Origin of the sequence: Advenella sp. RU8, assembly GCF_048381675.1 — a bacterium.
GTDB lineage: Bacteria > Pseudomonadota > Gammaproteobacteria > Burkholderiales > Burkholderiaceae_B > Advenella.
The window spans coordinates 57672-115342 of record NZ_JBLWIS010000008.1 but is presented as its reverse complement, the minus strand read 5'-3'; the positions used below and the strand labels follow the sequence as shown (position 1 = coordinate 115342).

Annotated in this window: 52 protein-coding genes and 1 tRNA gene (2 of these 53 cut by a window edge); 19 read left to right on the top strand and 34 right to left on the bottom strand. The window is 49.3% G+C overall.

What is annotated here, in order from left to right; genetic code table 11:
- Window positions 1-479, bottom strand: partial view of a LysR family transcriptional regulator gene (locus ACM5Q9_RS10920; protein WP_418144770.1) — the 5' portion only. It extends 406 nt beyond the left edge of the window; 479 of the gene's 885 nt are visible here — the first part of the coding sequence; the start codon lies at window positions 477-479; its stop codon lies off the left edge, out of view.
- 165 nt (window positions 480-644) lie between these two features.
- On the opposite strand from ACM5Q9_RS10920, the gene ACM5Q9_RS10915 reads away from it, so the two are divergent.
- From ACM5Q9_RS10915 to pcaD, 3 genes are all read left to right on the top strand, one after another.
- Window positions 645-1637, top strand: coding sequence for a Bug family tripartite tricarboxylate transporter substrate binding protein (locus ACM5Q9_RS10915; RefSeq protein WP_418144769.1), 993 nt, complete (start codon window positions 645-647; stop codon window positions 1635-1637).
- Between the two features lie 43 nt (window positions 1638-1680).
- Window positions 1681-1956, top strand: a complete 276-nt coding sequence (gene catC, locus ACM5Q9_RS10910; RefSeq protein WP_418144768.1) for a muconolactone Delta-isomerase — start codon at window positions 1681-1683, stop codon at window positions 1954-1956.
- A gap of 81 nt (window positions 1957-2037) precedes the next feature.
- A complete protein-coding gene (gene pcaD, locus ACM5Q9_RS10905) occupies window positions 2038-2817 on the top strand; it encodes a 3-oxoadipate enol-lactonase (RefSeq protein WP_418144767.1) in 780 nt (259 codons plus the stop codon).
- A gap of 280 nt (window positions 2818-3097) precedes the next feature.
- On the opposite strand, the gene catA is transcribed toward pcaD, so the two are convergent.
- The 3 genes from catA to ACM5Q9_RS10890 all read right to left on the bottom strand — a co-directional run bounded on the left by catA (window position 3098) and on the right by ACM5Q9_RS10890 (window position 8975).
- Complete coding sequence (gene catA / locus ACM5Q9_RS10900) at window positions 3098-4003, bottom strand: catechol 1,2-dioxygenase (protein WP_418144766.1); 906 nt, start codon at window positions 4001-4003, stop codon at window positions 3098-3100.
- Between the two features lie 63 nt (window positions 4004-4066).
- Window positions 4067-5215 carry a muconate/chloromuconate family cycloisomerase gene (locus tag ACM5Q9_RS10895; protein WP_418144765.1) on the bottom strand — a complete coding sequence of 383 codons (1149 nt, stop codon included), beginning with the start codon at window positions 5213-5215 and terminating at the stop codon, window positions 4067-4069.
- Between the two features lie 169 nt (window positions 5216-5384).
- Window positions 5385-8975 carry an ESPR-type extended signal peptide-containing protein gene (locus ACM5Q9_RS10890; protein ID WP_418144764.1) on the bottom strand — a complete coding sequence of 1197 codons (3591 nt, stop codon included), beginning with the start codon at window positions 8973-8975 and terminating at the stop codon, window positions 5385-5387.
- 856 nt (window positions 8976-9831) lie between these two features.
- Here ACM5Q9_RS10890 and ACM5Q9_RS10885 point away from each other — a divergent pair.
- Window positions 9832-10935 (top strand): branched-chain amino acid aminotransferase, encoded by a 1104-nt coding sequence (locus tag ACM5Q9_RS10885; RefSeq protein ID WP_418144763.1) that lies wholly within the window; start codon window positions 9832-9834, stop codon window positions 10933-10935.
- Window positions 10936-10994: 59 nt separating this feature from the next.
- The gene (locus ACM5Q9_RS10880) at window positions 10995-11537 is read left to right on the top strand and encodes an isochorismatase family protein (RefSeq protein ID WP_418144761.1); all 543 of its coding nucleotides are present in this window, start codon (window positions 10995-10997) and stop codon (window positions 11535-11537) included.
- A gap of 74 nt (window positions 11538-11611) precedes the next feature.
- On the opposite strand, the gene ACM5Q9_RS10875 is transcribed toward ACM5Q9_RS10880, so the two are convergent.
- The 3 genes from ACM5Q9_RS10875 to ACM5Q9_RS10865 all read right to left on the bottom strand — a co-directional run bounded on the left by ACM5Q9_RS10875 (window position 11612) and on the right by ACM5Q9_RS10865 (window position 13774).
- A complete protein-coding gene (locus ACM5Q9_RS10875) occupies window positions 11612-12025 on the bottom strand; it encodes an FKBP-type peptidyl-prolyl cis-trans isomerase (RefSeq protein WP_418144760.1) in 414 nt (137 codons plus the stop codon).
- Between the two features lie 138 nt (window positions 12026-12163).
- Complete coding sequence (locus ACM5Q9_RS10870) at window positions 12164-13282, bottom strand: alkene reductase (protein ID WP_418144759.1); 1119 nt, start codon at window positions 13280-13282, stop codon at window positions 12164-12166.
- 231 nt (window positions 13283-13513) lie between these two features.
- Window positions 13514-13774, bottom strand: a complete 261-nt coding sequence (locus ACM5Q9_RS10865) for a hypothetical protein (protein WP_418144758.1) — start codon at window positions 13772-13774, stop codon at window positions 13514-13516.
- A 270-nt stretch (window positions 13775-14044) separates the two neighbouring features.
- Here ACM5Q9_RS10865 and ACM5Q9_RS10860 point away from each other — a divergent pair, with 270 nt between their 5' ends.
- Window positions 14045-14485: a two pore domain potassium channel family protein gene (locus ACM5Q9_RS10860; RefSeq protein ID WP_418144757.1), complete on the top strand. Its 441-nt coding sequence runs from the start codon at window positions 14045-14047 to the stop codon at window positions 14483-14485.
- A gap of 85 nt (window positions 14486-14570) precedes the next feature.
- Here ACM5Q9_RS10860 and ACM5Q9_RS10855 read toward each other — a convergent pair whose 3' ends face one another.
- Both ACM5Q9_RS10855 and ACM5Q9_RS10850 read right to left on the bottom strand, forming a co-directional pair.
- Window positions 14571-15377, bottom strand: coding sequence for a prolipoprotein diacylglyceryl transferase family protein (locus tag ACM5Q9_RS10855; protein ID WP_418144756.1), 807 nt, complete (start codon window positions 15375-15377; stop codon window positions 14571-14573).
- A 90-nt stretch (window positions 15378-15467) separates the two neighbouring features.
- Window positions 15468-15923, bottom strand: a complete 456-nt coding sequence (locus tag ACM5Q9_RS10850; RefSeq protein ID WP_418144755.1) for an N-acetyltransferase family protein — start codon at window positions 15921-15923, stop codon at window positions 15468-15470.
- 108 nt (window positions 15924-16031) lie between these two features.
- Between ACM5Q9_RS10850 and ACM5Q9_RS10845 the strand changes: the two genes are divergently transcribed.
- A complete protein-coding gene (locus tag ACM5Q9_RS10845) occupies window positions 16032-17528 on the top strand; it encodes a PLP-dependent aminotransferase family protein (protein ID WP_418144754.1) in 1497 nt (498 codons plus the stop codon).
- A 138-nt stretch (window positions 17529-17666) separates the two neighbouring features.
- Here ACM5Q9_RS10845 and ACM5Q9_RS10840 read toward each other — a convergent pair whose 3' ends face one another.
- From ACM5Q9_RS10840 to prpC, 4 genes are read right to left on the bottom strand one after another with little or no spacing between them, the layout of a single operon-like run.
- Window positions 17667-18527, bottom strand: a complete 861-nt coding sequence (locus ACM5Q9_RS10840; RefSeq protein ID WP_418144753.1) for an isocitrate lyase/PEP mutase family protein — start codon at window positions 18525-18527, stop codon at window positions 17667-17669.
- 35 nt (window positions 18528-18562) lie between these two features.
- Window positions 18563-19771 carry a 2-methylaconitate cis-trans isomerase PrpF gene (prpF, locus tag ACM5Q9_RS10835; protein WP_418144751.1) on the bottom strand — a complete coding sequence of 403 codons (1209 nt, stop codon included), beginning with the start codon at window positions 19769-19771 and terminating at the stop codon, window positions 18563-18565.
- A 20-nt stretch (window positions 19772-19791) separates the two neighbouring features.
- Window positions 19792-22392: a Fe/S-dependent 2-methylisocitrate dehydratase AcnD gene (acnD, locus tag ACM5Q9_RS10830; protein WP_418144750.1), complete on the bottom strand. Its 2601-nt coding sequence runs from the start codon at window positions 22390-22392 to the stop codon at window positions 19792-19794.
- Between the two features lie 5 nt (window positions 22393-22397).
- A complete protein-coding gene (gene prpC, locus ACM5Q9_RS10825; RefSeq protein WP_418144749.1) occupies window positions 22398-23552 on the bottom strand; it encodes a bifunctional 2-methylcitrate synthase/citrate synthase in 1155 nt (384 codons plus the stop codon).
- 188 nt (window positions 23553-23740) lie between these two features.
- Here prpC and ACM5Q9_RS10820 point away from each other — a divergent pair, with 188 nt between their 5' ends.
- Entirely contained in the window at window positions 23741-25207 is a 1467-nt protein-coding gene (locus tag ACM5Q9_RS10820) for a short-chain fatty acyl-CoA regulator family protein (protein ID WP_418144804.1), read from the top strand.
- Window positions 25208-25698: 491 nt separating this feature from the next.
- On the opposite strand, the gene ACM5Q9_RS10815 is transcribed toward ACM5Q9_RS10820, so the two are convergent.
- Window positions 25699-27900 (bottom strand): OsmC domain/YcaO domain-containing protein, encoded by a 2202-nt coding sequence (locus ACM5Q9_RS10815; protein WP_418144748.1) that lies wholly within the window; start codon window positions 27898-27900, stop codon window positions 25699-25701.
- Between the two features lie 297 nt (window positions 27901-28197).
- Between ACM5Q9_RS10815 and ACM5Q9_RS10810 the strand changes: the two genes are divergently transcribed.
- From ACM5Q9_RS10810 to pyrF, 4 genes are all read left to right on the top strand, one after another.
- Window positions 28198-28485, top strand: coding sequence for a co-chaperone GroES (locus ACM5Q9_RS10810; RefSeq protein ID WP_169295440.1), 288 nt, complete (start codon window positions 28198-28200; stop codon window positions 28483-28485).
- A 64-nt stretch (window positions 28486-28549) separates the two neighbouring features.
- Window positions 28550-30196, top strand: a complete 1647-nt coding sequence (gene groL / locus ACM5Q9_RS10805) for a chaperonin GroEL (protein ID WP_418144747.1) — start codon at window positions 28550-28552, stop codon at window positions 30194-30196.
- A gap of 199 nt (window positions 30197-30395) precedes the next feature.
- Window positions 30396-30785 (top strand): diacylglycerol kinase, encoded by a 390-nt coding sequence (locus tag ACM5Q9_RS10800; protein ID WP_418144746.1) that lies wholly within the window; start codon window positions 30396-30398, stop codon window positions 30783-30785.
- Window positions 30786-30791: 6 nt separating this feature from the next.
- Window positions 30792-31625, top strand: coding sequence for an orotidine-5'-phosphate decarboxylase (pyrF, locus tag ACM5Q9_RS10795; RefSeq protein WP_418144744.1), 834 nt, complete (start codon window positions 30792-30794; stop codon window positions 31623-31625).
- Window positions 31626-31705: 80 nt separating this feature from the next.
- Here pyrF and ACM5Q9_RS10790 read toward each other — a convergent pair whose 3' ends face one another.
- The 6 genes from ACM5Q9_RS10790 to ribBA are packed head-to-tail and all read right to left on the bottom strand — an operon-like array spanning window position 31706 to window position 36048.
- Window positions 31706-32218 (bottom strand): CinA family protein, encoded by a 513-nt coding sequence (locus tag ACM5Q9_RS10790; RefSeq protein WP_418144743.1) that lies wholly within the window; start codon window positions 32216-32218, stop codon window positions 31706-31708.
- 51 nt (window positions 32219-32269) lie between these two features.
- Window positions 32270-32830: a phosphatidylglycerophosphatase A gene (locus ACM5Q9_RS10785; RefSeq protein ID WP_418144742.1), complete on the bottom strand. Its 561-nt coding sequence runs from the start codon at window positions 32828-32830 to the stop codon at window positions 32270-32272.
- Between the two features lie 45 nt (window positions 32831-32875).
- Entirely contained in the window at window positions 32876-33850 is a 975-nt protein-coding gene (gene thiL, locus ACM5Q9_RS10780) for a thiamine-phosphate kinase (protein WP_418144741.1), read from the bottom strand.
- 6 nt (window positions 33851-33856) lie between these two features.
- Complete coding sequence (nusB, locus tag ACM5Q9_RS10775) at window positions 33857-34303, bottom strand: transcription antitermination factor NusB (RefSeq protein ID WP_418144803.1); 447 nt, start codon at window positions 34301-34303, stop codon at window positions 33857-33859.
- A 26-nt stretch (window positions 34304-34329) separates the two neighbouring features.
- Window positions 34330-34863 (bottom strand): 6,7-dimethyl-8-ribityllumazine synthase, encoded by a 534-nt coding sequence (ribH, locus tag ACM5Q9_RS10770; protein ID WP_418144740.1) that lies wholly within the window; start codon window positions 34861-34863, stop codon window positions 34330-34332.
- 33 nt (window positions 34864-34896) lie between these two features.
- A complete protein-coding gene (gene ribBA, locus ACM5Q9_RS10765; protein WP_418144739.1) occupies window positions 34897-36048 on the bottom strand; it encodes a bifunctional 3,4-dihydroxy-2-butanone-4-phosphate synthase/GTP cyclohydrolase II in 1152 nt (383 codons plus the stop codon).
- A 430-nt stretch (window positions 36049-36478) separates the two neighbouring features.
- Here ribBA and ACM5Q9_RS10760 point away from each other — a divergent pair, with 430 nt between their 5' ends.
- The 3 genes from ACM5Q9_RS10760 (at window position 36479) to ACM5Q9_RS10750 (ending at window position 40359) form a co-directional block, all read left to right on the top strand.
- The gene (locus tag ACM5Q9_RS10760) at window positions 36479-36961 is read left to right on the top strand and encodes a MarR family winged helix-turn-helix transcriptional regulator (RefSeq protein WP_418144738.1); all 483 of its coding nucleotides are present in this window, start codon (window positions 36479-36481) and stop codon (window positions 36959-36961) included.
- 45 nt (window positions 36962-37006) lie between these two features.
- Window positions 37007-38545 carry a glycerol-3-phosphate dehydrogenase gene (glpD, locus tag ACM5Q9_RS10755; RefSeq protein ID WP_418144737.1) on the top strand — a complete coding sequence of 513 codons (1539 nt, stop codon included), beginning with the start codon at window positions 37007-37009 and terminating at the stop codon, window positions 38543-38545.
- Window positions 38546-38646: 101 nt separating this feature from the next.
- A complete protein-coding gene (locus tag ACM5Q9_RS10750; protein ID WP_418144735.1) occupies window positions 38647-40359 on the top strand; it encodes a CYTH and CHAD domain-containing protein in 1713 nt (570 codons plus the stop codon).
- A 119-nt stretch (window positions 40360-40478) separates the two neighbouring features.
- Here ACM5Q9_RS10750 and ftsY read toward each other — a convergent pair whose 3' ends face one another.
- Window positions 40479-41807 (bottom strand): signal recognition particle-docking protein FtsY, encoded by a 1329-nt coding sequence (gene ftsY, locus ACM5Q9_RS10745; protein ID WP_418144734.1) that lies wholly within the window; start codon window positions 41805-41807, stop codon window positions 40479-40481.
- 226 nt (window positions 41808-42033) lie between these two features.
- Between ftsY and rsmD the strand changes: the two genes are divergently transcribed.
- From rsmD to ACM5Q9_RS10730, 3 genes are all read left to right on the top strand, one after another.
- A complete protein-coding gene (gene rsmD, locus ACM5Q9_RS10740) occupies window positions 42034-42621 on the top strand; it encodes a 16S rRNA (guanine(966)-N(2))-methyltransferase RsmD (RefSeq protein WP_418144733.1) in 588 nt (195 codons plus the stop codon).
- A 42-nt stretch (window positions 42622-42663) separates the two neighbouring features.
- Entirely contained in the window at window positions 42664-43173 is a 510-nt protein-coding gene (gene coaD, locus ACM5Q9_RS10735; protein ID WP_418144732.1) for a pantetheine-phosphate adenylyltransferase, read from the top strand.
- A 311-nt stretch (window positions 43174-43484) separates the two neighbouring features.
- Window positions 43485-43730: a YfhL family 4Fe-4S dicluster ferredoxin gene (locus tag ACM5Q9_RS10730; RefSeq protein WP_418144731.1), complete on the top strand. Its 246-nt coding sequence runs from the start codon at window positions 43485-43487 to the stop codon at window positions 43728-43730.
- A 98-nt stretch (window positions 43731-43828) separates the two neighbouring features.
- Here ACM5Q9_RS10730 and ACM5Q9_RS10725 read toward each other — a convergent pair whose 3' ends face one another.
- The 12 genes from ACM5Q9_RS10725 to ACM5Q9_RS10670 form a co-directional block, all read right to left on the bottom strand.
- The gene (locus tag ACM5Q9_RS10725) at window positions 43829-44200 is read right to left on the bottom strand and encodes a hypothetical protein (RefSeq protein WP_418144730.1); all 372 of its coding nucleotides are present in this window, start codon (window positions 44198-44200) and stop codon (window positions 43829-43831) included.
- Window positions 44201-44306: 106 nt separating this feature from the next.
- Window positions 44307-46952 (bottom strand): AsmA family protein, encoded by a 2646-nt coding sequence (locus ACM5Q9_RS10720; RefSeq protein ID WP_418144729.1) that lies wholly within the window; start codon window positions 46950-46952, stop codon window positions 44307-44309.
- Between the two features lie 115 nt (window positions 46953-47067).
- Window positions 47068-48159: a redox-regulated ATPase YchF gene (gene ychF, locus ACM5Q9_RS10715; RefSeq protein WP_418144728.1), complete on the bottom strand. Its 1092-nt coding sequence runs from the start codon at window positions 48157-48159 to the stop codon at window positions 47068-47070.
- Window positions 48160-48258: 99 nt separating this feature from the next.
- Window positions 48259-48627, bottom strand: a complete 369-nt coding sequence (locus ACM5Q9_RS10710) for a glycine zipper family protein (protein WP_418144727.1) — start codon at window positions 48625-48627, stop codon at window positions 48259-48261.
- An 8-nt stretch (window positions 48628-48635) separates the two neighbouring features.
- A complete protein-coding gene (locus ACM5Q9_RS10705; RefSeq protein WP_418144726.1) occupies window positions 48636-49394 on the bottom strand; it encodes a type II CAAX prenyl endopeptidase Rce1 family protein in 759 nt (252 codons plus the stop codon).
- Window positions 49395-49396: 2 nt separating this feature from the next.
- Window positions 49397-49996, bottom strand: coding sequence for an aminoacyl-tRNA hydrolase (pth, locus tag ACM5Q9_RS10700; RefSeq protein WP_418144725.1), 600 nt, complete (start codon window positions 49994-49996; stop codon window positions 49397-49399).
- Between the two features lie 123 nt (window positions 49997-50119).
- Window positions 50120-50713 carry a 50S ribosomal protein L25/general stress protein Ctc gene (locus tag ACM5Q9_RS10695; protein ID WP_418144724.1) on the bottom strand — a complete coding sequence of 198 codons (594 nt, stop codon included), beginning with the start codon at window positions 50711-50713 and terminating at the stop codon, window positions 50120-50122.
- Between the two features lie 106 nt (window positions 50714-50819).
- On the bottom strand, window positions 50820-51770 hold the full coding sequence (locus tag ACM5Q9_RS10690) for a ribose-phosphate pyrophosphokinase (RefSeq protein ID WP_418144723.1): 951 nt from the start codon (window positions 51768-51770) through the stop codon (window positions 50820-50822).
- Window positions 51771-51874: 104 nt separating this feature from the next.
- Window positions 51875-51951 (bottom strand) — tRNA-Gln (locus ACM5Q9_RS10685).
- Window positions 51952-52256: 305 nt separating this feature from the next.
- Window positions 52257-53186 (bottom strand): 4-(cytidine 5'-diphospho)-2-C-methyl-D-erythritol kinase, encoded by a 930-nt coding sequence (gene ispE / locus ACM5Q9_RS10680; protein ID WP_418144722.1) that lies wholly within the window; start codon window positions 53184-53186, stop codon window positions 52257-52259.
- A 9-nt stretch (window positions 53187-53195) separates the two neighbouring features.
- Window positions 53196-53777: a lipoprotein insertase outer membrane protein LolB gene (gene lolB / locus ACM5Q9_RS10675; protein ID WP_418144721.1), complete on the bottom strand. Its 582-nt coding sequence runs from the start codon at window positions 53775-53777 to the stop codon at window positions 53196-53198.
- The gene (locus ACM5Q9_RS10670) at window positions 53774-55600 is read right to left on the bottom strand and encodes a tetratricopeptide repeat protein (protein ID WP_418144720.1); all 1827 of its coding nucleotides are present in this window, start codon (window positions 55598-55600) and stop codon (window positions 53774-53776) included. Before ACM5Q9_RS10670 ends, lolB begins: the two co-directional genes overlap by 4 nt.
- A gap of 129 nt (window positions 55601-55729) precedes the next feature.
- Here ACM5Q9_RS10670 and mutM point away from each other — a divergent pair, with 129 nt between their 5' ends.
- Entirely contained in the window at window positions 55730-56557 is an 828-nt protein-coding gene (gene mutM / locus ACM5Q9_RS10665; protein WP_418144719.1) for a bifunctional DNA-formamidopyrimidine glycosylase/DNA-(apurinic or apyrimidinic site) lyase, read from the top strand.
- On the opposite strand, the gene ACM5Q9_RS10660 is transcribed toward mutM, so the two are convergent.
- Window positions 56538-57671, bottom strand: partial view of an FAD-binding oxidoreductase gene (locus tag ACM5Q9_RS10660; protein WP_418144718.1) — the 3' portion only. Its footprint extends 288 nt past the window's final position; only the last 1134 of its 1422 coding nucleotides appear in the window; its start codon lies beyond the right edge, outside the window; the stop codon is at window positions 56538-56540. The two genes, mutM and ACM5Q9_RS10660, sit on opposite strands and share 20 nt — an antisense overlap.

Sequence of the window (57671 nt, the reverse complement as noted above, 5' to 3'; positions counted from 1 at the left end):
AGAACCAAACGTGCAATTTCAGGATCATTCAATTTAATACGCCCCATGCCCAGATCTATGCGCCCCATTTTCAAGGCCTCAAACTGTTGCAAGGTGGTCATTTCCACCAAGCCAATTTCCACCTTGGCACTCAGATTCCTTAACTCGCGGATAAAATCGGGCATATATCCATAAAGTGTGGAAGGCACAAACCCCACCCCGAACCAGATACGGTCCTTTTTACCAATCCTCTGCGTGGCCTTAATGGTTTCTTCCAGCTGCTGCGTCATTTTCTGGGTATGATCCATGAAATACTTGCCCGCATCAGTCAGACGAATACCCCGTCCCTGGCGTTCAAAAACCTTTACCCCCAACTCTTCCTCAAGCAGCTTGATCTGCCTGCTTAGCGGGGGCTGGGCAATATGCAACAGCTTGGCAGCACGGGTAAAACTGAGTTCCCGCGCCACACAATGAAAATAGCGAATTTGCCTTAACTCCATAACCCATACCTTTAAAGTATCGAAACCTATAAATATAGTCTTAGACAGCAGAAAAAACTACAAGGATAATTAATTCACTTATATTAAAACATATGGCTATATCCAGCACCTGCATTCAAATTGCATGGATATATTCCATACTTAAAAAACCAGGAGATTTCCTTGATGCGAAACCGTAACCGTTCATTTGTGGCCAAAAAAATATTAACGCTTGCCACAGCCAGTAGCTTGCTTGCCCTTTCCAACACCGCACTGGCTGCCTATCCCGAACGCCCGATTTCCTGGATAGTTCCCTTCCCGCCAGGCGGCGCCATGGACGTTATTGCACGTACACTGGGTGAAGCCATGAGCAAAGAGCTAGGCCAATCCATTGTTGTTGAAAACAAGCCTGGCGCAGGTGGCAATATTGGCGCTGCCCAGGTTGCCAGTGCCAAACCCGATGGTTACACCATCATGATTGTGGCCAATGGCATGGCCGTCAATCCCTCTTTATACAAACAACTCACGTATGACCCCATCAAGGACTTTGCGCCCATTTCACTGTTGGCGGCCGTCCCCAACATCCTGGTCACTCAAGCCACCCGCAATGACATCAACTCTGTCAAGGACGTGATAGCGCAAACCAAGGAAAATCCAGGCAAATACACTTATGCTTCAGCCGGCGTGGGCACTTCCATTCATCTGGCAGGCGCCCTGTTTAACTACTTGGGCGAACTGGACATGCTGCACGTGCCTTACCGTGGCAGTGGCCCGGCCGTGACTGATTTACTGGGCGGACAGGTAGATTACATGTTCGACAGCATTACCTCTGCCAAGCCGCATATCGATGCTGGCAAGCTCAAGGCCTTGGCAATTACAACAGCGAAACGTTCTTCTACCCTGCCCAACCTGCCCACTGTTTCAGAAAGCGGGCTTGACGGTTATGAACTAACCCCCTGGTTTGCCACCTTTGCACCAGCGGGCACGCCTGACGAGATTATCCAGACCCTGAATAAAGCCATGCTAAATGCCATGGATTCAGAAAAAGTCAAAACAACCTTTGCAACCATTGGTGCGGAAAAAATCGGCAGTACCCCCGATGAACTGAAATCCTATCTACAGGATGAAACCACTAAATGGCAAAAAATCATCAAGGAAACAGGAATTTCCGCAAACTGAGTAAAATGAATACTCACGGCTCATCTTTTTAAAAGGAACTCATATGCTTTACATGGTTGAAATGAACGTAAATATCCCTAATGATATGCCCGTAGAAGTGGCCAATGAAATCAAGGCAACAGAAAAAGCCTACTCTCAAGAATTACAACGCTCTGGCAAATGGGCTCATATCTGGCGCGTGGTAGGTGAATATAAAAATGTCAGTATTTTTGATGTCGAAAGCAATGAAGAACTGCATACGCTTTTATCTGGCCTACCTCTTTTCCCATATATGGATATCAAGGTAACAGCACTATGCAGGCACCCTTCCGCCATCTAACTTGCATACTTGCCGCCTAAACAATCTTGTAACAGCAAACCTGGTTTGCTGTTTTTCTTTTTCAGCAACAGGATATATCCCATGAGCACCATCCAGATCAACAATGAAACCTTCAATTACCGCTTAAGCGGCCCTGAAGACGGCCCGGTTCTGTTTTTTTCAAACTCACTGGGCACCACCCACAGCATGTGGGCCAGCCAGGTAGATTATTTCAGCAAAAATTATCGTGTATTCAGCTACGATACCCGCGGACATGGCGGATCGGCCAAAAACAAAGGCCCTTACACGCTTGATCAACTGGGTAATGATGTACTGCAAATTACCCGTGCCCTGGGCATCGAGAAATTCAACTTTTGCGGTATTTCCATGGGAGGCCTGATTGGCCAATGGCTGGGCATCAATGCTTCTGAAAACCTGGAAAAACTGGTTATCTGCAACACGGCCGCCAAAATCGGGCAGGAAGCCGGCTGGAATGACCGCGCAGCTCTGGTTCGCGCCCAAGGTATGAATCCCGTTGCTGATGGCTCTGCAGGCCGCTGGTTTACTGAAAGTTTTGTACAGGCTAACCCGGCGATTGTGAACAATTTGATTGATGGCTTGCGCCAGACCGATGCCGAAGGCTATGCCGCTTGCTGCGAGGCCTTGGCCAAGGCGGATTTACGCGATCAAATAGCACAGATCAAAACCCCTACCCTGATTGTGGCAGGTACCCATGACCCGGTAACCACCGTAGCCGATGCGGATGCCATGGCAGAAAAAATTGCCGGTGCCAGCCGGGTTGACCTGAATGCCTCACACTTGTCCAATATCGAGGCAAGCGAAGCGTTCAATCATGCCCTGGAGGCTTTTTTAAAGGGATAACACCGTTATTTCCTTCAGGCTGAACAACTGTGGCATCCACAGGCATTCCCTGCCCAAACAGGCAAACCGGCACTGCCACCAGCACAACACCTTGGAAATACCGCTTGCAAACGCGGGCCTGACCGGCCCCGCAAGCATAAAAAAAACCAAGTCGCTGAAAACACATCCAGCGACTTGGTTTTTATTTACTCATGTTTTTCAGGCAGGTAAAGTACTTGCCTGAAAAACATGAGCAGCCCTTTAGGCAATACCTCCCAGCCGTGCTGGAAGGTTGTAAGCATTAGGCTTGTGCGCGAGCGCGGGTTACTTCGGTACCAATCAGATCCTTGCGTTCAGCATGCAGATCAAAATTGAATTGAATATGCGAGAATGGGCCATTCATGTCATATTTTTTGATCACCTCAGGATCAGACTCTTTCTTGACCTCAGGAACCAATCCTTCACGTGTTGCGAAAGCAAAGTCATCCCACAAGTATGGGTCGCCATCAATATTGATCTGAGTTGTTAGCTTGCGTTGGCCTTCGGCAGTCACAAAGAAATGGATATGCGCAGGACGATGGCCATGGCGACCCAGTTTTTTCAGAATCACATCGGTTGCTCCACCCGGAGGTACGCTGTATCCAACCGGCAACACACTGCGGAAACAGTAACGGCCGTTTTCATCGGTACGAATGCTGCGACGCAGGTTGAACGGCTCCTGTGAAGGGTCAAAATGGGAATAATTGCCCAAATGGTTAGCGTGCCATACTTCAACCAAGGCATTTTTCAGCGGATTACCTGCTTCATCACGCACCACACCTTCCATCACCAGTGCCTCGCCAATTTCACCATCTTTGTCCAGACGGGCAAAGCCAACCGATTCGGGCGCGCCGGCAACATATAAAGGACCTTCAATGGTACGTGGTGTACCACCGGAAATACCGGCCGCAGCCTCTTCCTCGTCCAGACGGATATCCAGCAAACGCTCAAAGCCAAGACCAGCTGCGATCAGGCCAAATTCCTGTCCACTGTTACCCAGGAAATTCAAGGCAGTCCAGAACTCGCTAGGCGTGACATCAAAATCTTCAATCGTATTGAACAAATCGCTAATAATACGATTGATGATCGCCTTGATGCGTTCATCTTCAACCGGGCTTTCTGTTTTTTGCATTTGTGCCAGTAAGGCGGCAACAGACTCTTTACTCATAATGTCTCTTCCTTTTGTGAAGTGATTAAAAATCCAAATAAATTTACAACGCTTGCCAAATCATTATTTTCTTGTGTAAAAATTAACCTTGTCATCATCCAGGGTGATACCCAGTCCTGGGCCCGTTGGAATTTTCAGGGTGAAATTGCTGTAATCCAGTGGTGTCGCCAGAATTTCATCTTTCAGCAAAAGCGGGCCAAACAATTCAGTACCCCACTCAAGATTGTTTAAGGTAGAAAACAAATGTGCAGCAGCAATGGTTGCAATGGAGCCTTCAAGCATTGTGCCACCATAAAGGGCAATATCGGCAGCCTGGGCAATGCCAATCAAATCACGGGCATTTTGCAGGCCTCCTGCCTGTTCAATCTTGATGGCAAAAACGTTAGCACAGTGCCGTGAAGCAAGCGCAAATCCGTCTTCCGGACCTTTCAGGGATTCATCCGCCATAATTGGCACAATACCCAGTGCAGTCAAACGCTGCATGCCGGCCAGGTTTTTCTCATGAATGGGCTGTTCTACCAGCTCTACGCCAACCTCAGCCAAAGCCCTAAGATTTTGTACTGCCTGGGTTTCAGACCATCCCTGATTAATATCAATCCGAATACTGACATCATCACCCACCGCTTTTCTAATAGCTGCAATATGCTTGATGTCGTCTTTAGGCGAACGCATGCCTATTTTAAGTTTGAATATATTATGCCGGCGCGTCTCAAGCATCTGCTCGGCTTCTGCAATATCTTTCTGGGTATCGCCACTGGCCAGCGTCCAGGCCACACCAATTTCATTGGCCACCACTCCACCAAACAAGGCATTTAGCGGAACACCCAGACGCTTGGCATACGCATCATACAAAGCGGTTTCAATCGCACACTTGGCAAAACGGTTATCTTTAATCGTTTTATTAACCAGCTTGCGCAAGGCAGCCAGTTTAGTGGCTGATTGGCCAATAATCAGGGGAGCAAAATAACTGTCGATATTTGTCTTGATGCTTTCAGGACTTTCACCACCATAATTGAGGCCACCAATGGTTGTTGCCTCTCCGATACCTTCAATGCCATCAGAAGTCTTGATACTAACCAGAACAATGCTTTGGCAATGCATGGTTGCCACAGACATTTTATGTGGCCTGATAGTGGGGATATCCAAAATCCGGGTGTTAACTTCAACAATCGTTGCGTCCATCTTGTCCTCTGATGAAATAATTCTTTTCATTAATATTTCAAGAGTATATAAGCACAGGCAAGATGGGTCTAATACGGAATTTATTGCCATTCATACCAAAAAGGTATGGATTTCTATAAAAAAAACCGCTACCCCGATTAAGGGATAGCGGTTTTTAGCGTTTGACAACAAAGACTAAGGCCGAAGCCCTAGCCTAGCATTACCACTGGTAACCAGCACCAATCGTTGCACCCATTTGGCCGCGTGAGGAACCGGCTACGCTACCTTTAATAACCCATTTGCCGTTTTCGGTAACGGTAGATGCACCAAGGGCATAGCCAGACTCGGAAGCATAAACGCCACCTGACATGGAAACCATGCTCTTGCCTGGCATGTAAGCCTGTGGCAAGCCGGCCACTGCCATGGCTGTTGCCGCACCGGCATCAGCGCGTTTTTCAACGCGGCGGACATCACTACGCAAGGAAGAAATATCGTTGCGAACTTCAGTCAGATCAACCGGTGTTGCACCTTGAACCATACGGGTAACCTGATCAAGGTTAACCGCATCGGTACCCTCAACCGCTTCGGCCACACCGGTCAGGCGACGGGCATCACCACTTTCATTCCTGAAGTCAACCTCGCTTCCACCGGTAGATTTACCCACTGTAATGGCTGCGTTGGGTGAGGCTTGTTGTACCAGACCAATCTTGCCATCATTAACCTGATTGTACAGATTGGTTACGGAGTTACTGACGCTATTGAAAGCATCGCCAACATTGTTGTAGGAATTATTAACAATACCACCTTGAGTAACTTCATTAATATTGTAGGTAGGTGTAATTATTACAGAGCCATCCAGATTATTAACAATGGTAGTCCCTGCACCTAAAGCATCCGCGATAGCTTTTTGGGTTGCATGCAATTGCGTTCCGTTGATAGCTTCGGTACTGGTATTAGTTACGGCACCGGCTGCTACACCAGCAAGCTTACGGGCTTGACTGGCATTGTTCGCGAAGTTCACTTTAGTACCATCGGTTTCTTTACCAACGGTAATGTCTCTTGAAGTGGCATCTTGCTGAACCAGATTATTACCACCTACACCGTTATTTTCCAGGTCTGTGACACGGGCATCCAGGTAATACAAGGCACTGCCCACGTTATTAAATGACTGGCTGGCATCAGAGAAACCATTATAGGTTGGGCCTGTAACCGTACCATTGGCGGCAACGACAGCACCGCCACCCAGTGCATTAACAACTGGTGTCAATTGTCCAACCGTAGCGGCATCAGAAGCTTTCGTGCCATTTGCTACATTGGTAATACGACGCTCGTTGCCAGCAGAACCAACAGAAACCGTATTGACTTCATCGGCAATAGAACCTGTACCCAACGCAACTGCATTTGTTGCGGTCGCTTTAGCAAGCGATCCAACTGCCACCGCATTGTTCACTGTTGCCAAAGCACCTAAACCAAGAGCGGTAGCACCTTCTCCTGCGGCGGAAGACCCAGCACCCACAGCAGTACCACCTGCTTTGGCTGCAGAAGCTGCACCACCCAGAGCCACAGTCGCCTCGGCAGTAGCTGCTGCTCCTGTACCCAATGCTGTCGTCAAGGCACCGTTGGCATTAGCGCCATCACCAATCGCGATTGCGCCGGCACCGTTGGCTGTTGCTATGGCACCCGTACCCAAACCGTTTACTTCTCCACCACCAATCGCGATTTCACCGACAACGGGGGCTGGGATTGGAGTGCCGGGGGTAGGCGCAGCGGCTGGCTGTACCAATCCCAAAATATTGCCATCAGACTCTAGAAGTGCCAGATCCAGTGGTTGTTCACCACGCAATGCCAATGAGAGATCATCAACCAGATCCAGATTCAGGTTTTGTGGCAGCTCAATGCCCAAACCGCTTGTAACGCCATTAACTACGCCTACAACTGGATTAACGACTGGTGACAAAGTGCCTAACAATGAGTTAACCAAGCCTTCAACCGGTTTCAGGACAGGTGTCAAGACGGCATCAAGTGTATTGCCAAGCTGATTCTGGGGCAGGGTAATTCCAGTAGCCAGATCAAGCACATTACCTGAACCACCTTGAGCACCACCGGTTAACCCACCAAGCAAACCGCCCAGCAAACCACCAGAGCCAGCTGTACCAGTACCGGTATTACCCGTTAAGCCACCCAACAAACCACCCAGTCCAGTGCTGCCTGTACCGGTACTACCGGTCAAGCCACCCGTAAGGCCACCTAACAGGTTGTTAACCGTACCTACAACCGGTGTCAGTGCGCCCTGATCGCCAACCAGGCCATTGACCAACCCACCCACCGGAGCCAAAGGACCGCTAGCAGAGGTCAAATCATTCACCAGGCCGGTAACAGGTGCCAAAGCGCCCGTTTGTGGATCAACCAGACCGTTGACCAAACTACCTACTGGCGTCAGTGCGGTGTTGTTTACCAAGCGGCCAACCGTTCCCTGCACATCGGTAATCGCACCGGTGCCAGCACTGCCACCACCCAGCAAACCGCCATTTCCGCCGGTCAAGCCACCCACCAGTCCCAAAACGGGATCCAGCAAGCCACCGGTTCCACTACCCGCTTGGCCACCTGTCAAACCACCCAACAGACCCAAAACAGGATCCAGCGGACCACCTTGGGTACCACCAGTCAAGCCACCCGTAAGGCCACCCAACAGATTGTTAACCGTACCTACAACTGGCGTCAGTGCGCCCTGATCGCCAACCAGGCCATTAACCAAACCACCCACCGGAGCCAAAGGACCGCTAGCAGAGGTCAAATCATTCACCAGGCCGGTAACAGGTGCCAAAGCGCCCGTTTGTGGATCAACCAGACCGTTGACCAAACTACCTACTGGCGTCAGTGCGGTGTTGTTTACCAAGCGTCCAACCGTTCCCTGCACATCGGTAATCGCACCGGTGCCAGCACTGCCACCACCCAGCAAACCGCCATTTCCGCCGGTCAAGCCACCCACCAGTCCCAAAACGGGATCCAGCAAGCCACCGGTTCCACTACCCGCTTGGCCACCTGTCAAACCACCCAACAGACCCAAAACAGGATCCAGCGGACCACCTTGGGTACCACCAGTCAAGCCACCCGTAAGGCCACCCAACAGATTGTTAACCGTACCTACAACTGGTGTCAGTGCGCCCTGATCGCCGACCAAGCCATTGACCAAACCACCCACCGGAGCCAAAGGACCGCTAGCAGAGGTCAAATCATTCACCAGGCCGGTAACAGGTGCCAAAGCGCCCGTTTGTGGATCAACCAGACCGTTGACCAAACCACCCACTGGCGTCAGTGCGGTGTTGTTTACCAAGCGGCCAACCGTTCCCTGCACATCGGTAATCGCACCGGTGCCAGCACTGCCACCACCCAGCAAACCGCCATTTCCGCCGGTCAAGCCACCCACCAGCCCCAAGACGGGATCAAGCAAACCACCCAAAGCAGAGCCTGAAGCCTGTCCGCCAGTGAGACCACCGACCACGCCAAGAACCGGATCAAGCACCCCGCCAAGCAGATTGGTCGCTGTTGCCCCTTGTGAACCGGTCAATCCACCGACAATACCCAGAACGGGTGACAAGGCTGCTGTTGTGGACAGGTTTGAGACATTGTTGATGTTTGGATTTGACTGTGCGTTGGCAACACCACCGGTAATACAAAAACTTAAGATACCGGCTGCCACTGTTTTGGTAAGAATACTGCCGCTGCGTTTTCCTTTGGTTTTAGTTGTTTCAGATACGGCAACGTAGGCGCCTGTATGTTCATTCCAAACAGACTTGTAGATATGGTTCATTTGTAGCGCTCTCCAAACAATAGAATAGAAATACCGCACCTATACTCATCATCTTTTGATTGCCTTACAAATACATAAATTGCTACAGCAAAAACAGAAAACAAACTTAATGCGGTCTATATTAAAAATAGAAATACATGTAACTTTTGGGGAGAACGATAACACTAGAAAGTTACTTTAGAAACATGAGCACTGACCGATTTAAGTTTATAAATTTTGATTTATTTAATAAATATTTTTTATAACATTACTAATATTTTTAATAATTTATTTTCACAAATCAATTAAGTAACAATTTTTTTCAACAACCATCAATTTATGATATTCAAGGAAAGTAACAATCCCTTATCTTCACTATATCTTCATGATATTTATTCACATCACACTGCAACAATCGCAGTGATTTTTTTTCACCGGGATGAAGTAAATGGTTTTTATTTGCACTTAAATTGTAAATTATTGTAATAATGTTGTTTTAATGCAGCGCATTCTAATTTATTAATTAATTTCCATAACTTATTAAAATAAGTTAATACAAAAAAACACTGCTTTTAAGCGAAAAAGCAGTGTTTTTAATTCTAAATTCAACGATTTTGGCAAATAAACCATCTGTCAACAGGGATTTTCCCAACAACAGCGCTGGTTCAAAAAAAACAAGCCTGGATAAGGAATGAAACTTTTTTAATCCCATAAATTACAAGGTTGCGACAAGCGCATAGATGAGTTTAGCGGTTGCGGCATATATTGCTTGTCGTCCTGCATTTAAGCCCTATAATTGAATTTGTTATCATTTTGTCATATACACGGCAAGCACCTATACTGCCACTTGACCCATTTATACAAAGCCTCATTCATCATGAACACTACGTCTGCTAATCAAGTTGAATTTACAATTAACCGCAATCCCAATCCATTACCCGAGGCAGAGCGCAATGCCATCTTGCAAAATCCAGGTTTTGGCAAGTACTTCACCGATCATATGGCCACCATTGACTGGAGTCGCGAACAAGGCTGGCACGATGCACGCGTTGTTCCCTATGGCCCTTTACAACTGGATCCGGCCGCTTCGGTCCTGCACTATGCCCAAGAAATCTTTGAGGGCCTGAAAGCCTATCGTCATGCAGATGGTTCAGTCTGGACTTTCCGCCCTGAAGCAAATGCAGAACGCTTTCAATTGTCTGCGCGCCGCCTGGCACTGCCCGAACTTCCTGTAGATTTGTTCATTGAGTCCCTGAAACAACTGATTAGCGTCGACAAAGCCTGGGTGCCCAGTGCCCCTGAAACCAGTGCCTATATCCGCCCGTTCATGATTGCCAATGAAAGCTTCCTGGGTGTTCGCTCTGCAGAACGCGCCGCTTATCATGTAATTGTCAGCCCTGCCGGCTCTTATTTTGCCAAGGGCATGCAACCTATTTCCATCTGGCTAGCCTCCGAATTTTCACGTGCTGGCAAAGGCGGTACCGGAGAGGCCAAATGCGGTGGTAACTATGCTGCTTCTTTGTTGCCACAACAGGAAGCCTATGCCAATAATTGCTCACAGGTACTGTTCCTGGACGCCGAAGAGCACACTTACCTTGAAGAACTGGGCGGCATGAATATCTTCCTGGTCCGCAAAGACGGTACGCTTATCACCCCCAAACCCTCCGGCAGCATTCTTAAAGGCATTACCCGTGCCAGCCTGATTCAGCTAGCCGAAGACATGGGCCTGAAAGTGGAAGAACGCAAGGTGGCCTTGCAAGAATGGCGTGATGGCATCAATTCGGGTGAAATTACCGAGGCATTCGCTTGCGGCACTGCTGCTGTTATCGCCCCCATCTGCGCCCTGAAAAGCAAAGATTTCATTATTGGTGATGAAAACGCCCCAGCCGGAAAAGTAACCGTTGCCTTACGCAATAAATTAACCGGCATTCAATATGGCTTGGAAGAAGATACCCATGGCTGGCTAACCCGCCTGGCATAAGGTAATGCTGCAATACCCGTCCGGAATGAAAAGCGGGCCCCTTTTATCAAGGAGATCTCATGCGAATCAAGGCGTCAGAATCATTATTATTGGTTATTGATATTCAAAGCCGCATGTTGCCCGCAATTAATCAAGGCCAGGAAGTACTTAACCAGGCCATCTGGATGGTAGATGTTGCCCAAGCCATTGGCATACCTGTTCTAGCAACAGAACAGTACCCCAAAGGTTTGGGTCACACCGACGCGAACTTGCTTTCGCGCATACCCGAACAGCTGATATCGGAAAAAATCCATTTTTCAGCGGTTATTGGTGAAAATTTGCTAAACATGCCTTTTTCCGAACGCAGACAATGGGTTATTGTTGGCACCGAAGCGCATGTCTGCGTGCAGCAAACCGCCCTGGATCTGCTGGCTACCGGCCGCGAGGTTTTTATTGTGGATGAAGCGGTTGGCTCTCGTCATCCACGGGATAAAGCACTGGCCCTGCAACGCCTGCAACAAAATGGTGCAGAAATCGTATCACGCGAAATGGTGGCCTTCGAATGGCTGGAAGAAGCCAACACGCCCCTGTTCCGGGACGTGCTGAAGCGCTTTATCCGTTAACATCCCGACTTAGTTGCTGTGTCTTTACGCTTAACGTAAACAGTCTTGCCAAAACATGCTTTTCTATAGCGAACTTAATTAACCTTAAGCAACTCGACTTCAAATTTCAAATCGCTGTTCGGAGGAATGACATTTCCGGCGCCACGCTCGCCATAGGCCGAACGTGAAGGACAAAACAATACCGCAGAACCACCCTCTTTCATTTTTTGCAAACCTTCTGTCCAACAGGGGATAACACGGCTTAAGGGAAACGAAATGGGTTCGTTGCGTTTGTAGGAAGAATCAAATTCAGTGCCATCAAGCAGGGTGCCACGGTAATGAACCTTAACAGTATCACTGGGTTTAGGACTGGCACCAGCACCCAATTTGGTGTGCTCAACCCTGACACCGTTTGACAAGGTATCAACTGCAACCGCTTGTGCCATGACAGCACTGCTGCCTAGCAAAGTCAAAGTACCAATAGCGAATGTAATTAAAGATTTTTTCATACAAGAACCTGTCAATTTATTATTAAAAACGCCAGCCTTACCGTTCAATGTTCCGGCAATAGCAAGTGTGAAACCTATGCCCATCATTCAAACAAGCGTTCCATCAATACAGAACAGAACGCCTGTCACTTTCAGACTTCAATTGGCAGCCTGATCAGCAATTTCCTCATAACCCGTGTAATTGGTATAACCTTCCTGACCGCCCACATAAAAAGTGGCAGGATCAAAAGACGTCAGGGGCCAATCGTTTTTCAACCGCTCTACCAAGTCAGGATTGGAGATGAATGGACGACCAAAAGCAACCAGATCAGTCAGGCCTTCCTTCAAGTCCCTTTCTGCTTCTGGCTTGGTATATTCACCCGCCAAAATCAAAGTACCGCTATAGGCTTTCCTGAACTGCTCAAGAAATGTCTTGCCATTTGTATTATTAAGAATGGCCTTGCGGTTGCTGATATGAACATAGGCCAACTTTCTGACAGACAACTGACGGGCCAGCTCAAGCCAGGTTTGCGCTTCGCCTTCGAAGGCGGGCATATCAAAAATCCGGTTAAACGGTGCCAGGCGAATACCTACACGCTGGCTCCCAATTTTGGCCACTACCGCATCAACCACTTCCAGCACAAAAGCCAAACGGCCCTCAACAGTAGCGGCACCATATCGGTCATCGCGGGTATTGATGCCTGCATTAATGAATTGTTCGATCAAATATCCATTGGCACCATGAATTTCCACCCCGTCAAAACCGGCTTCACGGGCATTGACCGCTGCCTTGGCAAAATCCTGAACCACCCCCTTTACCTCTTCGGTAGACAAGGCACGAGGCTGGCTGGCCTGAATCCTGGCAGGGTTGCCATTTTCATCATAAGCAAACGCAGTGGTATTTTCTGCCGTTTTATTGCTTACCCCAACCGGGGCAGCGCCATTTTCCTGCAAAGTAACATGAGAGATGCGTCCTACATGCCAAAGCTGACTGAAAATTTTTCCACCTTTCTCATGCACCGCACCCGTGACTTTCTTCCAACCCTCAATTTGCTCAGCGCTATGCATGCCTGGCGTAAACAAATACCCCACACCCTGACGGGAAATTTGTGAACCCTCGGTAATAATAAGCCCAGCACTGGCTCTTTGCTGGTAATAAAGGGCGGTTTGCTCATCGGCAACCGTATTGACGGCTCTGGAGCGCGTCATGGGTGCCATCACAATACGATTATTCATATGCAATCCGGCCAAATCATAGCCCGAGAAAAGATCGCTCATTGATTAAATTCCATTCAAATATTTAGAAAAAAAGGCCCGGTTTTGAAAGCCTTGAAGGCATCCAATACACCTGACCGATACAACTAGACTACCATTTCTGCAAATATAAAATACCGAAATCGAGAAACTCACCCTGCCAACACCTTGCAAGACCCTGAACTTCTCGAATTCGGCAACATGGTCAGTCGGAATTATTATCAGAAACAAGCATGAACCTGACTGACCTGAGCACTAGTAAGAATAGAATGAATATGGGTTAACCTTATTATAATCAACCAATTCCTGCATAACGACTTCACGGGCGACTCCGCTGTTAATAAAAATCCTGGGATAGTCGGAATCGGTCAGGCTGATCTGTTCAACTTTTTGCCCTATAGAAGGGCTGACCGCATTCGGAACAAATGGATAATCAGACTCCCTAAACCCATCAGCATATGCCACACCTGCAACCATGCTTGATGCGAGTAGCATTACTTTAACAAAGTTTTTCATGACCGTAACTCCATATAGTTACAAGAACTGAAGCTTGATGGCTGATCATTGATTAACTATTTGTTTAATATACAATCAGCCACTTTGTTAGATTGATCCCGGCTCCCATGCGTTCCCGACAAAATTATTATTTTTTTAAATAAAATCATACAGTTATAAAAAAATAATTTAATGAGACCTATTTAAATTACATAATATTTATCGTAACAGAGCCTGTCTTTCCCTACAGCTGGCATCGGAACATTCATGAGGCCGTCATGGTGCGATGGTTTGACAGATTCAGGTACGATCAGTAAGATCACAGCCATTACAAGCCCGAATGAAATGAGCAAAACGCTTGTCTTCTATGGTTTCAGCATAATGTACGAATCAAAAAAACAACCCTTATTACCGGCACGACATTTCAGATATCGCCTGCTTGCCCATGTTTTTTATGCGCTTATTGTCATGGTGGTCACGATGGCCATTGGCGTGATAGCCCATCTTATACTGGAGCCAATAAACTGGCATGATGCCTTGCTTAACACGGCCCTTATTATTGGCGGCTTAGGTCCGTACATTGTGCCCGAAAGCGTTGCTGGAAAGGTATTCTTTGCGCTCTACAGCATGTTTGTCGGATTGGTTTTTATAGGAACGCTGGGTCTCATTCTGGCGCCACTGGCTCACCGTATTATTCATAAATTTCATCTGGATGATGACCAAGATCTTTAGCTAGACTACAAATTCCGCCTGTCTGGCTGCACCCGGCATTTAATACGGCAGCTATATTCCCAAATACTGAACCACAATCAAAAACTCAATCAAAGTACAGAGCTATTTTGCTTTTCAGGCCAGCCGCTGTTATTTCACCCATATGCACACCCTGCAACTGCCTCTGTGCATCAAAAAACAGGGTTGTTGGCAAGCCCCTTGCCCGCACCTGATGCATCACCCTAGAAACCGGATCCAGCAAAACATTGTTTAACATCAATTGCTCTGCCTGAAGAAAACCCTGAACATTTTTCAGGCTTTCACCCTGATTGATCATGACAAACGCAATATCAGGAAATTGTTCCTGGGCCTGCTCAAAGGCAGGCATTTCACGACGGCATGGCGGACACCAGCTGGCCCACAAATTCAGCACAACCGGCTTCCCGCGATATGCACTTAAAGAAACCGGCTGTTGATCGAGTGTTGCCAATTGCACATCTGGAAAATCTATTGATGAACGCTGCATCATGCTAAGGGCATTACCTGCTACCAGCCATATCAACATGCCAGCCACCATGCCTATCAAGACTGGCTGACGCAGGAGCGGGATTTTTCGGGTACGCCACAAAACGTACATAATAGCGACCAGCAAACCCGCCCACCACAAATACCCCCCATCACTGATGGCAATGATCGACAACGGTTTTTGCAAGTATTCGTCCCGCCACTGAAAAATGTGCACTAGCCGGGCAGCAACAATCCCCCAAAAAACCGCATCCAGCAGCAAACCGCCTGCCGCCTTACGTTTATCGTCTTTCGGGCGTAACGCCAGAAACCGGGCTATCACCCATGCAAGAAACAGGACAATTGCCAGTAAAACAAGCTGGACAGAAAAAGGACCAATACTAATCACTACTCACCCTTATCAAAAAAAGTATCTGATTAAAAGAACACCTGTCTGCCAACCCATTAATCTAAAGAATACTTTGGAAAGATACATTGGTTATTTTAATGACATGCGATATTCAATGACGCCAGGTTTTTCGGCAACCCAATCATACAGTTTTTGGGCGGTGTGATTAGTTTCCTGCGTATGCCAATATAAACGAGCACAATCCAGCGAGTTTGCTTGTTGTTTGACGTATTCAATCAGGCGTTTACCAATGTGCTGCCCACGGGCTTCTGGCGATACATACAAGTCTTCCAGATAACAAAAGCTTTGTTCTGCCCAAGTAGAACGATGAATAACATAATGCACAAAACCCAAGACCTTTTCGCCCTGTTTAGCTATCGCACAATAAACCGGTTCAGCCTCATCAAAAAAGCGTTGCCATGCCGTTTTTGTTACGGTGTTAGATAAACAAACTTTATAAAAATCCTGATACGCCAACCAATAAGGAAGCCATTGGGAATAATCTTGTTGTTGCACAGGGGCAATTTGCACGTCTAAATTTTGCATCACTCTACTCCTTGATCTCGAGTCTTTCGTAAATGGGAGTCTAGAGTTTAATTCCATAATGGTATCCTCATAAGATACACTTTTAATATTTTTTAAGGTACCAGTTTTATGGCAAAGTCATCGTCTTTCCCGCATTTGATCCTACCCAAGGGAAACATCAAGGACGGACTGTATTATGCTTTGCGTGATGCGATCCTGGATGGGCGCTTGTCTTCAGGCATCAAATTGCCTTCAAGCCGTGCATTAGCAGAAATGATGTCTATTTCCCGTAATTCTGTACTGGCAGCTTTTGATCGTTTATTAGATGAAGGTTATTTACTCACTAAATCCAGTTCAGGAACTTATGTGGTGGAAACCATTCCCGATCATTTAATTCAGATTCAGCAAGATGTAGCTCACTCGAAACAAAGCAAGCCGCAACCATTAAACATTAACCCCTACCTTGAAAGCTTATTGCCAGCATGGAAAAAACAATCATTACCCAGCCAGGGGGAAAAAATGTTTCATGTCGGGGTTGGCTGTCTTGATATATTTCCGCATCAACTCTGGGGAAAATTATTAACGCACGCTTGGCGAAAATCGTATCATCAATTAGGAGAATCGCATGATCCGCGCGGTTATTTACCTTTGCGTCAAGCCATTTGTCACTATGTACGTTCCACACGGGGGATAAACTGTAACGAAGAACAAATCATTATTGTAAATGGCATACAGCAAGCGATTCATTTGGCCGCTTATACTTTATTAAAACCACAAGATCAGGTTTGTTTGGATGAGCCGGGTTATGACTCAGCACTCAATATATTCCGCAGTTTTGGGGTTGACGTACATCCGGTGAGCAGTGATGACGAGGGCATGCGTATCCCGGAGATCATTCAAGATTATACCAAGAGCAAACTTATTTATACGGCCCCCTCACATCAATTTCCCCTGGGTGGAACCTTGAGTTTATCTCGGCGTTTCATGTTGTTAGACTGGGCAGCTCAACAGCAAAAATGGATTTTTGAAGATGACTATAATAGTGAATTTCGTTATCGAACACATCCCATTCAGGCATTGCAAGGCTTAGACCAACAACAACGGGTCATTTATTCAGGCACTTTTTCGAAAATGATGTTTCCTGAATTTCGCTTGGGATTTATGGTGGTTCCCGAGAATTTAATTAATGCCTTTAGTTTAGCGAAATACTATACAGATACACGTAGCTCACACCTGGAACAGGTCGCTTTGACTTTATTCATTCAAGAAGGACATTACGCCCGGCATGTGAGAAAAGTTCGCAAAGCCTGTTATGAACGCCAACAAGCGTTGATTGAGGCAATTCAAAATCATCTTGCCGACATCTTGACCGTTCAACCCACAGACTCAGGAATTCATCTGGTTTGCTGGTTGAAAAACAATTGGACCGAACAAGCATTCATCAAAAAATGTACTGAAGCCGGGTTATTTGTTCAGCCATTATCCCGATATTGTCAGCACAGTACTCAAAAAGCGGCCGTCTTGTTTGGTTATGCGGCCCATAATCCAGATGAAATCAAAGAAAATATTGAAAAGTTGGCAAATATGCTGCGGCAGGACGACAATGCAAACTTTGCTGGAGAATAAGGCAGTTTGGGACTCGAAGAATATGAGATGAGAAGCGCGCCCCAATCGGCCACCAGACAGGTGGCCGATATTAAGGGCGGCTATTTAAAGAAGCTATAGAGAACGCAAAAAGACGCTGGACAACAAGCCAGGTCTTACTTAGGAATAGCGGCGTTCCAGCTCGTCCCATTCAGGCTTGCTCACCAGGCGCTGCCTTTCGGCAAACGTCGCGACCAACCCGCTGGACTCTTGCACTTCCTTCTCGTCACGCAACACCGTCAGGGCTTTCTGCATGCCGGTAACGGCGCCCTGCAAGGCCGCGTTGGCATACAGTACGATGCCAAAGCCCAGTTCGGCCAGCTGATCGGCATTGAAAATAGGCGTACGGCCACCAATCACCATGTTCATCAACTGCGGCTTGGCAAGACGCTGGGGAAGCGCGCGCACTTGCTCGGCTTCTGTAACGGCTTCCACAAACAGAATGTCGGCACCGGCTTCGGCGAACTTCTGGGCACGCTCGATCGCTGCCTCAAAACCATGGGTAGCTGCCGCATCAGTACGCGCCATAATCAAGAAATCAGGATCCTGACGTGCGTCGACCGCCGCCTTGATCTTGCTGACCGCTTCTTCGGTGGAGATCACCTCTTTGCCTGAGAAATGACCGCAGCGCTTGGGCGCAACCTGATCTTCCAACTGAATGCAGTCAGCACCGGCACGTTCAAGAACCCGCACAGTGTGACGAACATTCAGGGCATTGCCAAACCCCGTGTCGGCATCGACAATCAGTGGCACATCTACGGCGTCACGGATTCTGGCAGTATGATCGGCAATTTCGTGTAAACCCATGAATCCCTGGTCGGGCATGCCAAACCACATATTGGTCACGCCCGCACCCGTCACATAAATGGCCTGAAAGCCAAGATCGGCAATTACTTTGGCCGACAAGGCATTAAATGCACCGGGAACGATAATGCCTCGGCGCGCTTCGACGAGTGATCTGAGTTGCTTTCTTGTCGACATGCAATAAATCCTTTTTTAACAATATTAAAAGTTAATCAATTTTCTGGCGTTTTCAAAAACGCATCAGCCGGAATCCGTACATAGCCTTCCATCAGGACACGAGCGCTTCGGCTCATGAGCGCCTTTTTCACGGTCCACTGCCCTGCTTCTTCAATCGCTTGTGCCCCCACCCGCAATGTACCCGAGGGATGACCGAAGGTAACAGATTCGCGTTCACCTCCGCCTGCCGCGCGATTGACCAGGGTGCCGGGAATGGCCGCAGCCGTACCGATAGCTACCGCTGCGGTGCCCATCATCGCATGATGCAATTTGCCCATGGAAAGCGCCCGTACAACCAAGTCTATATTATCGGCGGACACCTGCTTGCCGCTGGATGCCGTGTAATCGGCAGCCTCACCCACAAAAGCCACCTTGGGTGTGTGCTGGCGACGGGCGGCTTCCTCTATATTGGCAATGAGCCCCATTCGCAGCGCACCATGCGCGCGAATGGCTTCAAACATGGCCAATGTCTCGGCGTTACTGTTGATATCATCCTGCAGCTCCGTGCCGGTAAAACCAATGTCCCGGGCATTTACAAACACAGTTGGAATACCCGCGTTGATCATGGTCGCCTGCAACTGGCCGACACCGGGTACATCCAGCTCATCGACCAGATTGCCAGTAGGAAACATGGCGCCACCAGCGCCCTCTTCGTCTGCTGCCGGGTCCAGGAATTCAAGCTGCACTTCAGCGGCGGGGAAGGTAACCCCATCCAGCTCAAAGTCGCCTGTCTCCTGCACCTCACCGTTGGTGATGGGCACATGTGCCACAATGGTCTTACCGATATTGGCCTGCCAGATATATACGGTGGCAACACCATTGGCCGGAGTACGGTCGGCATCGATCAATCCATTGCTAATCGCAAAAGGCCCCACGGCTGCCGAGAGGTTTCCGCAATTACCGCTCCAGTCGATGAAAGGCTGATCGATAGACACCTGACCGAACAGATAATCAACATCATGTCCGGCACGCTCGCTTTTCGACAGAATCACAACTTTACTGGTACTAGAGGTCGCACCGCCCATACCGTCGGTTTGCTTGCCGTAAGGATCCGGGCTGCCGATCACGCGCAGCAACAGTGCGTCGCGCGCGGCACCGGGCGTCTGTGCAGCTTCGGGCAGATCACTCAGCCGAAAAAATACACCTTTGCTGGTGCCACCTCGCATATAGGTGGCGGCAATTTTAATCTGTGGTGCTCGTGTCATTGCATTCCCCCTATTTGTCATCATGACTGGCTGGCGACAGGCGATTCAATAAAATCCTGCGCAAAGCGTTGCAGAACCCCGCCGGCCTCATAGATGGAGACTTCTTCAGCGGTATCCAGACGGCAGGTCACCGGCACTTCCAGGCGTTCACCATTTTTACGAACAATCACCAGTATCAGCGTTGATCGCGGTTCGGGCTTACCGACCACATCGTAGGTTTCCGTGCCATCGATGTTCAGTGTCTTGCGATTGACGCCCGGCTTGAATTCCAGCGGCAATACACCCATGCCCACAAGATTGGTGCGGTGAATCCGCTCGAACCCTTCCGCAACAATCGCTTCGACACCGGCAAGACGCACACCCTTGGCCGCCCAGTCGCGTGAAGAACCCTGGCCATAGTCTGCTCCCGCCACGATAATCAGCGGTTGCTTGCGTTCCATATAGGTTTCGATGGCTTCCCACATACGCACCACTTTACCTTCCGGTTCGATGCGCGCCAGAGAACCTTGTTTGACCTCACCGTTTTCCAATACCATTTCATTAAGCAGCTTGGGATTGGCGAACGTGGCCCGCTGTGCCGTCAGATGGTCGCCTCGATGCGTTGCGTAAGAGTTAAAGTCCTCTTGCGGCAACCCCATCTTGGCCAGATATTCTCCGGCAGCGCTGTTAGGCAGAATAGCGTTGGAAGGCGACAGGTGATCGGTAGTAATGTTGTCGCCCAGCACCGCCAACGGACGCATGCCCTTGAGCGTGCGTTCGCCTGCCAGCGCACCTTCCCAGTACGGCGGACAGCGAATATAAGTGCTTTGCGGACGCCATTCGTACAACGGATTGACCGATTCACCATCGCTAACATTGATCGCAAACATCGGTTCATACACACTGCGAAACTGCTCTGGTTTCACGCTGCTAGCCACAATGGCATCGATTTCTTCATCGGTAGGCCAGATATCCTTCAGGGTAACCGGCTGACCGTTCTGGTCTGTGCCCAGCACGTCTTTCTCTATGTCAAAGCGAATCGTACCGGCAATCGCGTAAGCCACAACCAGCGGCGGTGAGGCCAGGAATGCCTGTTTGGCATAGGGGTGGATACGGCCATCGAAATTACGGTTGCCCGATAGAACGGCGGTCGCATACAAATCACGGTCGATAATTTCCTGCTGAATGACAGGATCCAGCGCACCGCTCATGCCGTTACAGGTGGTACAGGCGAAGCCCACGATGCCAAAACCCAGCTTCTCGAGCTCGGGCAAGAGATTGGCCTCTTCCAGATACAGCTGGACTGCTTTGGATCCCGGCGCCAACGATGATTTGACCCACGGCTTGCGTACCAGGCCCCGCGCGTTGGCATTACGTGCCAGCAGCCCGGCCGCAATCACGTTACGCGGGTTACTCGTATTGGTGCAACTGGTAATCGCGGCAATAATCACCGCTCCATCGGGCATGAGCCCCGGTTCGTTTTCAACCACACCTGAAATACCACGGCTGGCAAGCTCTGAAGTGGGTACGCGACGATGCGGATTGGACGGGCCGGCCAGATTACGTACCACCGTTGACAAATCAAAGGAGAGCACGCGCTCATACTGCGCGGTTTTCAGACTGTCAGCCCACAGGCCCGTCTGCCTGGCATAGGTTTCCACCAGCCTGACCTGTTCGTCATCACGGCCGGTCAACTTCAGGTAATCAATCGTTTGCTGGTCAATGTAAAACAGCGCGGCAGTGGCGCCATACTCGGGCGTCATGTTGGAAATCGTGGCGCGATCGCCCAGCGTCAGGCGGGATGCGCCTTCACCGTAGAACTCCAGATAAGACGAGACCACTTTCTGCTCACGCAAAAACTCGGTCAGAGCCAGGACCAGATCGGTGGCGGTAATGCCTGGCTGCAATTGCCCGGTCAGTTCAACACCGATAATGTCTGGCAAACGCATCCAGGACGCACGCCCCAGCATCACACTCTCGGCCTCAAGTCCGCCCACGCCAATGGCGATAACGCCCAGCGCATCTACATGAGGCGTATGACTGTCGGTGCCAACCAGGGTGTCCGGAAAGGCAATCCCATCACGACTGTGAATGACCGGCGACATCCGCTCCAGATTGATCTGGTGCATGATGCCATTGCCTGGAGGAATCACATCGACGTTCTTGAACGCCTTCTTGGTCCAATTGATAAAATGAAAGCGGTCGTCATTGCGGCGATCTTCGACAGCGCGATTCTTGGCAAAAGCATCCTTGTCAAAACCGGCATATTCAACGGCCAGCGAATGGTCCACGATCAACTGCGTGGGTACTACCGGGTTGATCTGGGCAGGATCGCCCCCTTGCTTGGCAATCGCCTCGCGCAACCCGGCCAGGTCTACGAGCGCGGTCTGACCCAGGATATCGTGACACACCACGCGTGCAGGAAACCACGGAAAATCCAGATCACGCTTGCGTTCAATCAGTTGCTTGAGTGAGTCCGTGAGTGTCGCCGGGTCGCAGCGACGCACCAGGTTTTCAGCAAATACGCGCGAGGTATACGGCAGCGTATCGTAGGCGTTGGGTGCAATGGCATCAACGGCAGCACGCGCATCGAAGTAATCCAGCCCCGTGCCGGGCAGTGGCTTGCGGTTTTCAGTATTCATAGGAATCAACGCTTTTCTAGCGGAATGAATGTTTGATCTTCAGGGCCATTATAGTTGGCTGTCGGACGAATAATTTTGTTGTCGATACGCTGTTCGATAATGTGCGCTGCCCAGCCTGCGGTACGTGCAATCACAAACAGCGGTGTGAACATGGCGGTAGGCACGCCCATCATGTGATAGGAAACGGCCGAGAACCAGTCCAGATTCGGGAACATTTTCTTGATGTCCCACATGACGCTTTCCAGGCGTTCGGCAATGTCGAACATTTTCATATTCTGCTGCGTTGCCGACAGGTTGCGCGCCACCTCTTTGATGACTTTGTTGCGCGGATCGGAAATCGTATACACGGGATGACCAAAGCCAATGATGACCTCTTTGTTTTCTACGCGGCGACGAATATCGGCTTCGGCATCATCTGGCGTTTCGTAGCGTTTTTGCACTTCAAAAGCGACTTCGTTGGCGCCACCGTGCTTGGGGCCGCGCAATGCACCGATCCCACCGGTAATGGCCGAATACATATCCGAACCTGTTCCGGCAATCACCCGGCAGGTGAACGTGGATGCATTGAACTCGTGCTCAGCGTACAGGTTCAGCGAAGTATGCATGGCCTGGACCCACTCATCAGGAGGCGTCTCGCCATGGAGCAGATGCAGAAAATGCCCGCCGATACTGTCATCGCTGGTTTCGACATCAATGCACTTGCCATTATGACTATAGTGATACCAATACAGCAAAGCCGAGCCCAGACTGGCCATCAGACGGTCTGCAATATCGCGCGCATCGGGCAGGTTATGATCATCTTTTTCAGGCAGCACGCAACCCAATACCGATACGGCCGTGCGCATGACATCCATGGGATGACTGGAAGCAGGCAAGGCCTGTAGCGCATCCTGCAATTGAACAGGCAGGCCGCGCAGACGGCGCAGCTTCAGTTTATAGGAAGCCAGTTCAGCCTTGTTGGGCAGCTTGCCGTGAATGAGCAGGTGAGCGACCTCTTCAAATTCGCAGGCTTGCGCCAGATCCAGAATATCGTAACCACGATAATGCAGGTCGTTACCGCTGCGACCCACGGTACATAGTGCGGTATTGCCAGCGATAACGCCAGACAACGCAACTGATTTCTTTGGTTTAAAGCCCGTTGTTTCGGGTGCTTGTGTCATGGTATTCCTCCGCTACTTTACAATGCAAATAATGCGCTACAATTAATATTTGCAGTTTACGCAAGATTGCCAGAAATTGCATTAATAACAAGGCGAATATTGGTAAACCCTATACTGCATATTTGCAAATTTTGCGAATTTTTTATTTAATCAGCATTATCAAACCGGTATTAGATTCAATGGCCACCATGCGAAAAGTATTTATGGGCGTGCGATTACGCCGCTTGCGCGAAGAGCGCAAATTGACCCAGATAGGGCTGGCCCGCATGCTGGGCCTGTCACCCAGCTACCTGAATCAGATCGAACAGAACCAGCGGCCATTGACCATGCCGGTCCTGAGGCGCTTGAGCGAAGTGTTCAATATGGACGTCAACACGTTTTCAGACGACGAACAAACGCGAATGGTCGCTGCGCTGCACGAAGTGGCGGCTACCCTGCCGGCATCGGCGCTGGGCGGACATGAAGGGGCCCGAATATCACAGGCTGAAATACACGAGATCGCAACGAATATGCCGGCTGTAGGCCGGGTTTTGATTGATCTGCACCGCCGTCACCGCGAAGCGGCGGAGCGGCTGGAAGCCATGACTGAAAAAATGACCCTTCAAAATCAGAATCCCGGCAATCCTGCAGAAGCACTGCTGATACAGACACAACCCTACGAGGAAGCACGCGACTTTTTCTTTACCCATCACAATCATTTCGCGCAGCTCGATACGCACGCGGAGCAATGCCATACCGCCTGGGGGCTGGCTGACGTACCCACACCTGGCCTGGCGGACCGACTGGCGCAGCGCTTGCGCGAACAACACGGCGTTATGGTGGACACCCTGCCCACAGAAAAGGGCCTGCAACGCGCCTATAACCCGGCGCTGCGGCAGCTTAGCCTACCCCCGCATCTCACACCCGGGCAGCGGGCCTTTCAAATGGGAACACAATTGGCATTTCTGGAATTGGACACCATGCTTGAACGCATGGTGGACGTGCCACGCTTTTCCAGTCAGGCGGTACGCAAATTAGTACGCCTGGGCCTGGCTAACTATTTTGCGGCAGCGCTGATCCTGCCCTACCGACAGTTCCTGGCCGCTGCCGAGCAATTACAATATGACATTGATCTGTTAGGACAACGGTTTGGCGTCAGCTTCGAGACCGTTTGTCACCGCCTGAGCACCATGCAGCGACCAGATGCAACGGGCGTGCCGTTTTTCTTCATCCGCGTGGACCGCGCGGGCAATATATCAAAACGCCAGTCTGCTGCCCACTTTCATTTCTCTCGTGTCGGTGGCGCCTGTCCTTTATGGAATGTTTATGAAGCCTTCTCCAGTCCCGGGCGGATTCTCCGGCAACTGGCGCGCATGCCCGACGGACGTGTGTACCTGTGGATTGCGCGTACCGTATGCCGTCAGGCCGGCGGCTTCGGACAACCAACAAAAGATTTCGCTGTCGCACTGGGTTGCGATGTCGCGCATGCCCATCGGCTGGTTTATGCAAAAGGGCTGGATTTCAGCAATCCGGATATTCCCACACCCATCGGCATGGGTTGCAGGGTGTGCGAGCGGCCACAATGCGCACAACGCGCGTTCCCTTATATTGGCCGGGAACTGGACGTTAATGAAAACCTCAGCAGCATCTCTCCCTACCCCATGAACAGCCCTTGAGTTCGGGAACATAGAGAAGCTGTCGATTGGCGTTTAAATTCAAAATACGCAATATAAACTGTAAAACAGATTTACAAATCAAAAGCTGTGTTAATTATTTTTATCACTATGCCATAACCTACACTGCAAAATAAAAGCACAAAAATTTCCAAACTCAGTGACGTAATTTCCGAACTGAATGAAAATCGACAACAACATCCTTGACAAATGTCGAATCCCGGATAATGTTGAATTTTTTTTCATTTATATATCAATGGCTTACATAAAAACCCACTTGATTTTGAACTGGTGTCTCACAAGGTTTTGAATTTTGCAGGTAACGTCCCAGTAAGAACTAAACTTTACGAAAGAAAGGCAGTGTGATTAATTTCCTGCGTCTGACAGCCGAGTATCATCCGGACATCGTTGCGCGTCTGGACCAGATACTCGGACACATCATCCCCGTGTCAACGGAGGGCATTGACCATGCCTACTGACTTTGCCCTATTTCTTCAGCATGTGGCCCCCATATTGGCCCTCGCTGCGTGTAATTTTTTATAGCTGTCGAGCAGGCGGTGGTGCCTGTCTAGCCCCTCTAGTTTCATACTGGTTGGCGTCAAGCCAAAGAAGCGCACGCTACCGTCTACTGAACCCATGACCGCGTCCATTCGAGCGTTGCCAAACATCCGGCGGAAGTTAACCACGTAATCGTTCAGTTCCAACTCGCCATCAAGCAGCACCTCTAGCACCACATTCAAGGCCTGATAAAACAATCCACGCTCGATCGTATTGTCGTTGTACTGCAGGAAGGCTGCAACTAGCTCTTGCGCCGCCTCAAATTGCTGCAAGGCAAGATTGATCAACAATTTTAATTCTAGAACGGTTAGCTGCCCCCATTCCGTATTCTCGTCAAATTCGATGCCAATCAAGGTGGCAATATCAGAGTGCTCATCTAGGTCGTTGCTATCCAGCCGTTCTAGCAGTGCTGCCAAAGCGGTATCATCCAGGCGATGCAAGTTCAAGATATCGGTGCGGAACAATAGCGCCTTGTTTGTGTTATCCCAGAGCAAGTCCTCTAGCAGGTAAATTTCCGAATAGCCGGGCACCAGAATCCGGCAGGCAACGGCGCCCAACTGGTCATACACGGCCATGTATACCTCTTTGCCCATGTCTTTGAGCATGCCTAACAACATTGCCGATTCCTGGGCATTCGCGTTTTCACCCTGACCAGAAAAGTCCCACTCAACAAACTCGAAATCCGCTTTGGCGCTGAAAAAGCGCCACGACACTATACCACTGGAATCAATGAAGTGCTCAACAGAGTTATTTGGGTCTGTCACGACCTCGCTGACAAAGGTGGGCCGGGGTAAATCATTCAGACCTTCAAAGCTGCGTCCCTGCAGCAGTTCTGTCAGGCTCCGTTCCAGCGCCACCTTGAAGCTTGGGTGTGCTCCGAACGAGGCAAAGACACCGCCCGTTCGCGGATTCATCAAAGTGACGCACATCACAGGATAGATCCCGCCCAGCGATGCGTCTTTGACCAACACCGGAAAGCCCTGCTCTTCCAGCGCCTGAATCCCGGCCAGAATGCTAGGATATTTTGCCAGCACTTCGGATGGCACATCAGGCAATGCGATTTCACCTTCAAGAATTTCACGTTTTACCGCCCGCTCGAAAATTTCGGACAGAGATTGGACCTGCGCTTCAACCAGTGTATTACCAGCGCTCATGCCATTGCTGACGAATAGGTTTTCGACCAGGTTAGACGGAAAATACACCACTTCGCCATCGGACTGCCGTACATACGGCAGCGAACAGATACCGCGTTGCACGTTGCCGGAGTTGGTGTCGTACAGATGCGAGCTATTAAGCTCGCCGTCGGGATTATAAATTTTCAGGCAATGGGCATCTAGAATTTCAACAGGTAGCGCATTGTTAGGGCCAGCTTTGAACCAGCGCTCGTTCGGATAATGTACGAACGGTGCATTAGCGATCTCTTCGCCCCAAAATGCACTGCCATACAAATAGTTGCAATTCAGGCGCTCAAGGTATTCTCCCAATGCAGATGCCAACGCACTTTCTTTAGTCGCCCCTTTACCATTGGTGTAACACATCGGTGAGTGCGCATCGCGGATATGCAGCGACCACACATTAGGAACAATATTGCGCCACGAAGCAATTTCAATCTTTATGCCCATGCCCGCCAAAATGCTAGACATGTTGGCAATGGTTTGTTCCAGTGGCAGATCCTTGCCCGCAATATATGTGTTAGCGTCAGCAGCCGGCTTCAAAGTTAACAACGACTGAGCGTTGGCATCTAAACTCTCGACCTCTTCAATGACAAACTCGGGTATTGCTTGCACCACTTTTTTCACCGTGCAGCGTTCGATGGAACGCAAAATACCCCGGCGGTCTGCTTCCGGGATATCCGGCGGCAATTCAACCTGAATCTTGAAAATCTGCTGGTATCGATTTTCTGGATCGACAATATTATTTTGCGACAGTCGGATATTTTCGGTAGAAATATTGCGAGTCACGCAGTACAACTTCACAAAATAAGCGGCACACAAAGCCGATGAGGCCAGAAAATAATCAAAGGGGCCAGGCGCCGAACCATCGCCCTTATAACGGATGGGCTGATCGGCCACTACCGTAAAATCATCGAACTTTGCCTCAAGGCGTAGCTTATCAAGAAAGTTGACTTTGATTTCCATGAGGGGATCCTAAAAATGGTATTAAAAATGATGTAGCCGCTATTATCCGTCACCACGCGGGTACCGTGTAATAATTCGCTGCATATCGCAAATGTAGATTGGCGTTTAGTTTGAAAATCACACACCTGGGATTCGACAACAAAAATCGACATCCTCGACAAAAATGTAACATTTCAAAATTCACCTCTTGAAAATTTCAGTATCGTCCTTATAATTAGCACTCAAGGGCAACGAGTGCTAACAATCGCTGCCTTAACGATTTTTTAATTTAACTTACTAAGAAACAGGAGTTTCTCCATGGCATTGCGTCCTTTGCAAGACCGCGTGATTATCAAGCGCCTAGACAACGAGCTAAAAACAGCATCAGGCATTGTTATCCCTGACAGCGCAGCTGAAAAACCTGATCAAGGTGAAGTTATTGCTGTTGGTCCAGGCAAAAAAACAGAAGACGGCAAAGTATTGCCTGTAGACCTTAAAGTTGGCGACAAAGTATTGTTCGGTAAATATGCTGGCCAGTCCGTTAAAGTAGACGGCGAAGAACTACTGGTTATCCGCGAAGACGAAATTCTTGCGGTAGTTGCTTAATTTTAATGCATATTTTGTCTGCAATTAAAGCAGACAGTACTCAAATACAATCAAGGAATTCAAAATGGCTGCAAAGCAAGTATTATTCGGTGACGACGCACGCGTTCGTATCGTGCGTGGTGTAAACACACTGGCAAACGCTGTTAAAACAACACTGGGCCCTAAAGGCCGTAACGTAGTTCTCGAGCGCTCTTTCGGTGCTCCTACTGTTACCAAAGACGGTGTTTCTGTTGCTAAAGAAATCGAACTGAAAGACAAATTTGAAAACATCGGTGCACAACTGGTTAAAGAAGTTGCTTCAAAAACTTCCGACAACGCCGGTGACGGTACCACAACCGCAACCGTATTGGCTCAAGCTGTTGTAGAAGAAGGCCTGAAATACGTTGCCGCCGGCATCAACCCAATGGATCTGAAACGCGGTATCGACAAAGCCGTTGCCGCTGCAATCGAAGAACTGAAAAATCTGTCTAAGCCTTGCACCACCAGCAAAGAAATCGCCCAAGTTGGCTCTATTTCTGCCAACAGCGATTCTTCTATTGGTGACATCATTGCCAACGCCATGGACAAAGTAGGTAAAGAAGGCGTTATCACTGTCGAAGACGGCAAATCACTGGAAAACGAACTTGACGTTGTTGAAGGTATGCAATTCGACCGTGGCTACCTGTCTCCCTACTTCATCAACAACCAGGAAAAACAGGTTGCTGCCCTGGAAGACCCATTCATCCTGATTTTCGACAAAAAAATCAGCAATATCCGTGACCTGCTGCCCGTACTGGAACAAGTTGCCAAATCAAGCCGTCCTCTGCTGATCATCGCTGAAGACGTTGAAGGCGAAGCACTGGCAACACTGGTTGTCAACAACATCCGCGGCATCCTGAAAACCACCGCTGTTAAAGCACCTGGTTTTGGTGATCGTCGTAAAGCCATGCTGGAAGATATCGCCATCCTGACCGGCGGTACCGTTATCTCTGAAGAAACCGGCATGTCTCTGGAAAAAGCCACGATCGAAGATCTGGGCCAGGCAAAACGCATCGAAGTGGGCAAAGAAAACACCACCATCATCGACGGTGCTGGCGTTAGCGCAAACATCGAAGCACGCGTTAAACAAATCCGCACCCAAATCGAAGAAGCCACTTCTGACTACGATCGTGAAAAACTGCAAGAGCGCGTTGCCAAACTGGCAGGCGGTGTTGCCGTTATCCGCGTAGGTGCTGCCACCGAAGTTGAAATGAAAGAGAAAAAAGCACGTGTTGAAGATGCCCTGCATGCAACTCGCGCTGCGGTTGAAGAAGGTATTGTTCCTGGCGGCGGTGTTGCCCTGATCCGTGCCAAAAACGCAATCAAAGGCCTGACTGGTTCCAACGCTGATCAAGACGCTGGTATCAAGCTGATCCTGCGTGCCATCGAAGCCCCATTGCGCACTATCGTTGCCAACGCTGGTGATGAGCCTAGCGTTGTGGTTAACAATGTGGCAAATGGTACAGGCAACTTTGGCTACAACGCCGCTACCGGTGAATACGGTGATCTGGTTGAGCAAGGTGTTCTGGACCCAACCAAAGTAACCCGCACAGCACTGCAAAACGCAGCATCTGTAGCCAGCCTGTTGCTGACCACAGAAGCCGCCATTTGCGAAATCGTAGAAGACAAACCTGCTGCTGCAATGCCTGATATGGGCGGCATGGGCGGTATGGGTGGAATGGGCGGATTCTAATCTGTCCATTTCACGAAACGGAGGACTCCGTTCCTCCGTGTAGCGATATCAACCCGGGCCATGGCCCGGGTTTTTCTTTTCTGTCCAAGCGCATATTGAAGGGTCTGGCAAGCAAGTTGCACTACAATAACACCTGTGATGCATTGAACATCAACCGTAACAATTTGCCGGTTGCAAGTACCTTTTTACTTTTAAATCCATGACCTCACCTAATGAATCTCCGTTTAAAAGCAAAAGTGGTATACAGCGCATTTTTAAAGCAGCGCAATATTCCGCACAGGGCTTAAAGGCCGCCTTCAAGCATGAAGCCGCATTTCGCCAGGAATTACTCTTGTGCGCCATCATGACGCCCTTGGCGTTCTATGTGGGCCGCACCCTGCTTGAAACCCTGTTCCTGCTGGCAACACTGGTTGGTGTCCTGATTGTTGAATTGCTGAATTCCGCCCTAGAAGCCCTGGCCGATCAGATCAGCCTGGAACATCATCCACTACTGGGGCGTGCAAAAGATCTCGGCAGCGCTGCTGTCATGCTCGCAATTGTATTTACCACCATCGTCTGGATTGCCATTGCAATCGACCCATTTATTTGATTTAGTATGACTTTTACCGAAAAACTGGAAGCCGCCTGGAAAAATAGCAACTCCTTATTGATGGTAGGACTTGACCCCGATCCAAACCGCTTCCCCCCCTGCATCCAACAAAGCAAACAAGCCATATTTGATTTTTGCAAAGGCATTGTTGATGCCACTGCACCCTATGTTTGCGGATTTAAACCACAAATTGCCTATTTCGCTTCCGAAAGCGCCGAAGAACAACTGGAGGCACTTTGTGACTATATTCACAAAACCTACCCCCATCTGCCACTCGTGCTGGATTCAAAGCGTGGCGATATCGGCACCACCGCAGAACATTACGCCAAGGAAGCCTACAAGCGCTACCAGGCCGATGCCGTAACAGTTAATCCTTATATGGGCTTTGATTCAATTGAACCCTACCTGGCATGGCAGAACAAGGGCGTGATTATTTTATGCCGCACCTCAAATCCGGGTGGGTCCGACCTGCAGTTTTTTGAATCCTCAAGCGGTGAACCCTTGTACCTGCACGTCGCTTCTTTAGTAGCAGAAAAATGGAACCGTCATGGCCAATGCGGCCTGGTGGTTGGCGCAACCTTTCCTGAGGAACTTAAAAAAGTTCGTGCCAGGGTAGGCGATGACGTTCCTTTGCTGGTACCCGGCATTGGTGCCCAAGGTGGTGATATCAACAGTACCGTACACGCTGGCCAAAACGCCCGCTCTACTGGCATGATGATTAACTCTTCCCGTGCCATTCTGTACGCCAGCTGCGGTGACGACTGGCAAGAGGCCGCCGCAACCGTAGCCCTGCAAACACGCGATGCCATCAATGCGGCTCGTGCAATTGAAACCCGCTAATAAAAATGCCTGTGTTGCGATTCAAATCACAACACAGGCACTACCAAGCTGCCCCGCCCTTTAAGGGCAAGGAGGCAAGGTTAATTTTCTTCCAGAATCTTGCTGGCGGTAGTTAACGCAAATAACACCGACTGCCGCCGCACCTGCGTTCTGTCTCCGGCAAATTGCCGCGTAAAGGGCAAAGTCACAATACCCTCTTTCTTTCGGTAAGCAATCGCAAAACACACCATTCCTACCGGCTTGCCCTCGGTGCCCCCTGTGGGACCGGCAATACCTGTAGTACTAATTGCACAAGTGGCCGTGGTCGCCCGATTCAGTACTCCTTCAGCCATTTCAATCGCCACCTGCTCACTGACGGCACCAAATTTTTGCAATGCCTGCTCATTGACATCCAGGGACTCTATTTTGGATTCATTCGTGTAGGTCACAAAACCGCGATCAAACCATTCACTTGACCCTGAAACAGAGGTAATAGCCCCTGCCAGCAAGCCACCGGTACATGACTCGGCCGTGCCAAGCAACCACCCCTTGGCTTTTAGTATTTCACCCAAGCGGCTTGCCGCCACAAATTCCTGTTCTGAATATTCTGTCATGACGCCCCCGAAAATACCAATTTTGGATAGACACTAAAACCGGCTTAACCTTCAGATACCAACCAGACGCATCAGGATGGCAAGCACAAACAGCGTATAGGCCGAAGCAAGCAGGTCATCCCACATAATGCCAAAACCGTTTTTTAACTTTGCATCAAAATAACGGATTGGAGACGGTTTTACAATATCAAAGAAACGAAATAACACAAAAGCAACCAATTGCCATACCAGGTTCATGGGAGCAATGATAAACAGCACAAGCCAGAACGCCACGAATTCATCCCACACAATACCACCGTGGTCATCGGTTTTCAGTTCCTTGGCGGTATAGTGGCAGCAATAGGTACCATATAAAAACGCAAACAGCAAAAACAGGCCCATTAACCACTCGCCACCCAGAACCTGATGCAATGGCCACCATAACAGCCAGGCAAGCAGCGTTCCCCAGGTTCCTGAAGCGGGCCGCAATAAACCTGAACCCAAGCCAAACGCACAAAATCGATGAATATTGCCGGTTACCCATGAAAAACTGGGCCAATTGACCGGGTTTTTCTTGTTACTTAGAGACCTGCGGCGAAAAACTGATTGTTGCTGGGGGTTACTTTGATCCATTAGCGAATGTGTTCTTTTAATGATAAGTACATGAGGTTAATTATATTAACGAAAATGATCAAATCCCGAAGGCAGATCGCGAATTTCAATTAAATCTTCATCCAGTACTTTAAGTCCATGGCCCGTTGTGACAGAGCCGATCATGCTTAATGAAATACCTAATTCATCACCCACAGTACGGATTTTTTCCCGGGCAGACACCGGTGCAGTAAAGCATAACTCATAAACATCCCCACCGCCCAGCACTGATTTTAATTTTTGTGCCTGGTCAAGGCCTGCGATGGCCGGATTAACCGGTATTTGGCTGACATATAGAAGCGCCCCCTTGTTGCTAGCCTGCAAGATATGATTCAAATCTTGCAGCAAACCATCAGAAATATCAATGACGGCATAGGCAAGGTTACGCAGTGCCAGCCCAAGCTCAACCCGGGGCACCGGCATTTCCAGCCAGGCACGGGTTTTCTGCAGCAAGCCTTGCTCTGGGCCGCTTAATGTTTCACCCTGTTGAGCTTTCATCAATAAGGCCAAGGCTACATCAGCAGCCCCCAATGCCCCGGAAACCCAAATATCATCACCCTCATGGGCACTGCCACGAGTTAGGAACGGCGGCGAAACCGAACCGAATACCGTAACACTGATAACTATGCCTTGTTCGCTACGGGTAGTATCACCACCAATGAGCGGACAACCATGTTTAGCCGCCAGCTCATGAAAGCCGGCAGAAAAACGCTCAAGCCACGGCGCATTGAAATTAGGTAAGCCCAAACCCAAGAGACAGCCAATGGGCTTGGCGCCCATGGCCCCCAGGTCGGACAGGTTGACTGCCAAGGCCTTATGACCCAATTTGAATGGATCAACATCAGAAAAAAAGTGACGCCCTTCCAGCAACAAGTCGGTGCTGGTAGCCAGTTGTGCGCCGGCTGGCACATCAAACACGGCACAATCGTCACCCACCCCAACAAGAACTGTTGGGGCCGAGCGTGTAAAAAACTGCCTGATTAAATCAAATTCCCCGGCCATTAACGGTTAACGGCCAGAGTTGACTTCAGCCGCCCTGACTTGAGCCGCCAGTTTGTCGAGTACGCCGTTGACAAACTTGAAGCCATCGGTGCCGCCAAACTCTTTAGCCAGCTCTACTGCTTCGTTAATGGCCACTTTATAAGGAACTTCCACATGCTTGATCAGCTCGTAGCTGCCAATCAGGAGGATTCCGTGCTCGATCGGAGACAACTCCTCGAGTGGACGGTCTATATAGGGCGTAAATTGTTCACGAAGCATGGGCGCCTCGGCAAAAACACCGTGTAACAGTGTCTTGAACCAGACCCTGTCCGCATCGCCAAAGTCTTTATCTTCCTGAATATGGGCATCGATAGCACCCGCCTCACGCAGATCCGTATCACCACTGATCAGCCACGCGTAAATGCCCTGCAGGGCAAATTCACGTGCGCGACGACGGGCACTTCTGTTGTTCATTTTATTTTTATCAATCACTCGATATCCTATTTATCATCTTCATCGTCGAAATCGTCATCATCACGATCATCGTCTTCATAATCTTCGTCATCTTCCGCTTCGGGTACCAAAGCAGCAGACAAATTGGCCATTTCAACGGCAACCTGGGCACAATCCTTGCCTTTCTGGGCCGCGCGTACCTGGGCCTGCTCATCGTTTTCCGTTGTCAAGATACCGTTTGCGATAGGAATATTGGTATCCAGCGCGACCCGTGTAATAGCCGCCGCGCTTTCATTGCTGACAATCTCGAAGTGATAGGTTTCACCACGAATAACCGCACCCAACGCAATCAATGCATCAAATTCGAAAGTTTCTGCCATTTGCGCCAATGTAAGGCCAACCTCAAGGGCACCAGGAACGGTAACAACCATGATGTCACGTTCATCAACGCCCAGTTCGCCCAGTTCCTGCAGGCAAGCTTCCAGTTCGGCAAAACCGATTTCTTCGCTAAAGCGGGCACATACGATGCCAATATGCAGGCCTTCGCCATTAAGATCAGGGGCTAATGTATAAGGTTTCATAACGCTTCCTATTATTCAGAGTAAGTGGCAAATTCATTGAGAGGCAGATTCATAACCGGTTACCGTTAATGAGTAACCGGCCATGCTTGGCATTTTACGTGGAACTGCCAGCAAACGCATGGTTTCCACGTTCAAATCACGTAATATTTGTGCGCCTACCCCATAAGTACGCAAATCATAACGATCTGTTTTCTTCTGGGCTGGATCTTCTTTGCCCCATTGCGTCATGGTTTCCACCAAAGACTGGGCCGAACCCTGGCAATTAAGCAATACCAGCACGCCACTCTCAGCAGCGGCAATTGCCTTCATCGCCTCGGAAACACCCCAGCTATGCTCGCTGTCTTCGGTGTTAAGCAAATCAAGTACGGAAAGCGGCTCGTGCACACGAACCAATACCTCTTTTTCAGGGCTGATGTTGCCATGCACAAGCGCGATATGGGGTGCGCCTGAAGCCTTGTCTTTGTAGGCAACGGCACGAAACTGTCCCCATGGAGTCTTGAGCTGGCGCTCACCCAGGCGCTGGATCATGGACTCATGCTCACTGCGGTACTGGATAAGATCGGCAATGGTACCGATTTTCAGGCCATGCTCTTGGGCAAAAACCATTAAATCGGGCAAACGTGCCATCGTACCGTCAGCCTTGAGAATTTCACAAATAACGGCAGCAGGCGTTAAGCCCGCCATGGCCGTCAGGTCACAACCGGCTTCGGTATGGCCTGCACGGATAAGCACGCCGCCCGGAACCGCCTTGACCGGAAAGATATGTCCAGGATTAACCAGATCGGAAGGTTTTGCATCACGGGCAACGGCCACCTTGATGGTATGCGCCCTGTCGGCCGCCGAGATGCCTGTTGTTACCCCTTCAGCAGCTTCGATGGAAACGGTAAAATTGGTACCGAAGCTGGTGCCGTTGTTGCTAGCCATAAGCGGCAATTCAAGCTGCTTGCAGCGCTCTTCAGTAAGCGTTAAACAAACCAGGCCACGCGCATGCGTTACCATGAAATTAATGGCCTCTGGGGTAATAAACTCGGCAGCCATTACCAGGTCGCCCTCGTTTTCCCTGTCTTCTTCATCAACCAGAATGACCATGCGCCCCATTCTGAGTTCATTGACGATTTCAGAAACGGGTGAAATATCAAATTTTTGTTGTGCTACTGAGGCTTGTTCTGTTGCAGATGATGTCATAACGTAAGTTCCGGACAAATACGAGGGTTATTGTAAAAATCACAATAACGGAAAGGAAGTATTTTACCCATAGTATAGGGAGAAAATATGTAATTTGTACTGCGCGCCATATTGTAACAAGCACAATACATATTTTTCGCAATATCCTTTACCCTGCGGGCAGTATTCATGTCTTGTTTGCGTGATTATGCCCTATTCCGGCATAACCATAAAAACAATTTGATACATAAACCACAAAATCCATACCAATTTAATCACGCTGCCTTACGTCAAGGAAACCGGCCTCATGATTTAAATTTAAATAATTTGTTTTACAGTTCAATATTATATGTTCCATATTATGAAAGACAGGTTTAAAATAACGGTATGTTTGATTAATCTTAAAACAAGATTATCTTGATCCATCCAATTACCTCTCTCAGGGGGCACTATGCAAAACGACCTCGAAACACGCGCACTCGAATCCGACAATGAGGAACTCAAGCTTTGGCTTCGACTGCTTACCTGCAGCAACCTTATCGAAAATAAAATCCGCAGTCGCCTGCGTGTTGAATTTGAAACAACCCTGCCACGCTTTGATTTGATGGCACAGTTGGCCCAGGAGCCCAAGGGCATGAAAATGGGCGATCTGTCTGAGCGACTGATGGTAAGTAACGGCAACATCACGGCCATTACCGGCCAACTGGAAAAAGAAGAGCTGATCGTACGGATTGTCAATAAAGAAGACCGCCGCAGCACCTTTATCAAGCTTACCCCCAAAGGTCGACGCCAATACAACAAAATAGCCAAGGCCCAGGGCGTATGGCTGCAGGAAATGTTTGACGGGTTATCCCAGACCAGCTACCGAAGCCTTTACAAATCCCTGGCCGACCTGAAAAAACGTATCCTCCTGAATGATGAAGAGATAGAATAAGGGCTAACCCTAACTCTCATCAACAATACCTGCAATGGGATAACAATGCATACAACAGCGGCACAATACTCTGATACGGTAGATATTCTTGTTATTGGTGGTGGCATTAACGGTACAGGTATTGCCCGTGACGCGGTCGGCAGGGGTCTGAAAGTATTGCTTTGCGAGAAACAGGACCTGGCCGGCGCCACTTCTTCGGCCAGCAGCAAACTTATCCATGGTGGCCTAAGATATCTTGAACAATATGAGTTCCGGCTTGTACGGGAAGCACTAGCCGAACGTGAAGTCTTGCTTGGCAATGCCCCGCATATTGTTCACCCCATGCGTTTTGTATTGCCGCACAATAAAAACCTCAGGCCTGCCTGGATGATCCGCATCGGCCTTTTCTTGTACGACCATTTGGCCAAACGGTCAAAAAACCTGCCAGGCTCACAACAAATTCCCTTGGGCAATACCTCGGCCTACGCCCTTCCACTCAATGACACGATCCAAAAGGGTTTTCTCTACTCGGATTGCAACGTTGATGACTCTCGCCTGGTCATTCTGAATGCCATGGATGCCCAGAATCGTGGTGCCCAAATCTTGACCCGTTGCGAATGCATTGGGCTTGAAACGAAAGAAAACACCTGGCTGGCCACCTTGCGTCATCAAGATGGCAGCATCCGCCAGGTACAGGCAAAAATCCTGGTCAATGCCGCTGGCCCCTGGGTGGAAAACATACAAAATCTGCTTGCCCGGCACAGCAGCAAAGCCACAGACCAAAGCAAACTGCGCCTTGTCAAGGGTAGCCATTTGGTAACGCCCAAGCTTTATGAAGGCACGCATGCCTACATCTTGCAAAACAAAGACAAACGGATTGTATTTGTAACACCATACCAAAACGATTTTTCCATGATTGGCACTACCGATGTCGATTTTCACGGAGATCCTGGCACGGTGGCCATCTCTCCCGAGGAAACCGATTATCTGCTTCAATCGGTCAATGCCTACTTCAAGCGGCCCGTACGCCCCGAGGACATTATTTCTACCTGGTCCGGGGTACGTCCTCTTTATGATGACGCCCAAGGCAATGCCTCAACCACTACCCGTGATTATGTCTTTGATATAAGCGGTGGCACCGGTTCTGAACCGCCCCTCTTGTCAATTTTTGGGGGCAAAATAACCACCTATCGCAAGCTGGCTGAACACGCCCTTGAAAAACTGGCCCCCTTCACCGGCAAACACCAAGCCTGGACCAGCACAGCCCCCTTGCCCGGAGCCGACCTGCCCAACGCAGATATCAACCTCTTTACGTCACAGCTGCAAAAAGACTTTCCGTGGCTACCCAAAGACACTGCCAGCCGATACGCCCGCGCCTATGGCACGCTTGCCCTGGCATTCCTGGCCGGCAAAACCAGTCTTGAAAGCCTTGGACAACATTTTGGCCATGATTTGTATGAAGTTGAAGTGAAATGGCTGCAAGAACACGAATGGGCATCTTGCGCAGAAGATATTTTATGGCGCAGGACGAGACTTGGCTTGCATTTTACGCCAGCACAAACCCTTGCCTTGCAAAACTGGCTTGAAAAACAAACGGTTAACTGACGAAAACACCATCCATCAGCTGTTTTCAGCAAGTAATTCTGTTTCAAATGTTAAGATAAGGCTTGCCCCACCAGGTTTTGAATTTTTATAAAGTGAATACCATGTCTGAACAGGAACTTAAACTGCATGTGCCCATTCATGCACAAAAAACAATAGAAAAAGCGGTTCGTACAAGCCGTGCAGAAGAGCTCCCTTTACGGGCCCTGTATTTTGACACCCCTACCCGCGAACTTGCCAAGGCAAAAATTGCCATCCGGCTGAGACTGGAAGGCACCCAATGGGTTCAAACCCTGAAAATGCCGGGCAACAATGCCATTAGCAAACTGGAACTCAATCACGATCGACCCGGCCCTATTCTGGACCTGTCACTGTACGCCGGCACACCGGCCGAAGCGGCATTAACCAACCTGGACAACCCGCTGGAATTGCGCTACGAAACCGATGTCATCCGGATTTTCCGCAAGCATCGTGTCGCCAAGGGAATTATCGAAATTGCCTATGATCGTGGCGTCATCCGTTCCGGAGACCTTGAACTGCCGGTTTCCGAAGTGGAGTTTGAGCTGAAAAGCGGTTCACCGGAAGCGATTTTTGAAGTTGGCCTGCGCTGGCTGGAAAAATACAAATTGCTGCTGGATCTTCGCAGCAAATCACACCGCGGTGACGCACTGGCCACTGCTGCGCAGAATATCAAAGAAGCGCAAACTTCGGCCTCTCCTGACATCGTGCGCAAAAGCGAAATTGACCGTTTCTGGGCCCCACGCAAAGCCCGTCCATACGAAATAAACAAAAACCAGAATGCCACCCAGGCACTGATTGCCGCAACCGATGAATGCCTTGAGCAAATCTGCTTCAATGCCGGCCCCCTGGCTGAAATAGACACCCTGGGCGTGGTTTCTGTTGGCCAACCAGAACATGTTCACCAATTACGCATTGGCATGCGACGCCTGGCCAGCAACTGGAAACTGTTTGGCAAGATGGCATCCCTGCCCGAGCCTGAACTGCAGGCCGAGCTGAAAGTACACCTTGGCCATTTTGGGGCCACCCGTGACCTGGATGTCATGCTGGAAACCATTGTGCCCCAGCTTGAAGCGGCCGGCATGCCTCATATCCAGTTTGAACATCATGAAAGCATCCGCACCGCACAGGAAATTGCCCAAAGCACTGCCTTTCAGTCATGGCTGGTTAAATTATTGAAATGGACAGTACTGACACCGGCCGTTGATCCCGTTCACGAGGCTGAAGCGGCAGAATCCAGCGAAGCGCCTGAAGAACCGGACTTGCTTGCCGAAGCAAATGAAACAAACAAGGAAGGCCTGCCACAGAACAACGGGGCTGAAGCAAAACCGGCAGAAAATTCACCTAAAACCAAGGCCGCCAACAACCATCCACCCTTGCTGATTATCCCGCTTATCCCGTCCATGCAGCCCAAAGCAACCCTGCGCAAGCAACTGGAAGCACGGCTTAACAAATGGAACAAGGAAATCGTCAATCACTGGAAAACTGAAGATCAAAACGATATAGAGGCCTACCATGACCTGCGCAAAAAGATCAAGCGGATGCGTTACGGACTTAATGTGTATGAAGCGCTTCATACCGGAAGCAACCTGAGCGCCTATGTGAAGCGGCTGGCCGCAGCGCAAGAAACATTTGGCATCCTGAATGATTTTTCAACCGCTCACACGTTTTACAGCCAGTACACCGATACGTATCCGGAAACCTGGTTTGCCGTGGGCTGGTTGTCCGCCAATCTTGAAATCAGTAAAAAGCAGGCCGACGAAGTACTTAAAGAACTGCCCAAGCGCATCCGGTTTTAAATCGTCTGGAATGTAAAAAACCACCTGCCCGAACCGATGTAAAATACACATCAAGTTCAGGCAGGTGGTTTTTTTATCTGTTTTTCTGGCGAATGCCCCATTGGCATTACAAAAACAGCTTAGTCCTCTCCGAGCAACGCACCGGCAAACTCCGAGGCCACAAACGGCTGCAGGTCGTGCAATGACTCGCCTACGCCAATCCAGTAAACCGGGATAGGACGCACGCCATGACTACCTGCCGCTACCGCGGCCAGGGTTCCACCTTTGGCGGTGCCATCAAGTTTGGTCACGATAAGACCGGTCAAGTCCAGGGCAGCATCGAATGCCTTGATTTGAGAAATGGCATTTTGCCCGGTATTACCGTCTACTACCAGCAGCACTTCATGCGGTGCAGAGGCATCCGCTTTGCCAATGACACGCCTGATTTTTTTCAGCTCTTCCATCAGGTGCAACTGGGTTGGCAAGCGACCGGCCGTATCCACCATCACCACCGATGCGTTGCGGGCCTTGCCGGCATTAACGGCATCAAAAGCAACAGCGGCAGGATCTCCACCTTCCTGGGCAATAACGGCCACATTGTTACGTGAGCCCCACTCAATGAGCTGTTCACGCGCGGCAGCCCGGAAAGTATCGCCGGCAGCCAGCAAGACACTGGCACCCTGGGCCTGAAAATGATGGGCCAGCTTGCCAATCGAAGTGGTTTTACCGGCTCCATTCACCCCGGCGATCATAACGACTAAGGGTGAGGCCTGTTTCAAATTGAAATCTTTCTCTAGCGGCTTGAGATGCTCGGTCAACAATTCTTTCAAGGCCACCTTTACCTTGGCGGCATCATCAATCCGCTCTTTCTTGACCTTGATGCGCAAGGCCTTGAGCAAGGACTCTGTGGCCTCCATCCCTGAATCAGCCATAATCAGGGCTGTTTCAAGCTCTTCAAACAGGTTCTCATCTACCTTGACGCCCACAAAAATGGAACTGATGCTGGAGCCGGTTCTGGACAATCCCTGTTTGAGACGCGAGAGCCACGATTTCTTTTCTTTAGCCACGACGGGAGCTGGCTCTGGCTCTGGCTCTGGCTCTGGCTCTGGCTCTGGCTCTGGCTCTGGCTCTGGCAAAGAGGATATCACTGCTTCTGTGACGGTCGTGGCTTCGGGTACCGATGGCGTAGCGGGTTGTTCAATAAGCGGCTCGGGAATTTGCGCACGCTCTATATTGGCCTCTGAAACCGCATCACCCTGATGTTGGACTGCCGCCTCTTGCACTGGCTCAAGCGGCAGCGTTTGCTCGGGCAACACCTGCTCTTGCTGGGCAGCCTCTGACACAGGAGCTTGATCCCTGGTGGCTGTATCCCCTGCTGCATCACCTGTGACCGCCTGCTCTAAAAGACCTTCCTGCTCTTTATTGTCCTGCGGCTTGGGCTGCTTTTTTTTCCTGAAGAAACTGAACATATGAAATTTGATTTATTAAAAATTTGATTCTGAAGAAGTATTTTAACAGCCCTGTTTTTTATTTTTGCTTTTCTGCTTGCGCTTATAATCTTATGTATGGCAAATATCAGGATATATGCCATTATTTCGCCGAAACGATTCTATCCTGCACAGGCGCAGGCAAAAATTGTGGCTAACGTCGCCATTTCTGCCAATAATGGCTTAATGCAGCAACACACAAACCATCATGAGTACAAATCATAAACACACTGCCGGGGCAAAACACAAAGTCCGTATTATTGGCGGCCAATTCAAGCGTACCACTATTCCGGTCGCCGATGTTCCAGGGCTTCGCCCCACCCCCGACCGCATACGTGAAACCGTTTTTAACTGGATTAACCACTTATGGGACAGTGATTACCACGATAAATCCGTACTTGACCTGTTTGCAGGCACCGGTGCCTTGGGCTTTGAAGCTGCTTCACGCGGAGCGGCACATGTGCAAATGGTGGAAAAAAACCCGCAAGCCATGCTTAACTTGCGACAAATTCGCGACAAACTTAATTTGCAGCAAGTACGTATTAACAGTGGCGATGCCATGCTGGTGCTTAAACGTATGGATGCCAGCCGCTTTGACCTGGTTTTTCTTGACCCGCCTTTTCAAAAAGATTTAATCCAGGAAGTTTTGCCTTACCTGCCCCAAATTTTGAAACCCGGCTCATTACTCTATATCGAATCCGAAAAAAAAATCCTCTTAAGTCCCCCTTTCGAATTAGTGAAGGAAGGAAAAGCCGGTGCCGTGTTTTTTCAGCTACACCAATATAATGAAGTGTAGTAAATTACCTTATAATCCTTTTTTTTTCAAAAGAAACTTGCCATGATCACTGCCGTATATCCAGGTACATTTGACCCGCTCACCAGAGGCCATGAAGATTTGGTTCGCCGTGCAGCAGGTCTGTTTGACAAAGTTGTTATTGGTGTTGCCTCAAGTGCTGGCAAACATCCTTTGTTCTCACTCGAGGAAAGGCTGGAAATCGCCAACGAAGTACTGGGACACTATAGTAACGTGACCGTAAAAACCTTCGATGGCCTGCTCAAGGATTTTGCCCGCCAGGAAGAAGCGCGCGTTATTATCCGTGGCTTGCGTGCCGTTTCCGACTTCGAATACGAATTCCAGATGGCCGGGATGAACCGCCACCTGCTACCCGATGTCGAGACCCTGTTCATGACCCCATCAGACCAATACCAGTTCATTTCGGGTACTTTTGTACGTGAAATTGCCCTGCTGGGTGGTGATGTTAGCAAATTTGTTTTCCCGTCCGTAGAGCGCTGGCTGCAAGAAAAAGCCAAGGCCAGAAAAGAAGCCAAGGCGGCGCAAGCAAACTAAAACGACTTTCAGGTCAGCCCCGATACCTTCTTCAGGGCCCCAACCTTAAAGATGACTCTTCAAGCCTGTTTTAGCACGATTGCTGAAACAGGCTGTTTGCCACTTGGCATGAACCTTTGCCCTTATCTCCGCTTGTTTAATAGCTACTCACTATGTATATTAAGTTTGCATTTTCATTAACTATGCAACACGCATTTTAAGTCTGCTAAGTCCTTATTATCCCTAGCAAATTAGTATGTATCTGTCGATTACCCATTGAAATGACATATAATATAAGGGTAAATACTTAACTGAACAGGCAATCCAATATCATGGCCCTATTAATTACTGAAGAATGTATTAACTGTGATGTCTGTGAACCGCAGTGTCCCAACGATGCCATCACCATGGGTGATGAGTATTATGTGATTAATCCTGAAAAATGCACCGAGTGCGTAGGGCACCATGACACACCGCAGTGCATGCAGGTTTGTCCCGTCGATTGTATCGAGCCTGATCCGCAATGGAAAGAAGATGCCGAGCAGCTCATGGCCAAATACAAAATGCTCACGGCTTAAGCGGCTCGCTTATTCAGCAAACAGCTCCATCAAAAAAGCGCTGGATCATTCCAACGCTTTTTTTGTTCGGGGATCATCTTGCGATAAAAACTTCTCGCTCAGGCTTTGTGATCATCCGGGTGCAATTTCATTAAATGAACGGTTTTGCCGTAAAAATTGGAAAACCAGGCAGTGGCCAGCTCTCCTTCATTAACGGCACGTCGTGTTTGCCCATCAATGTTGATTGGCTCAAATGCCTCCTCATCATCTTCCAGCACTTCCATGGGTATATCCAGGCGCAACATGCCCGGTGCCCTGAAAACCAGATAGGCAAAACGAATCGACAAAGCCAACTCTGACGTCTTTGACATATCTTCCAAAACCCGATGATTTTCATCAACCAGAAACCAGCGATTCTGGTAGGCAGGTTGAACGGCTTCATTAATGGCAACACATGAAAAAACTGGTGTGAATTTTGTTGCTTCATTCATAATCAGGATCTGGATAATAATTAATAGAACAAATATTTTATAGTTGCCAAAATAGCCAGCGCTTCCCGAAAGACTTTATTGCCAGCATGCGGGTAATAAAAGACACTTATGGCTTGGCATCAAGCGGGGCAGATTTTTCATTACCCCCCTGTTGCTCGGGCAGTCCGTTTCCTGGAGTGCCGGAAACCGATGGTGCCCCTGAAGAGGTGTCCACACCATCAGCAAGCGCTTCTTTCTTCGCCTGCTCTTGGGCTGCCTGTTCTTTCTCTGCCTTCTCCTTGGCTAATTGCTCTTTTTTCTTTTCAAGCAATTTACCCAACGGAGAACCTTTTAGCTTATCCCATTGCAGGGTAACGGATAATGCCTCACCGGTTCGTGAAATGATGGCGGGTATGTTTATTTCCTTGATGGAAAGCGTAATGTTATTTTGGCTTATTTTAACCGGCTGGCGTGTTTTCAGGGTGACAGGAAGGGTGAAATCCCCCTTGTTCCAGTCGACCACCATTTCATTCGGGCTGCCCTGAACCGCGAATTTATCACTCTCAAACACCAGTGAAGACAGTTGCGAAACGCCTTTATTGACCTGCGCATCAAGACTGATCAGGGCATAAGGGGTCGTGGCTTTACGATCTATGGCAAACGGATACGTTGACTGGTCAAGATCAAGATATTTCAATGGATCAATGGCAAGCTGACTGATATCAAAGCCACTCACAAAACCATTTTCCGCCTTTAGCTGAACTTGTCCCTGGATATTCTCGAGGATTGATTTTTCAGTGGCTCCGTTGCTTTCAAGCTGCAGCTTGATGAAAGCCCGGCCACTTAACCAAGGTGTCCAGTTGAATGCCTGCTGCATTTGTGTCAAATCAATGGCTTCCAACTCTATCCCGGTTTTAATTGCATCATTTGCCAGATCAAACTGTGCATCAGCCCGTACTTGCCCGTCAAAGACCCAAGATTTGAACGAGGTCATGTCAAGATTGGCCTGATCGAAACGGAAAATAGCCTGGACATCATGGAAAACCATATCCTGATAGCGCATTTGCTTAAGATTAACAGTCCCCATACCCCGCAATGCCTGAAGCAACTCGCGTTTCAGGCTTATCGCGGCAACAGGCTCTTGTTGCGGTGAGGCGGTTTCGGCCGCTTGGGTACTTGCGCTGTTTTCATTTTGCACCGTGGCGGACGCTGACCCAGCATCTGTATTTGCGGCTTGCTCAACATCGGCATTGCTTGTACCCACTTTGGCTACCGGTGCAATCGAGCCCAGAATCGGGTCAAGATTGATCGAATCAGCGTTCAAATCAAAATTCACATTGGGTTTGGAAAAATTGTGCAGCTCACCATCCAGATTGAATTTACCGGCATTAACCACCGCATCAATCTTGAAGCTGGCCCGGTTTTTCTGGAAATCGGCATTAATGCTACCGATCACGGGAACCAGCTGCTCTTCAAGTCCTTGATCCTTGAAGCTGGTATTGCCACTAATCGCAGACAGCATGACCACCCTGTCGATTAAATTCATTTGTGCCGGTGAAGAAATATTCAATCCAACAACCCGATTGTTGGATTGCGCATATTTGCCATCAATTTTGACTTCCGCCACTTTGAGGTTATCGGCTGAACCGCTAATACCCTTAAGTGATAAATTGATGCCAACCTGTTCACGCCCCTTCATCCGGAGAAAACCAATCAAAGGCTTGCCACCCGCCACCGTAGAGGAAATATCCAAGGCCGGCGATTCAAAAGACCATTCATAAGACTGGTCATGAATATTTTGTGCGCTACCCTTGACTGAAAAATTTTCAAGCTGCAACAGTGGGGCGGAAGAATCGAATGTCAACTTGGGAGCCGTCACATTCAAATCAATTTTTTTAAGTGATGAACCCTCAGCACCATTACCCGCAACCACCATCTGCATACCGGAGCCTGTGATGGCATGGGCAAAGCTGTCTATATTGAAACTGCCTTTAAGTGTGGCACTGCTCGCATCAACATTGCCAAGCCTGCCCTTTAAGGCAACCTCGAGTTTCTGGGCGCTATAAAGCTTGGTAACCGGATCCAGCTTGAGCAAACCCTGAACATTGAGTTGTGAATTTACCTTGGGATGATCACCTTCCAGTTGCCCTGCCAGCGTTATATCAAAGGGCTGGTCAAAAGTCATCCTGCCGGTATTGATCGTCATGTTTTTCAGGCGCATGTCCAGCTGGTTGCTGATATCCTTGAAATAGACTTCGCCATTTTGCAGCTCTAGCCCGGCAATATCAATTTTAAAATCGGTATTGTAGGGCTGTGGCAACACGGCATTGCTCGCAACCGGCTCTTTAAGGCTATCAACCACAACCGTGTTTTTCTGTTCAAACAGGTCTTTAAAATTAAGGTTACCCGATTCATCACGCACGACCCAGGCTTTGAAACCACTGACCGCAACGTGGTCAACCACAAAACGGTTGGAAATAAGCGGCCAGATAGCCACTGCAAAACGGGCACTGTTAATCGAAACAAAGACATCATCACTGCCTGGTTCGGACAGGGACAATTGATTGACTGACAAGCCAATGCGGGGGAAAAGTGATAATTCAATATCGCCGTTTATATGAAGATTACGGTCATAGTTGGACCTGACAATTTCTTCAAGTTTATATTTATAAGCGTTAGGGTCAAAGGTAAGCAAAAAAACCGCCCCACCTACAAAGGTGACTAGCAGAAGCACAACCAGACCCACCAACACGCGCTTAAGCCATTTTTTCATGACTGATTTTTTCACTCTCTTTATTTTAAAGACCAGTATTGGCGCAAAAAGCGCCAATACATTCCCAAGCCTTTAATACTAACCCAAGTTTTAGTTATACGGTAGGGGGGTTAGGTCACACATTGAACAGGAAGTTAAGGACATCACCATCCTTGACAACATACTCTTTGCCCTCTGCCCGCATTTTACCGGCTTCCTTGGCACCCTGCTCACCCTTGAACTTGATAAAGTCTTCAAAGGCAATGGTTTGTGCACGAATGAAACCACGCTCAAAGTCGGTATGGATAACACCTGCCGCCTTGGGTGCCGTGTCGCCCACCCGGATTGTCCAGGCACGAACTTCCTTGACACCGGCGGTGAAGTAAGTTTGCAAGCCCAACAGATTATATGCGGCACGAATCACGCGATTCAGGCCTGGCTCTTCCATGCCCATGTCGGCCAGGAACACTTCCTTGTCTTCATCATCCAGATCGGCAATTTCCGCTTCAATGGCAGCACATACGGCAACCACTGGGGCATTTTCCGCCTTGGCATATTCCTGTACGGCAGTAAGGTGAGGATTGTTTTCAAAGCCATCTTCTTTCACGTTGGCCACATACATGGCGCGTTTGGCGGTAATGAAGCAATAGGATTTGATCAGGGCCTGTTCTTCTTCATCAAGATCCAGTGAACGGATAGGACGGGCTTCATTCAATACAGGAATGATTTTTTCCAGCACGGAACACAGTTTTTGTCCTTCTTTATCACCGGCACGAGCGGTTTTCTGTGCTTTTTGCAACGCTTTTTCTGCTGAAGACAAGTCTGCCAGGGCCAGCTCGGTATTAATGACCTCTATGTCTGAAATAGGATCAACCTTGCCAGACACGTGAACCACGTTTTCATCTTCAAAACAACGGACCACATGCACGATGGCATCGGTTTCACGAATATTGGCCAAAAACTGGTTACCCAGGCCTTCACCTTTTGAGGCACCAGCCACCAGGCCGGCAATATCAACAAACTCGACAGTGGCCGGCAAGACGCGTTCCGGTTTTACAATAATGGCAAGATCATCAAGCCGTGTATCGGGCACTTCCACAATACCGACGTTTGGCTCGATAGTACAAAACGGGTAGTTTTCAGCGGCAATACCCGCTTTCGTTAACGCATTAAACAGGGTTGATTTGCCTACGTTGGGTAAACCAACGATGCCACATTGAAGAGCCATTGAAAATCCTTAATAAATCAAAGCACGAAACCCGTTATTGTACCTCTGGGGAAGGTATAGATTCAGGGAATTGGCCCGCTTTCCTGAAGAATAAGCGGGTTAATCTAATATGCGATAACCGCGACCAATAAGACAGTTGCGGATAACCTGTTTTTGTGAAGCAGCGGTTGAAACACCACCTGCCGCAGCCCCCGTTACCGCCCCGACACCGGCAGCCTGGGCAATATTGCTGCTATTACCACCACCAACCAGGCCAAGCACTGCGCCAAAAGCGGCACCTGCAAGGGCACCGCCACCGGTACGGCTGGCGCCATCCACCTGACGGGCATAGTTTTGACAGTCACGAAGATCATATTCGTAATTGGACATGTCCCTGCCCTGTCCGTCTACAATAGGACGGTAGCCGGTGCAGCCCGCTACAAATACGGTAAGAAACAAGGCTGTAGAAACCACTTTTGCGCTTTTCATATTCACTCTCAAGTCGCTGCAAGTTCGGGACTGAACTGCAATAAAAACCAAACCAGCAAAATCGGACCAGAATTGAAAATCATGTGCATGACAATAGATGTACTTATTCCATCACGCACACGCATCCAGCCCAACACCATGCCAGTAAACCATTGCGGCAATACCAGCAAAGGCATCAACCACCAATTCATTTCATTGAGCCTGAAATTCCACAAGTGCAAGCCAGCGAATACAAGCACCGATCCATGGAAAATCAAGGGAAAGAATTTTTGGTAATGCGCACGCCAGCGCCATTTTAAAGCATGCTCATCAGTTGTAAGCCGCCAGACATCAAGCATGACAATCAGCGATAGCACCAGCATTAGTAATACTATACTATGAAGCTCGGGTCCCATAATGACAACCGCCACCATCATGGGAATCAGCCACAAACTTAATTGTGGCCTGCGCAGTGAATAACGAAACAAAAGTTCTTCAGCTACAGGCGCCCACAATACAGCCATTAAAAACGGAATGTTATTGACGTCAATACGGTGGGCAGCACCCGTTTTGTTGACAACCATCAAGACGATAGGCGCAAATACAAATAGGTTGATAATCCACAGGCACGCCGACCACTGCAGCATTCGACCGAACGAGGTGGTGGGTGCCCAGTCTTTCCACCAGCCATTGCCCCCACCCCGATAAGGTTTGCGCGGCGATAATGCCGGACGCCTTATATAGCGAAAAAACTCGGCAAACTCTTGCCGAAAACTTTGCGGCCTCATGGTTAGGCAATCCCTTTCGTTTCTTGCAAGGAACTGGATGCTTTTGAAAACTCTCCTTGCAGCAACAACGGGACAATCAGCCGTGATCGCCGGATTTCATCATCAATAAGGGGCATGTCTTCTTTACGTGGCATATGCAAGACGTAATCAGCCACATTTTGTGCCAGCCCCAGAGTGCGCGGATGCCCTATGCCCAGACGCAGACGCCAGAAATTGGGGCTACCCATTGCCGACTGGATATCCCGTAAACCATTATGGCCTGCATGGCCACCGCCTTTTTTCAACTTGACCTGTCCTGGAGGCAAATCAAGCTCATCGTGCAGCACCAGGATCTCTTCAGGATCTATCTTGTAGAACCGGGCCAGAGCACCCACTGCCTGCCCTGAACGATTCATATATGTCGCCGGTTTCAACAAAAAAACATTGGTTCCCTGATATTTTGCCTTGGCAACCTGCCCAAAAAAAGCCGGCTCCGGATTGAAAGTCGCCTTCAGGTCATCGGCTATATGATCAGCCAGCCAAAACCCGGCATTATGCCGCGTAGCTTCATATTGAGTGCCCGGATTGCCCAGGCCAACAATCAGGCGAATGGATAAAGACATGATCAGCAACCTTATAAAGCAATAGCCCCCGAACAGCAATAAGCATTACGGGGGCTATTCATGAACAAAACATAACAGACAGAATAGAATTTTGCCTGTTCATTTCGAACGAAATATTACAACTTACTCAGCAGACTCGCCATTTTCAGCGCCGTCACCTGCAACGGCAGCAGAAGCAGCAGCCAACACAGGATCATCACCGATTACAACGAACTGTACGCCTGCAGGAGCTGTCAATTGGCTCAGGTGGAATACCGCACCGGCTTCAAGGCAAGACAAATCCACTTCAACATACTGTGGCAAGTCTTTAGGCAAGCAGGTAATCTCTACTTCGGTAGCGATACGGGTAACCTGTGCGCCTTGCAGCTTAACAGCAGGAGAAACTTCCTCGTTCACGAAGTGCAAAGGCACTTTGGTAGTGAGGGCCTGGTCAGCGCTAACGCGTTGGAAGTCAACGTGCATAACCTGTGGTTTGTAAGCATGCCATTGAACGGCACGCAACAATACATTTTGTACTTGGCCATCCAGTTCCATATCAAGAACTGAAGCGTGGAATTCTTCTTTGCGCAAAGCGTGGAAGATTTCGTTGTGGTCAAGCTCAATGCTGAGAGCATCACCCTTACCACCGTAAACGATGGCGGGAACGCGGCCTGCGCGGCGCAGGCGGCGGCTCGCACTCGATCCCTGTACACTACGCGATGTGGCTGTAAATTTCATGGAATACTCCGAAACAAACGTATTAATAATACGTGGATATAAAAAATCAAACCGGAAACGGTTTAATAACGAATCCCGATGCCGCGACCAGCACCGGGTAAAAAAATTAGTCTACAAACAGAGAGCTGACCGACTCGGCATGAGCAATGCGCAAAATGGTTTCACCCAATAAGGCAGCGGTAGAAAGCTGGCGTATTTTAGGGCAGTTGGAAGCCTGTTCGTTTAAAGGAATGGTATCGGTAACCACCAGTTCATCAAGCTCGGACTCGGTAATGCGCTCTATAGCACTGCCTGACAGGACCGGGTGGGTACAATAGGCATAAACGGCACCGGCACCACGCTCTTTCAGCGCAGCAGCAGCCTTGCACAAAGTACCGGCGGTATCAACCATGTCATCCATAATGATGCAGGTACGGCCATCTACTTCACCGATAATGTTCATGACTTCGGAAACATTGGCACGTGGGCGACGTTTGTCGATAATGGCCAGGTCAGCCTCTAGCTGTTTAGCCAGGGCACGGGCACGTACCACGCCACCAATATCAGGAGAAACCACCACCAGGTTCTTAAAATTACGCTGGTCGATATCGGCCAGCAGAACGGGGGCAGCATAAATGTTATCGACAGGGATATCAAAAAAGCCCTGGATCTGGTCGGCGTGCAAATCCATGGTAAGGATTCGGTCTACACCAACACCTTGCAACATATTGGCAACCACTTTGGCCGAAATGGCAACACGGGCCGAGCGCGGACGGCGGTCCTGGCGTGCATAGCCAAAGTAAGGAATGGCGGCGGTAATACTACCTGCCGAAGCACGACGCAAGGCATCAACCATGGTCATGATTTCCATCAGGTTATCATTAGTGGGAGCACAGGTAGGCTGCAAGACAAATACATCGCGGCCACGGACGTGCTCTAGAATTTCTACCATCACCTCCCCGTCTGAGAAACGCCCGACAGTCATTTTTCCAAGAGACATGTCAAGATGATTCACTACGTTAACAGCCAAACGCGGATTCGCTGTCCCAGTGAAAATCATGAAGTTGTTGTTAGTCATGATAAAGAGAGGATTTTTTGTGAGATGAAATAAAAAAAACCGCGAAACCTTAACCCAACTTATAGGCCAGGCCCGACGGCTCCGATGATGTACTTACGAGATTTTGGCTGGGGCGGAAGGATTCGAACCTTCGCATGCTGGAATCAAAATCCAGTGCCTTAACCAGCTTGGCGACGCCCCAAAATTTCTTGTACTGTTAACTTACAAAGCTTGTTGAAGAATGTTTGTTAACTGAAAGATGAAATTATAGCTGCTTTTCTTCACTTGTGAACCCCCTTTCGCACTTTTTTTAATATTACTGTTGTTTTTGTATCAAATTCGCGACAAAAATTTTTTTAGCCCTATTTAGTATTGTTTTTTTGCACTGATTGCTATTTTACATTCACTGTTTATTTGAAAACCAATCTGGGATTTAGGCCGGGACCACCATCGCCAAAAATCTTTACCTTATCAGCGAGCAGATAAAGGCATTCACAAACACGGCGCTTAAGTTTTCAGCCAGTCATGCAACGGATGCCGGGCCAAGCCTCGGGCAGCCATTATCTGCGCTACAGGAACAGACGCCCCCCGGTTAAATGCCGGCAACGCGTCATCCAACTCATGCTTAACCCGCAAGGCCTCTTCATAAGCCTGAAACGGCGCAAAAAAACACGAACCCGACCCGGTCATGCGTGCCTTTATGTTCCTGTCACCCAGCCAATCAACCAACTGCTGCAATCCGGGATGCTGGCGACAGGCCACCGCCTCTAGATCATTATGGCCAAAAAAAGCAGGCTGGATAATTGAACCCGTTTGCGCTACCGGTAAAGACCAGCTTTGCTGCACATCCTGAACTGTTACCAAAGGGGTGTGACGACATAAACCCGGATCAGTGAAAATCGCCGGCGTTGAAATACCCAGCCGTGGCTGAAAAACCAGATAGGCCTGTTCAGGCACTTTGCAAGCGGTAAAATCTTCGCCAATACCTTCAGCAAAGGTGTTTTGACCAAACACAAACACCGGCACATCCGCCCCCAGCGGTAAAGCGAGTTGCTGCAACTGATGGCGACTTAACCCGGTTTGCCAGAGGCGATTGAGGGCAACCAAAGTGCTTGCCGCATCACTGGAGCCACCGCCCAGGCCACCGCCAGCCGGAATGTTTTTTTGCACATGAATGGTTGCTCCTTTGGCAGTGCCTGTTGCCTTTTGCAAAGCACGGGCGGCACGCACAATCAGGTCGCTGTCATGATCAATACCGGGCAGACTGGTTTGCCGTAAAATGACGCCATCATTGCGCAACTCAAACTGCAGCCGGTCAGCCAGGTCAATAAACACAAAAACCGTTTGTAGTAAATGGTAGCCATCATCCCGGCGTCCGGTTACATGCAAAAAAAGATTCAGCTTGGCCGGCGCCGGCACATCATACAGATGATTCATTATGCTTGATTATTCGTTGATGACCAATCTGACAGTAATGGTTTGCATGGTTTCATTGCGCACCATACCCAGTTTGCGAGGACCTTTATGATCATAATCAGACAAGGTTACTTTCCAGCCTGCTTGGGTAAATGAGCCCAAATTACCCTGCGCATCACGTTGTTCCTGCTCTACCGCGACAGGAGCGACAATGCCCTTTAGCCAGTAACGCAGGCCGGCAACCGGGATTTCACTACCCAATACCTCGGCCACCAGTGCATCAGGGTTGTCGGCGCTAACCTGTGAGCCATCCGCATGAACAAGTGTGGCACGGTCTTGGGTAACAGAGACCCTGGCAAGGGTAGAGCCCAACGGGTTTCTTAAATCAAGATCAAGCTTTTGCCGGGTATCAAGCCATAAAAAACCGCCCTGCACGGACTCTTTATTGCGATCAATGGTTTTATCCCATACATTCAGGGCAAACCGCCCCGCACGGCTGTAAGTGCCGTCATCCTGACCTGCCGGCTGTTTCAGGGCCGGCGCACAGGCGGCCAGTAAACCCACCATGGTTAATACACCCACATACCGGAAAAACTGCTTGAACTGCTTCATTTTTTATCTCGCAAAGAAATGCCCAATCGTTTGATTGTATCTTCCAGCGTCTTGTTTTGCTTTTCTATTTCCCGGCCCTTAATGAAAATATCACGCGCCCTGTCCTTTTCACCCTTGGCCCAAAGCACCTCTCCAAGGTGGGCGGCAATATCCGCCTGCGCTGACAACTGGAACGCATTTTCAAGATACTCAATCGCCAGCTCCAGATTACCCAAGCGGAACTGCAACCACCCCATGCTATCCAGAATGAAAGGATTGTCAGGGGCCAGCGCAACCGCCCTGTCCAGCAACAACTGGGCCTCGTCAAGATGCATATTACGATCGGCAAACACGTAACCCAGCGCATTATACGCATCGGGAGAGGATGGTTTCAGCGCAATGACTTCCCGGAGCAGGGGTTCCATCAGTTCAAAACTTCCTTGTTGCTCGTACATCATGGCAAGCTCATACTTGATCAGCGCGTTTTTGGGCATTTCCTTGTCAGCCTGCTTCAAATAACGAATGGCCTGATCCGCCTTTCCGGCATTGCGATAGATAAATGCCTGCGTCAGACGAATGCGAACAGCATCCTCTTCCTCTTCAGGCACGAGCGATTTCAGGATTGAGGTTGCCTTTGCCTCATTGCCATTTTTGCCATGCAAGACAGCAATTTGCATTTTGACCTGCATTTGGGCACTGGGCTCATCTATTTTTTCCAGCTGACTGATGGCTGCACGATAGTTTTGTTCTTCTTCGTAAATCTGCGCCAGCATGATACGAGCATCCGTAGCCTGCCCCTGGGCATCGGTTTCCGCATCCGAAAGCGCCTCGCGACGCTGGAGCTGGACATCAAGAAACTGTTTAAGTAGTTTCTTTGCCTGTGCCAGTTGTTTTGCCTGATAATAAACCTGTGCTTCCATGTAGAGCAAATCGAAGTCTTCTGGAAACGTTTTTTCCATTTTCTTCAACTCAGTGATGGCCGCATCAAACATCTTGTCATTCACCATCTCACTGATATACAGCAGGCGCAAGCGCCTTGCATTCGCGTTGGCCCGAATGAAATCACCGACAATTTTCATGGCCTCTGGCTTATGGCTTTCCCGGCCATATTGCAATACACGTTCAGCAGACGCATCCGATGCCTGGTCAAGCTCAAGTGCCTTCAAGGAGGATTGCCAGGCTTTTTCAAGATCTTTCACTTGATAAGCCAAATCAGCCATCAACATATAAGCGGTCGATTGATCATCCACCAACCCCTCGATGGCTTTTTCGTACACTTCAAGCGCCATTTTTTTATCGTTCATTCTGGCCACAATTGAAGCAGTTTGGTAAATCGCCTGCTCTTTATTCTTGGTTTGTTGCAAGCGCAGCCTCAGGGCATGGACCAGGCCTTCGGTTTCACCGTTAGAAGCAGCCAGCGCCAATGCGGTTGCCGAAGCCTCTTCATTGTCAGGATCAAGCTTGTACCATAGCCTTGCCGCATCTGCCGCTTTCTGGCTTGAAGAACTGGCCAAATACAATTGCATGGCCTTTTTCGCCATTTGCACATCGTTTTTTGCCTTGGCAAAATCATAGGCAGCCTGGGCAGCCAGCTCAAATTTTTCATCCTGAATGGCAAATTCAACTACCAGCAAACTGAAAATATCATCAGCTTCGGTGTGATCGACCAGTTCAACAGGCTTCAGCTTGTAGGCGGGAATAAAATCAAGGGCAGCATGCAAACGGGGCATGACAGGCGTCATCTCGCCCTGGGCACAGGCAAGGGTACCCCACAGGGTAGATACCGAGACAGCAAAAACAAGAAGAATTTTTCTAAAAACAGTCACAGCTGGAAAAATGGCCATACCGGAAAAAGTTCATACGAGAATACTGATATTATCATTCTTAAGTACAATTTCAGGTAAAACCACTTGCAGGCAAATGTTTAAACCATTGCCTGCACAGCAAAAAACAACACTTTTAACTTAGCCAACATGCCCGAATTACCCGAAGTAGAAACCACCCGGCGCGGTCTTGACAAGGTCATCACCGGCCATCAACTGAATGAAATCCGCGTTCATCATCACCAGTTCCGCTGGCCTGTGCCGGCAAACCTGAATGAGATCCTGCAAGGCCATGTTTTACAGGCCTGTCAACGACGCGGCAAGTATTTGCTCCTGGCCTTTGAACACGGTGTCTTGATTATCCATCTGGGTATGTCCGGCTCTATTCGCCGTGTCGCCCCCGGCGAATTCTTGCTGAAACACGATCACGTGGAATTTGTTTTTGACAATGCCGAATTCCGCCTGAATGACCCCCGGCGTTTTGGCGCTGTCTTATGGCATCCGGCAGAAAACGGGGATATCCAGCATCACCTGTTGCTGGCCAAGCTGGGCATTGAGCCCTTTGACCCGCAATTTACAGCCACCTACCTGCACCAGGCATTGAAAGACAAGAAAAGCGCCATCAAAACCGTTTTGCTTGGCGGTGAGATTGTGGTGGGTGTTGGCAATATTTACGCTTCGGAAAGCCTGTTCAGGGCAAAAATAAACCCTCAAACGGCTGCGCAGAGCCTTTCCCTGGCTCGCTGCAAACGCCTGCATCAGGCGATTCAGGAAACCCTGACTGCAGCGCTTGAATCGGGCGGCAGCACCCTTAAAGACTACACCGGCACCAATGGTGAGGTTGGTGCCTATTTTGAAATTCATGCTGCCGTTTATGACCGGGAAGATTTACCCTGCAAAGCCTGTGGCACCCCGATCCGGAAAATCATCCAGGGCCAGCGTGCCACGTATTATTGCCCTAAATGTCAACGCTATTGATAACCTTGCCCGGGTTCATGATGCCGCTAGGATCAAGCGCCCGCTTGATCTTGCGCATCAGGGACAACTCTACCGCCGACTTGTAATGGGGCAACAAGTCTTTTTTCAACTGGCCAATGCCATGTTCTGCACTGATGGAACCGTTAAAGGCATGCACACTGTCATGCACCACTTCATAAACTTCTTTTTGGCGGGAAAGGAACCCTTCCTCTTCGCCAATTGGAGCCCCAACGTTATAGTGCAGGTTGCCATCCCCCAGATGTCCAAAAATAATATGGCGCACGCCAGGAAATGATGCCTGCAACAGGCCATTGGTTTTATCCACGAATTCGGCTATTTTGGATACTGGAATGGAAACATCATGCTTGATGCCCTTGCCAATCTCAGCCTCTGCCAAAGGAATGCTTTCGCGCAAATGCCACAGGTCTTTGCTTTGCTGGATAGACTCGGCAATCACGGCATCCTGGACTTCACCAGCCTCAATGGCTTCACCAACCACCAACTCAAATTGCCCACGGGCATGCTCGGCACTTTCGCTATCAGAAATTTCCAGCAAGGCATACCACTCTGACTCAAGGCTGGGGCCTTCAAAAGGCATTTTTTGCTGCGGAAACAAATTGGTGACCGAACGCAGGCAGTAATTGGACATCAACTCGAAGCCGGTTAATGAAGAACCAAACCCGCGACGGGCACGCGACAGCATTTTGACTGCCGCATCAATATCATCCAGCGCAAGCAATGCCGTACATTTGGCGACTGGCTGCGGATATAGTTTAAGGGTGGCCGCGGTAATAATACCCAGGGTTCCTTCACTGCCAATATACAAATTGCGCAAATCATAGCCGGTATTATCCTTGCGCAAGCCACGCAGGCCATCCCAAATTTCGCCATCCGCCGTTACCACCTGCAGGCCAAGGGCAAGGTCCCGGGTATTGCCATAACGCAAGACCTGGGTTCCGCCGGCATTGGTGGCCAGGTTGCCGCCAATCGTACAACTGCCTTCTGCAGCCAGGCTTAGCGGGAACAGACGGCCTGCCTGTGCCGCCGCCTCTTGCACCGCTTGCAGGATACACCCGGCCTGAACGGTGATAGTATCGTTATCGGTGTCAATCTC

Excerpts from the sequence above, each read along its gene's own strand:
- ychF (WP_418144728.1), bottom strand. The coding sequence starts at position 48,159 with ATGGCTCTTCAATGTGGCATCGTTGGTTTACCCAACGTAGGCAAATCA.
- ACM5Q9_RS10810 (WP_169295440.1), top strand. The coding sequence starts at position 28,198 with ATGGCATTGCGTCCTTTGCAAGACCGCGTGATTATCAAGCGCCTAGAC.
- ACM5Q9_RS10895 (WP_418144765.1), bottom strand. The coding sequence starts at position 5,215 with ATGAAAAGAATTATTTCATCAGAGGACAAGATGGACGCAACGATTGTT.
- catA (WP_418144766.1), bottom strand. The coding sequence starts at position 4,003 with ATGAGTAAAGAGTCTGTTGCCGCCTTACTGGCACAAATGCAAAAAACA.
- ACM5Q9_RS10840 (WP_418144753.1), bottom strand. The coding sequence starts at position 18,527 with ATGTCGACAAGAAAGCAACTCAGATCACTCGTCGAAGCGCGCCGAGGC.
- ACM5Q9_RS10750 (WP_418144735.1), top strand. The coding sequence starts at position 38,647 with ATGTCTGAACAGGAACTTAAACTGCATGTGCCCATTCATGCACAAAAA.
- nusB (WP_418144803.1), bottom strand. The coding sequence starts at position 34,303 with ATGAACAACAGAAGTGCCCGTCGTCGCGCACGTGAATTTGCCCTGCAG.
- ACM5Q9_RS10890 (WP_418144764.1), bottom strand. The coding sequence starts at position 8,975 with ATGAACCATATCTACAAGTCTGTTTGGAATGAACATACAGGCGCCTAC.
- mutM (WP_418144719.1), top strand. The coding sequence starts at position 55,730 with ATGCCCGAATTACCCGAAGTAGAAACCACCCGGCGCGGTCTTGACAAG.
- catC (WP_418144768.1), top strand. The coding sequence starts at position 1,681 with ATGCTTTACATGGTTGAAATGAACGTAAATATCCCTAATGATATGCCC.
- ACM5Q9_RS10670 (WP_418144720.1), bottom strand. The coding sequence starts at position 55,600 with ATGGCCATTTTTCCAGCTGTGACTGTTTTTAGAAAAATTCTTCTTGTT.
- ACM5Q9_RS10730 (WP_418144731.1), top strand. The coding sequence starts at position 43,485 with ATGGCCCTATTAATTACTGAAGAATGTATTAACTGTGATGTCTGTGAA.
- glpD (WP_418144737.1), top strand. The coding sequence starts at position 37,007 with ATGCATACAACAGCGGCACAATACTCTGATACGGTAGATATTCTTGTT.
- prpC (WP_418144749.1), bottom strand. The coding sequence starts at position 23,552 with ATGACACAAGCACCCGAAACAACGGGCTTTAAACCAAAGAAATCAGTT.
- ACM5Q9_RS10800 (WP_418144746.1), top strand. The coding sequence starts at position 30,396 with ATGACCTCACCTAATGAATCTCCGTTTAAAAGCAAAAGTGGTATACAG.
- coaD (WP_418144732.1), top strand. The coding sequence starts at position 42,664 with ATGATCACTGCCGTATATCCAGGTACATTTGACCCGCTCACCAGAGGC.
- ACM5Q9_RS10710 (WP_418144727.1), bottom strand. The coding sequence starts at position 48,627 with ATGAAAAGCGCAAAAGTGGTTTCTACAGCCTTGTTTCTTACCGTATTT.
- pth (WP_418144725.1), bottom strand. The coding sequence starts at position 49,996 with ATGTCTTTATCCATTCGCCTGATTGTTGGCCTGGGCAATCCGGGCACT.
- ACM5Q9_RS10720 (WP_418144729.1), bottom strand. The coding sequence starts at position 46,952 with ATGAAAAAATGGCTTAAGCGCGTGTTGGTGGGTCTGGTTGTGCTTCTG.
- pcaD (WP_418144767.1), top strand. The coding sequence starts at position 2,038 with ATGAGCACCATCCAGATCAACAATGAAACCTTCAATTACCGCTTAAGC.
- ACM5Q9_RS10695 (WP_418144724.1), bottom strand. The coding sequence starts at position 50,713 with ATGAAATTTACAGCCACATCGCGTAGTGTACAGGGATCGAGTGCGAGC.
- lolB (WP_418144721.1), bottom strand. The coding sequence starts at position 53,777 with ATGAAGCAGTTCAAGCAGTTTTTCCGGTATGTGGGTGTATTAACCATG.
- ACM5Q9_RS10875 (WP_418144760.1), bottom strand. The coding sequence starts at position 12,025 with ATGAAAAAATCTTTAATTACATTCGCTATTGGTACTTTGACTTTGCTA.
- ACM5Q9_RS10790 (WP_418144743.1), bottom strand. The coding sequence starts at position 32,218 with ATGACAGAATATTCAGAACAGGAATTTGTGGCGGCAAGCCGCTTGGGT.
- ACM5Q9_RS10690 (WP_418144723.1), bottom strand. The coding sequence starts at position 51,770 with ATGACTAACAACAACTTCATGATTTTCACTGGGACAGCGAATCCGCGT.
- ACM5Q9_RS10725 (WP_418144730.1), bottom strand. The coding sequence starts at position 44,200 with ATGAATGAAGCAACAAAATTCACACCAGTTTTTTCATGTGTTGCCATT.
- rsmD (WP_418144733.1), top strand. The coding sequence starts at position 42,034 with ATGAGTACAAATCATAAACACACTGCCGGGGCAAAACACAAAGTCCGT.
- ACM5Q9_RS10880 (WP_418144761.1), top strand. The coding sequence starts at position 10,995 with ATGCGAATCAAGGCGTCAGAATCATTATTATTGGTTATTGATATTCAA.
- ACM5Q9_RS10845 (WP_418144754.1), top strand. The coding sequence starts at position 16,032 with ATGGCAAAGTCATCGTCTTTCCCGCATTTGATCCTACCCAAGGGAAAC.
- ACM5Q9_RS10865 (WP_418144758.1), bottom strand. The coding sequence starts at position 13,774 with ATGAAAAACTTTGTTAAAGTAATGCTACTCGCATCAAGCATGGTTGCA.
- ACM5Q9_RS10850 (WP_418144755.1), bottom strand. The coding sequence starts at position 15,923 with ATGCAAAATTTAGACGTGCAAATTGCCCCTGTGCAACAACAAGATTAT.
- ACM5Q9_RS10760 (WP_418144738.1), top strand. The coding sequence starts at position 36,479 with ATGCAAAACGACCTCGAAACACGCGCACTCGAATCCGACAATGAGGAA.
- ACM5Q9_RS10815 (WP_418144748.1), bottom strand. The coding sequence starts at position 27,900 with ATGGAAATCAAAGTCAACTTTCTTGATAAGCTACGCCTTGAGGCAAAG.
- pyrF (WP_418144744.1), top strand. The coding sequence starts at position 30,792 with ATGACTTTTACCGAAAAACTGGAAGCCGCCTGGAAAAATAGCAACTCC.
- ribBA (WP_418144739.1), bottom strand. The coding sequence starts at position 36,048 with ATGACATCATCTGCAACAGAACAAGCCTCAGTAGCACAACAAAAATTT.
- ACM5Q9_RS10870 (WP_418144759.1), bottom strand. The coding sequence starts at position 13,282 with ATGAGCGATCTTTTCTCGGGCTATGATTTGGCCGGATTGCATATGAAT.
- ispE (WP_418144722.1), bottom strand. The coding sequence starts at position 53,186 with ATGAATCATCTGTATGATGTGCCGGCGCCGGCCAAGCTGAATCTTTTT.
- ACM5Q9_RS10915 (WP_418144769.1), top strand. The coding sequence starts at position 645 with ATGCGAAACCGTAACCGTTCATTTGTGGCCAAAAAAATATTAACGCTT.
- acnD (WP_418144750.1), bottom strand. The coding sequence starts at position 22,392 with ATGAATACTGAAAACCGCAAGCCACTGCCCGGCACGGGGCTGGATTAC.
- groL (WP_418144747.1), top strand. The coding sequence starts at position 28,550 with ATGGCTGCAAAGCAAGTATTATTCGGTGACGACGCACGCGTTCGTATC.
- thiL (WP_418144741.1), bottom strand. The coding sequence starts at position 33,850 with ATGGCCGGGGAATTTGATTTAATCAGGCAGTTTTTTACACGCTCGGCC.
- ACM5Q9_RS10820 (WP_418144804.1), top strand. The coding sequence starts at position 23,741 with ATGCGAAAAGTATTTATGGGCGTGCGATTACGCCGCTTGCGCGAAGAG.
- ACM5Q9_RS10785 (WP_418144742.1), bottom strand. The coding sequence starts at position 32,830 with ATGGATCAAAGTAACCCCCAGCAACAATCAGTTTTTCGCCGCAGGTCT.
- ftsY (WP_418144734.1), bottom strand. The coding sequence starts at position 41,807 with ATGTTCAGTTTCTTCAGGAAAAAAAAGCAGCCCAAGCCGCAGGACAAT.
- ACM5Q9_RS10705 (WP_418144726.1), bottom strand. The coding sequence starts at position 49,394 with ATGAGGCCGCAAAGTTTTCGGCAAGAGTTTGCCGAGTTTTTTCGCTAT.
- ribH (WP_418144740.1), bottom strand. The coding sequence starts at position 34,863 with ATGAAACCTTATACATTAGCCCCTGATCTTAATGGCGAAGGCCTGCAT.
- ACM5Q9_RS10885 (WP_418144763.1), top strand. The coding sequence starts at position 9,832 with ATGAACACTACGTCTGCTAATCAAGTTGAATTTACAATTAACCGCAAT.
- prpF (WP_418144751.1), bottom strand. The coding sequence starts at position 19,771 with ATGACACGAGCACCACAGATTAAAATTGCCGCCACCTATATGCGAGGT.